59 protein-coding genes (2 of these 59 cut by a window edge) are annotated in these 56,272 nt (G+C 63.4%); 9 read left to right on the top strand and 50 right to left on the bottom strand.

Annotation, left to right across the window (positions count from 1 at the left end):
• Positions 1-1,740, top strand: the 3' portion of a protein-coding gene (locus Lysil_RS09185; protein ID WP_240600476.1) for a DUF885 domain-containing protein. It extends 63 nt beyond the left edge of the window; the window shows 1,740 of its 1,803 coding nt (coding positions 64-1,803); its start codon lies beyond the left edge, outside the window; it ends in the stop codon at positions 1,738-1,740.
• A 69-nt stretch (positions 1,741-1,809) separates the two neighbouring features.
• Here the strand turns inward: Lysil_RS09185 and Lysil_RS09180 are convergent, their stop codons facing one another.
• Entirely contained in the window at positions 1,810-3,198 is a 1,389-nt protein-coding gene (locus Lysil_RS09180) for an ATP-binding protein (RefSeq protein WP_103075309.1), read from the bottom strand.
• Positions 3,195-3,905, bottom strand: a complete 711-nt coding sequence (locus tag Lysil_RS09175) for a response regulator (RefSeq protein ID WP_103075308.1) — start codon at positions 3,903-3,905, stop codon at positions 3,195-3,197. The genes Lysil_RS09180 and Lysil_RS09175 overlap by 4 nt, the downstream gene beginning before the upstream one ends.
• 287 nt (positions 3,906-4,192) lie before the next feature.
• On the opposite strand from Lysil_RS09175, the gene Lysil_RS09170 reads away from it, so the two are divergent.
• Positions 4,193-6,325 (top strand): outer membrane beta-barrel family protein, encoded by a 2,133-nt coding sequence (locus tag Lysil_RS09170; RefSeq protein ID WP_165782449.1) that lies wholly within the window; start codon positions 4,193-4,195, stop codon positions 6,323-6,325.
• A 32-nt stretch (positions 6,326-6,357) separates the two neighbouring features.
• Complete coding sequence (locus Lysil_RS09165; RefSeq protein ID WP_205756925.1) at positions 6,358-6,693, top strand: PepSY domain-containing protein; 336 nt, start codon at positions 6,358-6,360, stop codon at positions 6,691-6,693.
• A 55-nt stretch (positions 6,694-6,748) separates the two neighbouring features.
• Here the strand turns inward: Lysil_RS09165 and Lysil_RS09160 are convergent, their stop codons facing one another.
• From Lysil_RS09160 to prpB, 3 genes are all read right to left on the bottom strand, one after another.
• Entirely contained in the window at positions 6,749-8,101 is a 1,353-nt protein-coding gene (locus Lysil_RS09160; RefSeq protein WP_103075305.1) for a DEAD/DEAH box helicase, read from the bottom strand.
• A 278-nt stretch (positions 8,102-8,379) separates the two neighbouring features.
• The gene (prpC, locus tag Lysil_RS09155; RefSeq protein ID WP_103075304.1) at positions 8,380-9,531 is read right to left on the bottom strand and encodes a bifunctional 2-methylcitrate synthase/citrate synthase; all 1,152 of its coding nucleotides are present in this window, start codon (positions 9,529-9,531) and stop codon (positions 8,380-8,382) included.
• A 4-nt stretch (positions 9,532-9,535) separates the two neighbouring features.
• Complete coding sequence (prpB, locus tag Lysil_RS09150; protein ID WP_103075303.1) at positions 9,536-10,447, bottom strand: methylisocitrate lyase; 912 nt, start codon at positions 10,445-10,447, stop codon at positions 9,536-9,538.
• A 136-nt stretch (positions 10,448-10,583) separates the two neighbouring features.
• On the opposite strand from prpB, the gene Lysil_RS09145 reads away from it, so the two are divergent.
• The gene (locus Lysil_RS09145; RefSeq protein ID WP_103075302.1) at positions 10,584-13,061 is read left to right on the top strand and encodes a S9 family peptidase; all 2,478 of its coding nucleotides are present in this window, start codon (positions 10,584-10,586) and stop codon (positions 13,059-13,061) included.
• A gap of 115 nt (positions 13,062-13,176) precedes the next feature.
• Positions 13,177-14,484: a dicarboxylate/amino acid:cation symporter gene (locus tag Lysil_RS09140; protein WP_103075301.1), complete on the top strand. Its 1,308-nt coding sequence runs from the start codon at positions 13,177-13,179 to the stop codon at positions 14,482-14,484.
• Positions 14,485-14,543: 59 nt separating this feature from the next.
• On the opposite strand, the gene Lysil_RS09135 is transcribed toward Lysil_RS09140, so the two are convergent.
• The 3 genes from Lysil_RS09135 to Lysil_RS09125 all read right to left on the bottom strand — a co-directional run bounded on the left by Lysil_RS09135 (position 14,544) and on the right by Lysil_RS09125 (position 17,456).
• Complete coding sequence (locus Lysil_RS09135; RefSeq protein WP_103075300.1) at positions 14,544-15,527, bottom strand: malate dehydrogenase; 984 nt, start codon at positions 15,525-15,527, stop codon at positions 14,544-14,546.
• A gap of 31 nt (positions 15,528-15,558) precedes the next feature.
• A complete protein-coding gene (locus Lysil_RS09130; RefSeq protein WP_103075299.1) occupies positions 15,559-16,758 on the bottom strand; it encodes an aminotransferase class I/II-fold pyridoxal phosphate-dependent enzyme in 1,200 nt (399 codons plus the stop codon).
• 203 nt (positions 16,759-16,961) lie between these two features.
• Positions 16,962-17,456, bottom strand: a complete 495-nt coding sequence (locus Lysil_RS09125; RefSeq protein ID WP_103075298.1) for a peptidylprolyl isomerase — start codon at positions 17,454-17,456, stop codon at positions 16,962-16,964.
• Positions 17,457-17,649: 193 nt separating this feature from the next.
• Between Lysil_RS09125 and typA the strand changes: the two genes are divergently transcribed.
• The 4 genes from typA to Lysil_RS09110 all read left to right on the top strand — a co-directional run bounded on the left by typA (position 17,650) and on the right by Lysil_RS09110 (position 21,863).
• On the top strand, positions 17,650-19,479 hold the full coding sequence (gene typA / locus Lysil_RS09120) for a translational GTPase TypA (protein ID WP_103075297.1): 1,830 nt from the start codon (positions 17,650-17,652) through the stop codon (positions 19,477-19,479).
• Positions 19,480-19,489: 10 nt separating this feature from the next.
• Entirely contained in the window at positions 19,490-19,630 is a 141-nt protein-coding gene (locus tag Lysil_RS13395; RefSeq protein ID WP_165782448.1) for a hypothetical protein, read from the top strand.
• An 81-nt stretch (positions 19,631-19,711) separates the two neighbouring features.
• Positions 19,712-20,236 (top strand): DUF2127 domain-containing protein, encoded by a 525-nt coding sequence (locus tag Lysil_RS09115; protein ID WP_103075296.1) that lies wholly within the window; start codon positions 19,712-19,714, stop codon positions 20,234-20,236.
• Between the two features lie 46 nt (positions 20,237-20,282).
• A complete protein-coding gene (locus Lysil_RS09110; RefSeq protein WP_103075295.1) occupies positions 20,283-21,863 on the top strand; it encodes an amidase in 1,581 nt (526 codons plus the stop codon).
• 7 nt (positions 21,864-21,870) lie between these two features.
• Here the strand turns inward: Lysil_RS09110 and Lysil_RS09105 are convergent, their stop codons facing one another.
• From Lysil_RS09105 to secE, 42 genes are all read right to left on the bottom strand, one after another.
• On the bottom strand, positions 21,871-22,863 hold the full coding sequence (locus Lysil_RS09105) for a WD40/YVTN/BNR-like repeat-containing protein (protein ID WP_103075294.1): 993 nt from the start codon (positions 22,861-22,863) through the stop codon (positions 21,871-21,873).
• Between the two features lie 4 nt (positions 22,864-22,867).
• The gene (locus Lysil_RS09100; RefSeq protein WP_103075293.1) at positions 22,868-24,259 is read right to left on the bottom strand and encodes a class II 3-deoxy-7-phosphoheptulonate synthase; all 1,392 of its coding nucleotides are present in this window, start codon (positions 24,257-24,259) and stop codon (positions 22,868-22,870) included.
• A complete protein-coding gene (locus Lysil_RS09095) occupies positions 24,256-24,777 on the bottom strand; it encodes a disulfide bond formation protein B (RefSeq protein WP_103075996.1) in 522 nt (173 codons plus the stop codon). The genes Lysil_RS09100 and Lysil_RS09095 overlap by 4 nt, the downstream gene beginning before the upstream one ends.
• A gap of 73 nt (positions 24,778-24,850) precedes the next feature.
• Positions 24,851-25,222, bottom strand: coding sequence for a 50S ribosomal protein L17 (rplQ, locus tag Lysil_RS09090; RefSeq protein WP_103075292.1), 372 nt, complete (start codon positions 25,220-25,222; stop codon positions 24,851-24,853).
• A 189-nt stretch (positions 25,223-25,411) separates the two neighbouring features.
• Positions 25,412-26,410 carry a DNA-directed RNA polymerase subunit alpha gene (locus tag Lysil_RS09085; RefSeq protein ID WP_103075291.1) on the bottom strand — a complete coding sequence of 333 codons (999 nt, stop codon included), beginning with the start codon at positions 26,408-26,410 and terminating at the stop codon, positions 25,412-25,414.
• A gap of 56 nt (positions 26,411-26,466) precedes the next feature.
• Entirely contained in the window at positions 26,467-27,096 is a 630-nt protein-coding gene (gene rpsD / locus Lysil_RS09080) for a 30S ribosomal protein S4 (protein WP_103075290.1), read from the bottom strand.
• A gap of 14 nt (positions 27,097-27,110) precedes the next feature.
• A complete protein-coding gene (gene rpsK / locus Lysil_RS09075) occupies positions 27,111-27,506 on the bottom strand; it encodes a 30S ribosomal protein S11 (protein ID WP_103075289.1) in 396 nt (131 codons plus the stop codon).
• 12 nt (positions 27,507-27,518) lie between these two features.
• The gene (rpsM, locus tag Lysil_RS09070) at positions 27,519-27,875 is read right to left on the bottom strand and encodes a 30S ribosomal protein S13 (protein ID WP_103075288.1); all 357 of its coding nucleotides are present in this window, start codon (positions 27,873-27,875) and stop codon (positions 27,519-27,521) included.
• A gap of 356 nt (positions 27,876-28,231) precedes the next feature.
• Complete coding sequence (secY, locus tag Lysil_RS09065) at positions 28,232-29,584, bottom strand: preprotein translocase subunit SecY (RefSeq protein ID WP_103075287.1); 1,353 nt, start codon at positions 29,582-29,584, stop codon at positions 28,232-28,234.
• A gap of 7 nt (positions 29,585-29,591) precedes the next feature.
• Complete coding sequence (gene rplO / locus Lysil_RS09060) at positions 29,592-30,029, bottom strand: 50S ribosomal protein L15 (protein ID WP_103075286.1); 438 nt, start codon at positions 30,027-30,029, stop codon at positions 29,592-29,594.
• A 4-nt stretch (positions 30,030-30,033) separates the two neighbouring features.
• On the bottom strand, positions 30,034-30,231 hold the full coding sequence (gene rpmD, locus Lysil_RS09055) for a 50S ribosomal protein L30 (RefSeq protein ID WP_103075285.1): 198 nt from the start codon (positions 30,229-30,231) through the stop codon (positions 30,034-30,036).
• The gene (rpsE, locus tag Lysil_RS09050) at positions 30,218-30,697 is read right to left on the bottom strand and encodes a 30S ribosomal protein S5 (protein ID WP_425477172.1); all 480 of its coding nucleotides are present in this window, start codon (positions 30,695-30,697) and stop codon (positions 30,218-30,220) included. Before rpsE ends, rpmD begins: the two co-directional genes overlap by 14 nt.
• Before the next feature lie 217 nt (positions 30,698-30,914).
• A complete protein-coding gene (gene rplR, locus Lysil_RS09045; RefSeq protein WP_165782447.1) occupies positions 30,915-31,268 on the bottom strand; it encodes a 50S ribosomal protein L18 in 354 nt (117 codons plus the stop codon).
• 29 nt (positions 31,269-31,297) lie between these two features.
• Positions 31,298-31,825, bottom strand: coding sequence for a 50S ribosomal protein L6 (gene rplF / locus Lysil_RS09040; RefSeq protein ID WP_103075995.1), 528 nt, complete (start codon positions 31,823-31,825; stop codon positions 31,298-31,300).
• A gap of 14 nt (positions 31,826-31,839) precedes the next feature.
• On the bottom strand, positions 31,840-32,238 hold the full coding sequence (gene rpsH, locus Lysil_RS09035) for a 30S ribosomal protein S8 (protein ID WP_103075282.1): 399 nt from the start codon (positions 32,236-32,238) through the stop codon (positions 31,840-31,842).
• 51 nt (positions 32,239-32,289) lie between these two features.
• The gene (gene rpsN / locus Lysil_RS09030; RefSeq protein WP_103075281.1) at positions 32,290-32,595 is read right to left on the bottom strand and encodes a 30S ribosomal protein S14; all 306 of its coding nucleotides are present in this window, start codon (positions 32,593-32,595) and stop codon (positions 32,290-32,292) included.
• 9 nt (positions 32,596-32,604) lie between these two features.
• A complete protein-coding gene (gene rplE, locus Lysil_RS09025) occupies positions 32,605-33,147 on the bottom strand; it encodes a 50S ribosomal protein L5 (RefSeq protein ID WP_103075280.1) in 543 nt (180 codons plus the stop codon).
• Between the two features lie 11 nt (positions 33,148-33,158).
• Positions 33,159-33,470 carry a 50S ribosomal protein L24 gene (gene rplX / locus Lysil_RS09020; RefSeq protein ID WP_103075279.1) on the bottom strand — a complete coding sequence of 104 codons (312 nt, stop codon included), beginning with the start codon at positions 33,468-33,470 and terminating at the stop codon, positions 33,159-33,161.
• Positions 33,471-33,483: 13 nt separating this feature from the next.
• Positions 33,484-33,852: a 50S ribosomal protein L14 gene (gene rplN, locus Lysil_RS09015; RefSeq protein ID WP_100322015.1), complete on the bottom strand. Its 369-nt coding sequence runs from the start codon at positions 33,850-33,852 to the stop codon at positions 33,484-33,486.
• Positions 33,853-33,867: 15 nt separating this feature from the next.
• Positions 33,868-34,131, bottom strand: a complete 264-nt coding sequence (rpsQ, locus tag Lysil_RS09010) for a 30S ribosomal protein S17 (RefSeq protein ID WP_425477159.1) — start codon at positions 34,129-34,131, stop codon at positions 33,868-33,870.
• Between the two features lie 14 nt (positions 34,132-34,145).
• The gene (gene rpmC / locus Lysil_RS09005) at positions 34,146-34,337 is read right to left on the bottom strand and encodes a 50S ribosomal protein L29 (RefSeq protein ID WP_103075278.1); all 192 of its coding nucleotides are present in this window, start codon (positions 34,335-34,337) and stop codon (positions 34,146-34,148) included.
• Positions 34,337-34,750: a 50S ribosomal protein L16 gene (gene rplP / locus Lysil_RS09000; RefSeq protein ID WP_103075277.1), complete on the bottom strand. Its 414-nt coding sequence runs from the start codon at positions 34,748-34,750 to the stop codon at positions 34,337-34,339. Before rplP ends, rpmC begins: the two co-directional genes overlap by 1 nt.
• A 3-nt stretch (positions 34,751-34,753) precedes the next feature.
• Complete coding sequence (gene rpsC, locus Lysil_RS08995) at positions 34,754-35,503, bottom strand: 30S ribosomal protein S3 (protein ID WP_103075276.1); 750 nt, start codon at positions 35,501-35,503, stop codon at positions 34,754-34,756.
• Positions 35,504-35,505: 2 nt separating this feature from the next.
• The gene (gene rplV / locus Lysil_RS08990) at positions 35,506-35,841 is read right to left on the bottom strand and encodes a 50S ribosomal protein L22 (protein WP_103075275.1); all 336 of its coding nucleotides are present in this window, start codon (positions 35,839-35,841) and stop codon (positions 35,506-35,508) included.
• Positions 35,842-35,851: 10 nt separating this feature from the next.
• Positions 35,852-36,124: a 30S ribosomal protein S19 gene (rpsS, locus tag Lysil_RS08985; protein ID WP_103075274.1), complete on the bottom strand. Its 273-nt coding sequence runs from the start codon at positions 36,122-36,124 to the stop codon at positions 35,852-35,854.
• A gap of 6 nt (positions 36,125-36,130) precedes the next feature.
• Positions 36,131-36,958 (bottom strand): 50S ribosomal protein L2, encoded by an 828-nt coding sequence (gene rplB, locus Lysil_RS08980; RefSeq protein WP_103075273.1) that lies wholly within the window; start codon positions 36,956-36,958, stop codon positions 36,131-36,133.
• Between the two features lie 10 nt (positions 36,959-36,968).
• Complete coding sequence (gene rplW, locus Lysil_RS08975) at positions 36,969-37,262, bottom strand: 50S ribosomal protein L23 (protein ID WP_103075272.1); 294 nt, start codon at positions 37,260-37,262, stop codon at positions 36,969-36,971.
• Complete coding sequence (gene rplD / locus Lysil_RS08970) at positions 37,259-37,861, bottom strand: 50S ribosomal protein L4 (protein ID WP_103075271.1); 603 nt, start codon at positions 37,859-37,861, stop codon at positions 37,259-37,261. Before rplD ends, rplW begins: the two co-directional genes overlap by 4 nt.
• Positions 37,862-37,863: 2 nt before the next feature.
• Complete coding sequence (rplC, locus tag Lysil_RS08965) at positions 37,864-38,520, bottom strand: 50S ribosomal protein L3 (RefSeq protein ID WP_103075270.1); 657 nt, start codon at positions 38,518-38,520, stop codon at positions 37,864-37,866.
• Positions 38,521-38,531: 11 nt separating this feature from the next.
• Entirely contained in the window at positions 38,532-38,843 is a 312-nt protein-coding gene (gene rpsJ, locus Lysil_RS08960; protein WP_103075269.1) for a 30S ribosomal protein S10, read from the bottom strand.
• Between the two features lie 414 nt (positions 38,844-39,257).
• Entirely contained in the window at positions 39,258-40,448 is a 1,191-nt protein-coding gene (gene tuf / locus Lysil_RS08955) for an elongation factor Tu (protein WP_103075257.1), read from the bottom strand.
• A 41-nt stretch (positions 40,449-40,489) separates the two neighbouring features.
• Positions 40,490-42,607, bottom strand: coding sequence for an elongation factor G (gene fusA / locus Lysil_RS08950; protein WP_103075268.1), 2,118 nt, complete (start codon positions 42,605-42,607; stop codon positions 40,490-40,492).
• 108 nt (positions 42,608-42,715) lie between these two features.
• Complete coding sequence (gene rpsG, locus Lysil_RS08945) at positions 42,716-43,183, bottom strand: 30S ribosomal protein S7 (RefSeq protein ID WP_103075267.1); 468 nt, start codon at positions 43,181-43,183, stop codon at positions 42,716-42,718.
• Positions 43,184-43,247: 64 nt separating this feature from the next.
• Entirely contained in the window at positions 43,248-43,622 is a 375-nt protein-coding gene (gene rpsL / locus Lysil_RS08940) for a 30S ribosomal protein S12 (RefSeq protein ID WP_103075266.1), read from the bottom strand.
• 338 nt (positions 43,623-43,960) lie between these two features.
• Positions 43,961-48,211, bottom strand: coding sequence for a DNA-directed RNA polymerase subunit beta' (gene rpoC, locus Lysil_RS08935; RefSeq protein WP_103075265.1), 4,251 nt, complete (start codon positions 48,209-48,211; stop codon positions 43,961-43,963).
• 80 nt (positions 48,212-48,291) lie between these two features.
• The gene (gene rpoB / locus Lysil_RS08930; RefSeq protein WP_103075264.1) at positions 48,292-52,461 is read right to left on the bottom strand and encodes a DNA-directed RNA polymerase subunit beta; all 4,170 of its coding nucleotides are present in this window, start codon (positions 52,459-52,461) and stop codon (positions 48,292-48,294) included.
• Between the two features lie 254 nt (positions 52,462-52,715).
• On the bottom strand, positions 52,716-53,087 hold the full coding sequence (rplL, locus tag Lysil_RS08925; protein WP_103075263.1) for a 50S ribosomal protein L7/L12: 372 nt from the start codon (positions 53,085-53,087) through the stop codon (positions 52,716-52,718).
• 60 nt (positions 53,088-53,147) lie between these two features.
• A complete protein-coding gene (gene rplJ / locus Lysil_RS08920; protein ID WP_103075262.1) occupies positions 53,148-53,687 on the bottom strand; it encodes a 50S ribosomal protein L10 in 540 nt (179 codons plus the stop codon).
• Positions 53,688-54,006: 319 nt separating this feature from the next.
• Positions 54,007-54,705, bottom strand: a complete 699-nt coding sequence (rplA, locus tag Lysil_RS08915; protein WP_103075261.1) for a 50S ribosomal protein L1 — start codon at positions 54,703-54,705, stop codon at positions 54,007-54,009.
• A 4-nt stretch (positions 54,706-54,709) separates the two neighbouring features.
• On the bottom strand, positions 54,710-55,138 hold the full coding sequence (rplK, locus tag Lysil_RS08910; protein WP_103075260.1) for a 50S ribosomal protein L11: 429 nt from the start codon (positions 55,136-55,138) through the stop codon (positions 54,710-54,712).
• 181 nt (positions 55,139-55,319) lie between these two features.
• Positions 55,320-55,925, bottom strand: a complete 606-nt coding sequence (gene nusG / locus Lysil_RS08905; protein WP_103075259.1) for a transcription termination/antitermination protein NusG — start codon at positions 55,923-55,925, stop codon at positions 55,320-55,322.
• Between the two features lie 2 nt (positions 55,926-55,927).
• Positions 55,928-56,272: the 3' portion of a preprotein translocase subunit SecE gene (secE, locus tag Lysil_RS08900; RefSeq protein WP_103075258.1), read on the bottom strand. 60 nt of this gene lie beyond the right edge of the window; the window shows 345 of its 405 coding nt (coding positions 61-405); its start codon lies off the right edge, out of view; the stop codon is at positions 55,928-55,930.

The raw sequence follows: 56,272 nt of genomic DNA, 5'->3' as shown, positions 1-56,272 counted from the left end.
GAACCCGCCAAGCAGGCCCACGCGCCTGCAGCGAGCAGCGCCAAGGCCAGACAGCTCGATGCCCTGTACGCGCAGTACTGGGAAGAATCGCTGAAGCTCAATCCGCTGGGTGCGACTTACCAGGGTGACAATCGCTACAACGATCAGCTTCCGGATTTCTATTCCGCCGAATTCCGCAAGCAGAACCACGAGTTCACCGCGCGCTGGCTGAAGAAAATCGAATCCATCGGCGATTCCGGGCTTAGCGGCCAGGCATTGATCAGCTACGAAATGTTCGTGCATGACTCCAAGGCATCCCTCGAGGGCGAGCAATATCCGGACTGGATGATGCCGGTGAACCAGATGGGCAGCATCGCCACGCAGATGGCGCAACTCGGCAACGGCACTGGCGCGCAACCGTTCAAGACGGTGAAGGATTACGACAACTGGCTGAAGCGCGGCCGTCGCATCCCGGTACTGGTCGACAGCATCATCGCCGACATGCAGGCCGGCGTGAAAGCCGGCGTGGTGCAGCCGCGCGCACTGATGACCAAGGTCGTTCCGCAGTACGACGCCATCATCAAGGACAAGCCGCAGGACAGCCTTTTCTGGGGTCCGATCAAGCAGTTTCCAGCGAACTTCAGCGCCGCCGACAAGGCGCGATTGACCAAGGAATACCAGGCGATGATCGGCGGCGAGATGATGCCGGCGTTCCGCAAGTTGCGCGCCTACATCGCCAACGATTACCTGCCGAAGACGCGCGACAGCGTCGGCCTCGACAAGCTGCCGAATGGCGCGGCGTGGTACGCCTTCGACGTGCGCCAGACCACCACCACCGACCTGACGCCCGACCAGATCCACGCCATCGGCCTGTCGGAAGTGGAACGCATCCATGGCGAAATGCAGCAGGTGATGAAGGATGTCGGCTTCAAGGGATCGTTGCAGGACTTCTTCAAGTTCATGCGCGAAGACAAGCAGTTCCAGTTCAAGTCGGAAGATGACCTGCTGAAGTTCTATCGTGGGCTGGAAGCGCGGATCATGAAGCGCATCCCCGAGCAGTTCTCGCTGGTGCCGAAGGCCGGTTTCGAAATCCGTCCGGTCGAGGCGTTCCGCGCGGAATCCGCCGCCGGCGGCGAATACCAGAGCCCGAGTGAGGACGGCAGCCGCCCCGGCATCTTCTACGTCAACACCTTCGACCTGCCCTCGCGCAAGACGTGGTCGGCGGAAGACCTGTTCCTGCACGAAGCCATCCCTGGACATCACTTCCAGATCGGCATCCAGCAGGAATTGAAGGGCGTACCGGCGTTCCGTCGCTTCGGCGGCAACACCGCCTATGTCGAAGGCTGGGCACTGTATTCGGAATCACTGGGCAAGTCGCTGGGCGTGTATGAAACGCCGTACGACTATTTCGGTCGCCTGCAGGACGAACTGTGGCGGGCAATCCGTCTGGTCACCGACACCGGCCTGCACAGCAAGAACTGGACGCGCGAGCAGACCATCGACTACATGATGAACAACTCCGCGGTGTCGCTCACCGATGCCACCGCCGAAGCCGAGCGTTACATCGCGTGGCCGTCACAGGCGGTCGCCTACAAGGTCGGCGAACTCACCATCCAGCGCCTGAAGAAGAAGGCGCAAACGGAACTCGGCGATCGCTTCGATCCGCGCGGATTCCATGCCGTCGTGCTGGAAGACGGCGCAGTGCCGATGTCGATCCTGGAACAGAAAGTGGATCGCTGGATCGTGGCGAAGAAACACTGATTCGTCGCAACAATCGTCAATGAAAAAGGCCGGAGCGATCCGGCCCTTTCGTTTCCACCCGCCATGCAGTTAGTCGTACGCCGGGTTCGCAAAGAGAATCGTCGCCAGCAACCCGCCTTCAGGCAGGTTCGCCAAGGCCAGGGTCGCATTGTTGCGCGCCGCCAAAATCCGCGCGATGGTGAGTCCCAGCCCGGTGCCGCCGGTTTCGCGCGAACGCGACGTCTCCAGCCGCGCCATCGGCTCGAACACCGCTTCCAGTTTGTCTTCGGGAATGCCCGGCCCCGCATCGCGAATCTCGATGCTGAAGCCTTGCGCATCGACGCGCGTGGCCATGTCCGCCTTGCCACCGTAGTGAATCGCGTTGTCGACCAGGTTCTGCACGCAGCGCCGCAGCATCTGCGGACGACAGCGCAGGTCGCGGCCGGCAGCGGTCTGGAATGTCACTTGATGACCTGCCTCGGTCTCATCTTCGACGATGCTCTCGATCAGCGAGTCGACATCGAGGAGGACGGCTTCCTCACGCAGATGCGTACTCCTGGCCAACTCCAGGCCTTCCTCGACAATCGCGCGCATCGCCTGCCAATCGGACAGCAATCGGCTGCGGATGCCATCGTCATCGATCGCTTCCAGTTTCAAACGCATGCGCGTCATCGGCGTCTGCAAATCGTGGGTGATTGCGGCGATCATGTGAGTCTGCTCCGCCGAATGTCGCGCCAGCCGTCGTTGCATGCCATTGAATGCGCGGATGGCCGTGCGCACGTCGCTTGAGCCGCGCTCGCGTAGTGGCGACGCTTCATCTCCCGGTCCAAATCCGGCAGCGGCCCGTGTCAACGTGCGTACCGGGGCGACTGCGATCTGGGCAACAAGCAGCGCGAGCAACGCCGTCGCGACGCCGAGCACGGTCAGGAAGCCAAGATCCATTCCTTGTGCGGGTTTCAGCAACGGCGGCGGCCCGGTGATGAAGTCCAAAGCACTGCCATCCGCGAACTTCGCATCCATCCGCAGGCAGGCGCCTGCTTCCACAGCGGCCTTCGAATCGCGCGCTTCTTCGAATGCCGATTCGCTGACTCCGACTTGGCTTTCCCCATCTCCCGGAATCAGGCAACGTTCGGTGGGCAATCGCGCGACCGATGCTTGCATGCCCGGCAACAGGCGCGGCTGCATCAGCGCGGTGAGTTCGGCGTCGCGCATCCCGGAACCGTCCGCGGCGTTCGCGGATCTCAGGAAGGCGCTGCTTTCCTTGGCCTCGTGTTGCCTGCGCTTCGGCACCACGCCTTGCAATCCAGTCAACAGCGCACTGGCGCGTTCGACTGCTCTTTCCGCCTGGATGTGGTGAAGGCTTTCGGTCTGGCGATGTTCGGCCCACTCGCCACCGGCGATGGCGGCGATCGTGATGCCGAGCAGCAGGATCACGAAGATCCGCCGGCTCAGCGTGTCGAGGGCGCGCAAGCGGATCATTCGACCTCCACTGCACTGGCCAACACATAGCCCTGGTTGCGGACCGTGCGAATGATGTCGGCGCCTTGCGAGCCGAAGCGCGCACGCAGCCGGCTGATTTGCAGGTCGACCGCGCGATCCAGCGCCTCGCTCTGCCCGAGGGCGCCGAGCGAGATGAGCTGCTCCCGGGTGAGCACGCGATTGGCGTGATCAATCATCAGGCGCAACAGGCGGAATTCGGCACCACCGAGGATCGTCACCCGGCCATCGGGACCGATCAATTGGCGATGCTCGACATCGAAGGTCCAGCCTGCGAAGCGCGCACGGCGAATTTGCTCCGGCGCGAGATTGTGTGGCAGCGCATGGGTCCGTCGCAGCACGCTGCGGATGCGCGCCAGCAGTTCACGCGGCTCGAACGGTTTCGCGAGGTAATCGTCGGCACCCATCTCCAACCCGATGATGCGGTCAAGCGGTTCGCCGCGTGCGGTCAGCATGATGATCGGCACCTGGCTGGCGGCGCGCAGCTGGCGGCAGAGCGTCAGTCCGTCCTCACCCGGCATGTTCAAGTCGAGGATCACCAGATCGATCGTTTGCTGCTCAAGCGCGCGCCGCATCGCCGCGCCATTTTCGGCGCAGGCGACCTCGTAGCCCATCTTGGCCAATTCCACGGCGAGCAGGCCGCGGATTTCGCGGTCGTCGTCCACCACCAGGAGATGCGTTTGGGCCATGCGCCAACATACAACGTGCGATGAACGCCGGGAAGACGATTGCGTGTCGATCCATGTCGATTCGCACGCCGCGACACATTGCGACACGCATCGCGCGCGCTTTACACAAAGCGACACCCGCGATGATGCGCGGGCTCTTAAAATGGAACCCTTCGATGAAATTTGGAAACCCGATGCGGCGATCGTCAGCGACAGCGGACCAGAAGCGTGGCCTCCGACTGCTGCAAGCAGCACTGCCGCTGTGCATCGCCAGTGGCGTCCAGGCACAAACTGCGCCGGAAACACCAGTGCAAGCACAAGTACAAGCGACGCCGCAGGCTCCGGCGCAGACGTCCGCCAATAAAAAGCCGAATACGCTCGGAACGGTCGTCGTCTCCGGCACCCGGCCCGATGTCGTCAGCGCGATCGATCGCAAGAGCTACAACGTCGCCAACGACTTGATGGCTGCGTCGGGCTCCATCGGCGACGTGCTCGGCAACCTGCCTTCGGTCGAAATCGATGCCCAGGGCAATCCCAGCTTGCGCGGCGACAGCAGCGTGCAGATCCTGATCGACGGCAAGACCTCGACCATGATGAGTCCAGCCAATCGCGCCGAGACCCTGCAAAGCCTCCCGGCCGACATGGTCGACCGCGTCGAAGTGATCACCAATCCCTCTGCCGCCTTCAAGCCCGATGGCAGCTCCGGCATCATCAACATCATCACCAAGAAAGATCGCAAACCGGGAACGACAGGTTTGCTGCGGGCAGGCGCCGGAACCGACGGGCGTGTCAACCTGGGCGGGGTTCTGAACCACGCACGCGGTCCCTTGTCGATATCGGCGAACGCCAGCCTGCGCCGCGATGTGCCGTGGCGGCCTTACACGGACACCCGCACACGCATTGATCCAGCCACCGGCACCACCGACAGCCATCAGGACAGTCTGTTCAAAAGCGAGCGGAAAACTGCGGCAGTCGGCGCGACGGTTGACTACGATGTGACATCAGCCGACAGACTGAGCGTCGGCTACAACTACTCCCGTCGCACCGGTTCGCCACGCATTCGCGAGACCAACACGGTGGATCAATCCGGCGTCCTGGTCAGCGATTACGACCGCATTGGAAGCGGCAGCGAAGTCGAAACCAATACCGAGGCGACGGCGCGCTATCGCCACACCTTCGCCGAGCCCGGCCGGGAGTTCACCTTCGACCTGCGTCGCGGTCAGAGCATCGAGCATCAATTCCGCCGCTACACCAATGTGTACCGCACGCCCGCCGGACTGATCGAGATCGACGATCAACGGCCTGATGCCAACGAGATACAGAGCGAGGCGACGGCCGAATACAAACAGGGGCTCGCCGGCGGCAAATTGCTGCTTGGCTACGATGTCCAGCGCAACAGCGCCGACTACCAGGCGCGCGGTGACATCATCGATCCCGTGACCGGGCAAGCGACTCCCGATCCGACGCTGACCAACCGTTTCCTCTATACGCAAACCACCAACGCGGTGTATGGAACCTACGGCCGCAAGTTCGTGGACAAGTGGTCGGCGATGCTTGGGTTGCGCCTGGAAAACACCGTGACCGACGGTCGCCAGGTCGATACCGCGCAACGCAATCGCAAGAGTTATTCCCGCGCGTATCCCACGCTGCACCTGCAATACGACCTCAGCGATACCCGCAACATGCGCTTCAGCTACAGCAAGCGCATCTACCGCCCGGATATCGAGGACCTCAACCCGTACCCGGTGTTTTCCGATCCGCTGAACCAGCGCGCCGGCAACCCCAACCTCAAGCCCAGGGAAACGAATTCGTTCGAAGCAAGCTATGCCTTCGAAGGCGCCATCACTTCATGGGACGCCACCGCCTATTACCGCAAGACCAACAATGCCTTCACCGTGGTCAGCCGCTTCATTTCGCCCACGGTGTTGCTGACCACGCACGAGAACCTCGGGCGCAATACCGCCACCGGCGTCGATTTCTCCGCCCGTGGCAAGTTGACGCCAACCCTGGGCTACAAGATCAGCGGCAACATCAATTACAACCAGTTCGACGGCAGCAACCTCGGTATTCCGGTGACCTCCGGTTACAGCAACTCGTTGAAGACGGGCCTCGATTACCAGCCGAGCAAGCGCGACCTCGTGCAACTGGGCATCCAGTATCGCGGCCGCAGGCCGATGGCCCAGGGTTATCAACTGCCGATGACCACCGCCAATGTCGGTTATCGCCGCACCTTCGCCAACCGCAGCACGGCGGTGCTTGCGCTGTCGGACCTGTTCGATTCGGCCCGCGAACGCAGCCGCATCGACAGCCCGATCCTGGTGGAATCGAGCATCCGACGAAGATCACGACGGACGCTAAGCCTCACCTACAGCATTCCGCTGGGCGGCGGAAAACCCGAGACGCCAACCGACTTGTTCGAGTCGGGGGCTGATCACCAGTAGCAACACCATGAAGTGCATCACAGGAGATTGTCATGAACACACGATCGAAAATGCTTTTCTTCGCCGTTGCTGCTGTCGCGTTTTCCGGACACGCGGCGATTGCCGGCGAATTGGCGCTGAAGGGCGCGGAACTCGCACCACAGGCGAAAGTGAAATTGACCACGGCGCGCGCGCTCGCACTCAAGGCGCGACCCGGCTCCATCAGCGAGCAGGAGCTGGAAAAGGAAAACGGCGGACTGCGTTACAGCTTCGTCATCCACAGCAAGGGCAAACGCTATGAAGTCGGCGTGGATGCCGGCTCCGGAAAGATCGTCGAGAACGCGCGCGAAAGCGCCAAGCAGGATGCCGCCGAGGACAAGGCGAAGTAACCCACGAAAAAGGCCGGATCGCTCCGGCCTTTTTCTTTATGTTGCGGTGATGCGATCAGGCGCGACGATCGCGCCGCACGCCTTGCGCACTACGCGGCTTCGGGCTGCCGGCACGGGCGGCATGTGCGCCGGCCTTGGGCGCATCGTGACCCTGTCGCTTGGCATGCGCATGTCCATGCGGACGCTGCGCCGGCTTGCGCGGTGCATGCTGGCCGCCGGGCTTGTTGCCGCCCGAACGCGCGGCGGACACCGGGCCATCCATGCGGATCGCTCGGCTCGGCTCGAAGCCGCTCACGGTTTCCATCGCGATATCGGTCTTCAGCATGCGCTGGATCTGGCGCAGCAGCGGACCTTCGTCCGGCGCCACCAGCGACAACGCTTCACCACGCGCGCCATTGCGGCCGGTGCGGCCGATGCGGTGCACGTAATCCTCGGCCACCATCGGCAGATCATGATTGATCACCAGCGGCAGGTCGGGGATGTCGAGTCCGCGTGCTGCCACGTCGGTCGCCACAAGGATGCGCGTCTGGCCGCTCTTGAAGCGGTTCAAGGCATTCTGGCGCGCGCCCTGGCTCTTGTTGCCATGGATCGCCATCGCCGGCAGCCCGGCCTTTTCCAGCTGCTCGCACAGGCGATCGCAGCCGTGCTTGGTCTTGCCGAACACCAGCACGCGTTCGCTGTGGCGGGTCGAGAGGATGTCGATCAGCAGATCGCGCTTGCGTGATGCGTCCACCGGATGCACGCGATGGACGATGGTGTCGGCGATCGTTGCCTGCGAGGCGACTTCGACCTGCTTCGGATTGCGCATGAATTCCAGCGCCAGCGCCTTGATGCGCGCTTCGAACGTCGCCGAGAACAGCAGGGTCTGGCGCTGCGCCGGAACGCGCGCGAGGACGCGCTTGATCGCCGGCAGGAAGCCCATGTCGAGCATGCGGTCGGCTTCGTCGAGCACCAGCATTTCGATCGCGTCGAGCTTGACGGTGCCGCGCTCGAGATGGTCGAGCAGGCGACCCGGGCAGGCCACCAGCACGTCGACGCCGCGCTGCAGGTTGTTGATCTGCGGCTGCATGCCGGCGCCACCGAACAGCGTGGTGACATTCATGCGCAGGTAGCGCGAATAGCCCTTGAGGTTATCGCTGACCTGCACCGCCAGTTCGCGGGTCGGCACCAGGATCAGCGCGCGCGGCTTGCGCGGGCCTTTCGCGGAGGTGTTCTTGGACAGATGCTGCAACAGCGGCAGTCCGAACGCGGCGGTCTTGCCGGTACCGGTCTGGGCGCCGCCAAGGACGTCTTCGCCGGACAGCACCAGCGGGATGGCCTGCGCCTGGATCGGGGTGGGAGTGGTGTAGCCGGAATCGGCGAGCGCGCGCAGCAAGGCCGGCGCGATGCCGAGGGTTTCAAAGTTCATTGTGTGCTCCAAAGTATGTCCGCACGGCGATGCCGTGCGATGGACCCGGAGCTTTCCTGACGCGCTGCGAGTGCATGTATGACGTTCCGGACAACCCGGAACGTGTCAGCGCAACGAAAGACGTGCGTGGGAAGGCGGGACTCTGGAGCCCCGCGGCGGCCATGGTTGGAAAACGGACCCGGCGTGCGCGAACTTGGCTAGTGTACCCCATTCAGCCAGACCCTGCCGTCGCCTCGTTCAGGTTCGAGGACGAGCGCAGCAGGATCGCGGGCAGATTCTCAGCGTTTGTCGATCGCCACGTACTCCCGATCTTCCGGACCAACGTAATTGGCGCTGGGGCGGATGATCTTGCCGTCCTCGCGCTGCTCGATCACGTGCGCGCTCCAGCCGCTGGTACGCGCGATCACGAACAGCGGCGTGAACATCGCCGTCGGCACGCCCATCATGTGATACGCCGATGCGCTGTACCAATCGAGGTTCGGGAACATCTTCTTACTGTCCCACATCAGCGTCTCGATGCGTTCGCTGACATCGAACAGGGTCTGGTTGCCGCCGTCCTTGCACAGTTCGCGCGAGAGTTCCTTGATGATCGGATTGCGCGGATCGCCGATGGTGTACACCGGATGGCCGAAGCCGATGATGATTTCCTTCTTCTCCATCCGCGCCTTGATGTCGGCCTCGGCGGCGGCGGCATTGCCGTAGCGGCTGATGATCTCCATCGCCACTTCGTTGGCGCCGCCATGCTTGGGCCCGCGCAACGCACCGATGGCGCCGGTGATGCAGGAATACATGTCCGACCCAGTGCCGGCGATCACCCGTGCGGCGAAGGTCGAGGCATTGAATTCGTGCTCGGCGTAGAGGATCAGCGACTTGTCGAGCGCGTCCGCATGCAGCTTCGACGGCGGTTCGCCATGCAGCAGGTGCAGGAAGTGCGCGGCGACGGTGTCATCATCCGTTTCCACGTCAATGCGGCGACCGTTGCGGGTGAAGTGCCACCAGTACAGCAACATCGAGCCGAAGCTGGCGATCAGGCGATCGGCGATGTCGCGCGCTTCCGGCGTCGGATGGCCTTCGCGTTCCGGCAGCACCGTGCCCAGCACCGAGCAGCCGGTGCGCATCACGTCCATCGGATGCGCGTTGGCAGGAATCAGTTCCAGCGCGTCGGTGACGATCGCCGGCAGGCCGCGCAGGCGCTTCAGCTTGGTGCGGTAGTACTTCAGCTGCGATGCCGTCGGCAACGTGCCGTGCACCAGCAGATGCGCGACTTCCTCGAAGGTCGATTTCGTTGCCAGATCCTTGATGTCGTAGCCGCGGTAATGCAGGTCGTTGCCACTGCGGCCAACGGTGCACAGCGCGGTATTGCCGGCAGCGGTGCCGGACAGCGCGACCGATTTCTTCGGCTTCGGCAGGGTGCTCGGGGTATCGCTCATGTGGTCAGTCTCCTTGCTTCGTCTGGGCGAACAGCGTGTCGAGCTTGTCTTCGTAGGCGTGGTAGCCGAGGAAGTCGTACAGCTCGTCGCGCGTCTGCATTGTGTCGATGAGGTTCTTTTGGGTGCCTTCGCGACGCACTGTTTCGTAGAAGTTCAACGCCGCCTTGTTCATCGCGCGATAGGCGCCGCAGCAATACAGGGCGATATCGACGCCGGCATCACGCAATTCGTCGGTGGTGAAGAACGGTGTCGAGCCAAACTCGGTGAGGTTGGCGAGGATCGGAACCTTCACTGCGGCCTTGACCTTGCGGTAATCGTCGAGCGACTTCATCGCTTCTGGAAAGATCATGTCGGCGCCGGCCTCGACATAGGCGATCGCGCGTTCGATCGCGGCATCGATGCCTTCGACCGCCGCGGCATCGGTACGCGCCATGATCACGAAATCGCGATTCGTGCGCGCATCGACCGCGGCCTTGACGCGATCGACCATCTCATCCTTGGTCACCACTTCCTTGCCGGGACGATGGCCGCAGCGTTTCTGCCCGACCTGGTCTTCCATGTGCACGGCGGCGACGCCGATGCGCTCGAAGTTGCGGATGGTGCGACCGATGTTGAACGCGCCGCCCCAGCCGGTATCGATATCCACCAGCAGCGGCAGATCAGTGGCGTCGACAATGCGACGTGCATCGGTGAGCACGTCTTCCATGGTGCTGATGCCGAGATCGGGCACGCCCAGCGAATTCGCGGCGACACCGCCTCCGGACAGGTACAGCGCCTGGTAGCCGCTGCGTTTGGCCATCAGGCCGGCGTAGGCGGTGATCGCGCCCATCACCTGCAAGGGCGATTCGGCGGCAAGTGCGGCTCGGAACCTTGCGCCGTGGGAAGCTGGCGCGCCGGCGGATGTGGTCGGTGACATGGCGACTCCTCGGAATCCGCCATTTTACCTCGCCACGCCGGTTCGCCCGATCGCGTCCCGGGCTGCATGACTTTCGGCATGGAGAGGGAATTGCGGCGGGTGATAGCGTGGGGCCGTTCACAGGAGGAGAACCTGCATGTCCGGCCACCGTCTGCTTCCGGGCGCGCTCGCCCTTGCCATCGCGTTGTGCGCCACGCCTGCGCTCGCGCAGTCCGGCTACAACAAGCCACCGGAACCGCTCCTCGGCGTGATGCACACGGCACTGCCGCCGTCGGCCATCGGCGACCCGACCAATCGCACGCTGCTGATGGTGCAGCAGGCGCAGTACCCGTCGATCAAGCGTGTCGCCGAACCCTATCTCAAGCTGGCCGGCGTGCGCGTGGAACCACGCACCGGCGCCCGCCACGATGCCTCCAACGGTTACGGCATCCGTGCCTGTCTCGAAGGTTTCAGCCTGATCGACATCGCCAGCAGCAAGGAACGCAAGATCGCCCTGCCCGCCGGCGCCTGCCCGGGCATGCCGAGCTGGTCGCCCGATGGCGGTCGTTTCGCCTTCAACAACACCGTCGCCGATCATGTTGAACTGTGGGTCGGCGATGTCGCCAGCGGTCGTGCGCATCGCATCGATGGCGTCCGTCTCAACACCATCCTCGACAACGACATCCAGTGGCTCGATGGCGGCAAGACGCTGCTGGTGAAACAGATTCCTGCCAATCGCGGCGCCGCGCCTTCGCGCGGCGATGCAGCGATCGCACCGGAGATCAAGGAATCGCTGGGCGGCAAGGGCGAAAGCAGCACCTACGAGGCGCGCGACACCCTGGCGGGACCGGAAGACGAAGTCCTGTTCGATTACTACACCACCGCGCAACTCGCGACAGTCGATGTCGCCAGCGGCATAGTCACCCCACTGGGCAAACCCGCGGTGATCGCCGGCGTCGATGTCGCGCCCGATGGCCATCACGTGTTGTACGAAGCATTGAAGCGCCCCTACTCCTACGCGACGACGTGGGAACGTTTTGCCAAGGACTCGGTCGTGCTCGACAGCGTCGATGGCAGCATGAAACCGATCGACAGTTCGCCGGTCGCCGATCGCGTCCCCGTGGGCGGCGTGCCGACCGGGCCGCGCGGATTCCAATGGCGCGCCAATGCGCCGGCGACACTGGTCTGGGCGGAAGCACTCGATGGTGGCGACTGGAAAACCAGCGTGCCCAATCGCGACAAGGTGATGATGCAAGGCGCGCCGTTCACCGCAAAGCCGGTCGAAGTGGTCCGCACGCCGCAGCGCTTCAGTGGCATCGCCTGGCTTGAGCAAGGCGATTCGCCTTTCGTCTACGAATACGACGCCAACAAGCATTGGATGCGCGTCACCCGCATCGATGTCGCAGCGCCGGGCTCGCCGCCGAAGGTGGTCTGGGATTACTCCACCGACGAAAAGTACAAGGCGCCCGGATCGCTGGTGATGAAGCGCCAGGCCAATGGTGCAGTCGTCGTGCAGGAAGACGGCGGCAAGGTCTATCTGCGCGGCAACGGCTCGACACCGCAGGGCGATCGTCCCTTCCTCGATCGCTACGACCTCGCGAGCGGCAAGACCGAACGCCTGTTCCGCAGCAGTGCCGATGCCTACGAGCGCGTTGGTTCGGTACTGCCGGGTGGCACGCGCTTCCTGGTCGCGAAGCAATCGCCGGTCGATCCGCCGAACGTGTTCATGACGACACTGGGTGCTGCCATCACTGCGACCGATGGCGAAGCCGCGTACGCGAACTCGACCACGCCCGTCACCCATATCGCCGATCCGATGCCACAGGTGCGCGGTGCCAGGAAGCGCCTGGTCACCTACAAGCGTGCGGATGGCGTCGATCTCTCCTTCACGCTGTACACACCACCCGGCTACAAGGAAGGCACGCGCGTTCCCGCCGTCCTTTACGCCTATCCGCTCGACTACGCCGATCCATCCAAGGCCGGACAGGTCAGCGGGTCGCAGAAGACCTTCGATTTCCTGCGCGGTTATCGCCTGCTGCTGCTCGCCGGTTACGCGATCATCGACAACGCGGCATTCCCGATCGTCGGCGATCCCAAGTCGGCCTACGACACCTACATCGACCAGCTCGTCGCCGATGCCCGGGCCGCGGTCGACAAGGCGGTCGAGCTCGGCGTGGTCGATCGCGATCGCATCGGCGTCACCGGCCACAGCCATGGCGCGTTGATGACGGCCAACCTGCTTGCCCACACCGATCTGTTCCGCGCCGGCGTCGCCACCAGCGGCAGTTACAACAAGACGCTGACACCCTTCGGTTTCCAGAACGAACGTCGCTCGCTGTGGACGACGCCCGCGGTGTACGAACAGGCCTCGGCGTTCTTCCATGCCGACAGGATCAAATCGCCGCTGCTGATCATGCATGGCATGGACGATGCCAATCCCGGCACCGAACCGATCCAGGGCCCGAAGCTGTTCCAGGCCATACGTGGCCTTGGCGGCACCACGCGCCTGGTGATGCTGCCCTACGAGCCGCACTGGTACACCGCGATGGAATCGAACGAACAGGAGGTCTACGAAATGCTCACCTGGTTCGATCGCTACGTGAAGAACGCACCCGCGCGGCAGGCAGCGAAGTAATTGCAGAAGGCCCCCTCCGGTGGCCTTCGCGTGTGCGCGACTTGTGGCACCCTTGCAGGCACGCCGTGATCGCGGCGCTCCCCGCCGCAACCTCACGCCCTGCACGGAGTCCGCCATGAAATCCTCCGGTTCGCGTTTCTACCTGATCGTCCTCGCCGCCATCGTCGTGGGCGGACTCATCGGCCATTTCTGGCCCGAGCTCGGCGTCAAGCTCAAACCGCTCGGTGATGCATTCATCTCGCTGATCAAGATGTTGATCGCACCGATCATTTTCCTCACCGTGGTGCTCGGCATCGCCGGCGTCTCCGACGTGAAGAAGGTCGGCCGGGTCGGCGTCAAGGCGATCCTGTATTTCGAGATCGTCTCCTCCTTCGCCCTGGCGATCGGCCTGATCGTCGTCAACACGATCAAGCCGGGTGCTGGCTTCAACGTCAATCCGGCCACCCTCGATGCCGCAGCCGTCGCCAAATACACTGCGGCGGCCAAGGAACAGAACACCACCGACTTCCTGCTCCACCTGATCCCGAAAACCTTCACCGATGCCTTCACCGGCAACGGCGACCTGCTGCAGGTGTTGTTGCTGGCGGTGCTGTTCGGATTCGCGCTGATCCATCTCGGCAAGCCCGGCCAGCAGGTGATCGGATTCTTCGAGACGGTATCGAAAGTGTTCTTCGGGATGATGGCGATCATCATGAAGGCCGCGCCGATCGGTGCCGGTGCGGCGATGGCGTTCACCATCGGCAAATATGGCGTCGCGTCGCTCGGCCCGCTCGCCAGGTTGATGGGCAGTTTCTACCTGACCTGCGTGCTGTTCGTGCTGATCGTGCTGGGGCTCATCGCGCGCCTGACCGGCTTCAGCATCCTGCGCTTCATCCGCTACATCCGTGACGAACTGTTGCTGGTATTGGGAACGTCTTCGTCGGAATCGGCGCTGGTGCCGCTGATGCGCAAGCTCGAACGCCTGGGTTGCTCGAAGTCGGTGGTCGGCCTGGTCGTCCCCAGCGGCTACTCGTTCAATCTCGACGGCACCAACATCTACATGACGATGGCCGCGATCTTCATCGCGCAGGCCTGCAACATCGACCTGACGCTGACGCAGGAACTGACGTTGCTGGCCGTCGCCATGCTCACGTCGAAGGGCGCTTCGGGCGTGACCGGCTCGGGCTTCATCACCCTCGCCGCGACACTGGCAGTGGTGCCATCGGTGCCGGTCGCCGGACTCGCCTTGATCCTCGGCATCGACCGTTTCATGAGCGAGGCCCGCGCGTTGACCAACTTCATCGGCAACGGCGTCGCCACGATCGTCGTGTCCAAATGGGAGAACGAACTCGACGACTCGGTCCTGCAACGCGAATTGCGCAACCCGACCAGCGTCACCCAGCTCGACGAGGGGCCACTTCCCGACGTCGCGCCGATCGACTGAGACGCATGAAAAACGCCGGGTTTCCCCGGCGTTTTCGTTTCACCACGAACGTTGCGAGATCACAGCAGGTGCGCGACGCCGCTGCGCTCTTCTTCCAGCTCCGCCAGCGTCTTGTCCATCGCGACGCGACTGAAATCGTCGATCGCCAGGCCTTCAACGCGGGTGTACTCGCCATTCGCGGTGATCACCGGCACGCCGTAGATGATGCCTTCCGGAATCCCGTAGGAGCCATCGGACGGCACGCCCATCGTCACCCACTCGCCGTTGCTGCCCAGCGCCCAATCGTGCATGTGGTCGATCGCCGCGTTCGCCGCCGACGCGGCCGACGACAGGCCGCGCGCTTCGATGATCGCCGCGCCGCGCTTGCCGACCGTCGGGATGAAGGTGTTGGCATTCCAGTCGGCGTCGTTGATGGTGTCCTTCAGTGACTTGCCATCGACCGTGGCGAAACGGTAGTCCGGATACATCGTCGGGCTGTGATTGCCCCACACGGTGAGCTTCTTGATGTCGGCGACGGCGACGTTCGCCTTGATCGCCAGCTGCGACAGCGCGCGGTTGTGGTCGAGGCGCAGCATCGCGGTGAAGTTCTTCGCGGGCAGATCGGGCGCCGACTTCATCGCGATATAGGCATTGGTGTTCGCCGGATTGCCGACCACCAGCACTTTCACATTGCGGCTGGCGACCTTGTTCAGTGCCTTGCCCTGCACGGTGAAGATCTCGGCATTCTTCAGCAGCAGATCCTTGCGCTCCATGCCCGGGCCGCGCGGCATTGCGCCGACCAGCAGCGCGTAATCGGCGTCCTTGAACGCGACTTCCGGATCATCGGTGCCGACCATGCCGGCCAGCAGCGGGAATGCGCAATCTTCCAGCTCCATCATCACGCCACGCAACGCGGCCTGTGCCTTGTCGAGCGGCAGTTCCAGCATCTGCAGGATGACGGGCTGGTCCTTGCCGAGCATTTCGCCGGAAGCGATGCGGAACAGCAATGCATAACCGATCTGGCCGGCAGCGCCGGTAACGGCAACGCGAACGGGTGCTTTCATGTATGGACTCCGAATTCGAATTGAAGATGGATCAGGACAATTCCGCGAAGAATTCCTGGAAACGTTGCAGACCCGGCGCCAACTGCGGCGTCGGGCAGGTATAGCTGATGCGCAGTGCGCGCGGCTCGCCGAATGCCGAACCCGGCACGCAGGCCACGCCCTTCGCTTCCAGCAAGGCATTGCACAGGTCGATGTCGTTGGCGATCACCTTGCCGTTGTGCGATTTGCCGTAGTACGCACTGATGTCCGGGAACACGTAGAACGCGCCCTGCGGACGCGGGCAGACGATGCCGGGAATGGCGTTCATCACTGCCATCACCTGGTCGCGCTTGGCCTGGAATTCCGCACACTTTTCCGTGGGAACGTCCTGCGGGCCGCTCAGTGCGGCGACAGCCGCGGCGGTGGTGACTTCCGGCAGGTTGGTGATGTGGTTGGAATTCATGGTCACGATCGCTTTCGCAACGATTTCCGGGCCGGCCATGAAGCCGACGCGCCAACCGGGCATGCCGTAGGTCTTCGACAACGAATCGATGAAGATCACGCGGTCCTTCAGTTCCGGACGCGCGTGCACGAAGTTGTGATAGCCGATGTCATCGAACACCATGCGGTTGTAGATGTCGTCGGTGATGATCCAGGTGTCCGGATACTTCGCGATCACGTCGGCGAGCGCATAAATCTCGTCTTTCGTGTAGACCATGCCGGTCGGGTTGTTCGGGTTGTTGAACAGGAACACCTTCGGCTTCTTCGCCAGCGCGGCGTCGAGTTGCGCCGGCGTCAGCTTGTAGTTCTGCGAGGCCGGGCACGGCAGCAGGTCGATCTTCGCGTTGACGATGTCGGCGATATCGAGATAGCTGGTCCAGTATGGCACCGCGAAAGCGATGGTATCGCCCTCTTCCAGCAGTGCTTCCGCCAGGTTGTAGATCACGTGCTTGGCGCCGATGCCAGTGGCGCAATTGGCACGCGTGTAACCGGTCAGGCCGATCTCGGCGATGTGCTTGAGGAAGGCATCGAGCAAGGCGTCGGAACCGCGATTGCTGCCGTACTGGCCGCTGTCGTGCGACAGCGAATCGCGCGCGGCGTCATAGACATGCTGGCCCGGCAGGAAGTTGGGAACGCCGATCGAGAAACTGATGATGTCGCGGCCGCCAGCTTTCAGCGCCTTGGCTTTCTCGGCCACCTGCATGATGGCACTGGGCTTGGCGCGGCCGATGCGCTGGGACAGCTGGGGCATGAAAACGATCTCCGGAAAACCTGTCGTGGATCAGGCGGTGTTGATGGCGGAAATGCCCGCCTTCGGAGCCGAAAATGTTAACACAGCGGGCCTGTTCGACCGTGGTGTCCGCCCATGAAAAATCGCGCCCCGGGAGGCGCGATATTCATGTCGGATCGTGCCTGCGTCGAGCCATGCTGGCACGACATGCGCAACCGTTGCGATCAGGCAGCGAGGATCTTGTTCCACTCCGCCACGCGATCAGCCTTGGCGGCCAGCGCGGCGTCGGCATCGCCTTCGATGCGGATCGACTTGATGGTGTCGCCCTGTTTCACCGAATCGACGATGTCCAGGCCTTCCAGCACCTTGCCGAACACGGTGTGCTTGCCATCCAGCCAGTCGGTCTTGATGTGGGTGATGAAGAACTGGCTGCCGTTGGTATTCGGGCCGGCATTGGCCATCGAGATCACGCCGCGCTCGTGGCGCACGCCATTGTTGGTCTCGTCCTCGAACTTGTAGCCCGGGCCACCGGTGCCGGTGCCGAGCGGGCAGCCGCCCTGGACCATGAAATCGTTGATGACGCGATGGAAGTTCAGGCCGTCGTAGAAGCCACGCTTGGCCAGATTGACGAAATTGGCGACGGTCAGCGGCGCCTTGTCGGGATACAGCTCGAGCTTGATCGGGCCGCGGTCGGTGTCGAGGGTGGCGGTCAGGGACATGGGCGGGACTCCAGGAACTTGGTGGGAAATAGGTGGAAACGATACCGGACGGCGCGATTCGGCGTCGCCGGCTCCCGCTGACATGGCGGCGATCGATGCCGGATCAAGGGTGGGCGCACCCGTACGGAAGTCGCTCAGGCTATAATCTCCGGCTCACTTTCCAGCCCCGGTCGCCCTGCGCGGCCCTTTCCGCATGTCCATTCAGAATCTCCGCAACATCGCCATCGTCGCCCACGTCGACCACGGCAAGACCACCCTCGTCGATTGCCTGCTGAAACAGTCCGGCACCCTGAACGAGCGCACGGTGCTCGCCGAACGCGCGATGGACAGCAACGATCAGGAAAAGGAACGCGGCATCACCATCCTGGCCAAGAACACCGCCATCAACTGGCAGGGCAACCACATCAATATCGTGGATACGCCCGGACACGCCGACTTCGGCGGCGAAGTCGAGCGCGTGCTGTCGATGGTCGATTCGGTGCTGATCCTGGTCGACGCGATGGACGGCCCGATGCCGCAGACGCGCTTCGTCACCCAGAAGGCCTTCGCGATGGGCTTCAAGCCGATCGTGGTGGTCAACAAGATCGACCGCCCCGGCGCGCGCCCGGACTGGGTGATCGACCAGGTGTTCGATCTGTTCGACAAGCTCGGCGCCACCAATGAACAGCTCGATTTCCCCATCGTCTACGCTTCGGCGCTGCACGGTTACGCCAGCCTCGACGACACCGCGCGCGAAGGCGACATGACGCCGCTGTACGAAGCGATCATGCAACACGTCGCGCCGCCGCAGGTCGATCCCGATGGCCCGTTCCAGATGCGCATCAGCCAGCTCGACTACAACAACTTCGTCGGCCTGATCGGCATCGGCCGCATCCAGCGCGGCAAGGTCAAGAAGAACATGCCGGTCAGCGTGGTTGATCGCGAAGGCAAGAAGCGCCAGGGCAAGATCATGCAGGTGCTGGGCTTCCTGGGCCTGGAACGCATCGAAGCCGAGGAAGCCGAGGCCGGCGACATCGTCGCGATCGCCGGCATCACCGATCTGTCGATCTCGGACACCGTGTGCGCGCTGGATACCCCGGAAGCGCTGCCGGCGCTGACCGTGGACGAGCCGACCATCAGCATGACCTTCCAGGTGAACGATTCGCCATTCGCCGGCAGCAAGGATCTCAGCGGCGGCAAGTTCCTCACCAGCCGCCAGCTGCGCGAGCGCCTCGAGCGCGAAACGCTGCACAACGTCGCGCTGAAGGTCGAGGAAGGTTCGGACGCGGACAAGTTCCTGGTTTCCGGCCGAGGCGAACTGCACCTGTCGGTGCTGATCGAAACCATGCGTCGCGAAGGCTACGAGCTCGCGGTGTCGCGTCCGGAAGTCATCATCAAGGAAATCGACGGCCAGCAGATGGAACCGCTCGAACAACTGGTGGTGGACGTCGAGGAAATCCATCAGGGCGGCGTCATGGAAAAGCTCGGCATCCGCAAGGGCCAGCTCAAGAACATGGAGTCCGATGGCAAGGGACGCGTGCGGCTGGATTACATGATCCCGGCACGCGGCCTGATCGGCTTCCAGAACGAGTTCCGCACCCTGACCCAGGGTTCGGGCCTGTTGTTCCATGTCTTCGACCATTACGGCCCGAAGGAAACCGGCACGATCGCCAAGCGCCAGAACGGCGTGATGATCGCGAATGCCGCGGGCGCAACCCCGGCGTATTCGCTGGGCCCACTGCAGGAACGCGGTCGCCTGTTTGCCGCCGAAGGCGACCAGGTGTACGAAGGCCAGCTGGTTGGTATCCATTCCAAGGACAACGACCTGACCGTCAACGCGATCAAGCCGAAGCCGCTGACCAACATGCGCGCCTCCGGCAAGGACGATGCGATCAAGCTGACCCCGGCGATCAAGTATTCGCTGGAGCAGGCGCTGGACTTCATCGAGGATGACGAGCTGGTCGAAGTCACCCCGAAGGAAATCCGCCTGCGCAAGAAGTTCCTGACCGAAAGCGATCGCAAGCGCGCCAGCCGCGCCGCCTGATCGGGTTGTGATGATGATCTGTTCCGCGTGGATGCCGGATGGCGCCATGCGGGAACAGGCGTGCGCGCGCATCGGCAACATTTCGGTGGTACAAACCGAGATGGGACGCGGCTATCGGCGACTCGCTGCAGGGCCGCTGTGGCCGGCGTGACGATCCGCCCTTGCCAACCGTCCCGGCTGGCCCCATCGTTCCATCATCGCCCTGCAACATCCGGTCACCGACACTCTTCCGATGGATCTTCAGACACGCGCGACGTCCACTGACGATGCGCCCTACAACCCGGATCCAAGGGCGCACCCCGGCCTCCACATCATCGCCATCTTCGAGGTGGTGAAGGGATTGCTTGGCCTGGTTGCCGCCAGCGGCATGGCGATCAGCGGCCCGGATCCGATCCGCCACTTCGTGTGGATCCTGATCCGCCGCTTCAATCTCGACCCGCGCCACGGCATCGCCGCTTGGGTGGACCAGATCGTCAGCCCGACCGGCGTCCACATCGCGGTGGTGGTCGCCTTCGGCTATGGCGTACTCCATGTCGCCGAGGGTTGGGGCCTGTGGCGTGATCGGGCGTGGGCCTCGTGGCTGGGCTGCATCGGTGTCGCCATGTACCTGCCTTTCGACGTCTATGCGCTGTATCGCCATCCGCTGCACTGGCTGGCCTGGGGCGTGGTCGCCCTCAATCTGGTCATCCTCTACGTGCTGGCGCGCGATCTGGTGAAACGCCATCGCCACCCGCCGGTGGTGCCAGCGGCGGATTGACGAAGCATCGCGCTATGCTCGCGGGCATCCCGCCCGGAACCTCGCGATGCGCCCGATCCTCCCGTTCCTGACATTCCTGCTGGCGTCATTGCCGGCCCTGGCCGCACAGCCGAAACAGGCGTTCGACGTCAGCGAAGCCGGCGTCAGCGAATTGCAGGCACGCATGCGCGATGGCAAGCTCGACAGCCAGGCGCTGACCCGTGCTTACCTGCAACGGATCGCCCGCATCGATCGCGCCGGCCCGCGCCTCAACAGCATCATCGAGCTCAATCCCGATGCGTTGAAGGAAGCCGCGGCGCTCGATCGCGAACGTCGCGCCGGACACGTGCGCGGTCCGCTGCACGGCATCCCGATCCTGCTCAAGGACAACATCGATGCGGTGGGCATGGCGAATTCGGCGGGATCGCTGGCGCTGGCCGACAATCGTCCATCGACGGATGCGCCGCTGGTGGCGAAATTGCGCGCGGCCGGTGCGGTGATCCTCGGCAAGACCAACCTCAGCGAATGGGCAAACTTCCGTTCCGCACACGCGTCGTCGGGCTGGAGCGGACGCGGCGGACAGACGCGCAATCCCTACGTCCTCGATCGCAATCCGTGCGGATCGAGCGCGGGCACCGGCAGCGCGATCGCGGCGAGCCTCGCCACTGTCGGCATCGGCACCGAAACCGACGGCAGCATCCTCTGCCCCGCCAGCATGGCGGGATTGGTGGGGATCAAGCCGACCCTCGGCCTGATGAGCCGAACCGGCATCATCCCGATCGCGCATTCGCAGGACACCGCCGGACCGATGGCGCGCAGCGTTGCCGATGCCGCCGCGTTGCTGGGCGCGATGGCCGGCAGCGATCCACGCGATGCAGCCACGAAAGAGGCGGACGCGCATCGCCATGACTATGTTGCCGGCTTGCACGCCGATGGCTTGAAGGGCAAGCGGATTGGCGTGGTGCGCAAGCTTGCCGGCATGGAGCCGAATGCAGACCACGCGCTCGAGGCCGCGATCGCCACGCTGCGTGCGCAAGGCGCGATCGTGATCGATCCGGTCGATGTCGCCAATCTCGACACGCTCGGCGAGGCCGAGATGACGATCATGCTGTACGAGTTCAAGCACGATCTCACCGCCTATCTGCGCGACAGCAACGCCAAGCCGAAAACACTGGCCGCCCTGATCGACTGGAACAACGCGCACGCGAAGCAGGAGATGCCGTGGTTCGGCCAGGACCTGTTCGAAAAAGCGAATGCAGCAGGCGGCCTCGACGATCGCAAGTATCTCGATGCACTGGCGAAGGCCAAGCGTTTGTCGGGTCCGGAAGGCATCGATGCCGCGCTGGTGAAACATCATCTTGATGCCTTGATCGCGCCGAGCTGGGGCCCGGCCTTCCCCACCGACCCGGTGTTGGGCGATCACATCGTCAGTGGCGATCCGACCATCGGCGGCGTGTCGCAATTGCCGGCGATGGCGGGCTATCCATCGGTCACCGTGCCGGCCGGCTTCACCCACGGACTCCCCGTCGGCGTGATGTTCCTCGGCACCGCGTGGAGCGAACCGGTGTTGCTCGATATCGCCTATGGCTACGAACAGGCGACGCACGCGCGCAAGGCGCCGACATTCATCCCGACGATCGTGCCATGAGCGCCGATCAACGCGTCAGTTCGATCTTCGCCAGCGCGCCCTTGGCGCCACTGAGCCACGCGCTATCACCACGGATGGAGATCGCATCGAAGCTGGCGTCGGAGATCGCCGTCCAGCGCTTGCCATCCCATGCATCGACGCCCGATGGCCCGACTGCGATGCACACGTGTGCGGTGCAGGCCACGCCGGAACGATAACCACGCGGTGCAGCATCGATGCGCAGCGACGCGGCTGACGTTGCCGGCAAGGTCGCGGCATTGCCGGACGCTTGTTCGGCGCTGTAATCACCACCGACCACGAACGCACCACCGCGCCACGCTGCCACGGAGAACGCGCCGGCCGCCGGTTTGCCGCGTGCCATGCCGGTGTCGAGCGCATGCCAGTCATGTTCGCCATCGCACAACAGGTGCAGGCGCGAAGCCGCACCACCGCTGACGACCGCCAACGCACCCTTGATCCGCGCGATGCAGGTACCGCTGGCCGCGAACGCCGCTTCGTCCTTCAATGCCGGCGGACCGTTGCCATCCAGCGTCCAGTGTTCGCCACCATCATTCGTCGTGTAGAGCTGGTAGCGATCGCCAACCGGATCACCGAGCAGCCAGCCGCGCTTGCCGTCGAACGCCATGCAATCGAAGAAGGCTTTGTCGTCCCGCGTGTCGAGCACCTGCGCCCACGTCGCGCCGCCATCGCGGGTGCGGAACACGCGCGATTGCACGCCTGGCCCTGCCGCCATTGCTACCGCGGTGCGCGCATCGAAGCCTTCGATATCGCGGAAATCGAGTTTGTCGGCATCGGGAATCGACAAGCGTTGCCAATGGGCGCCGCCATCGGTCGTGCGCAATACCGTGCCCTTGCTGCCACTCGCCCACGCGACTTTGGCATCGACCGCCGAGACCCCGCGCAAGCGCGCATCAACGCCACTCTGCTGCGTCTCGACGCGCCATTCGGCCTGTGCCGCCAGCGGAACCGTCAGCAGCAGGCCGATCAGCACGCGCCGCATCGCGTCAGGCCTTCGCCGTGCGCAACTGCGTCGACTTGCGGACGATGCACATCGCCGCTTCCAGCGCCTGTTCGTAATTGAGGCGCGGATCGACGGTGGAACGATAGGCGCGCTGCAGGTCGACATCGGTCAGTTCGCGCGCACCGCCGGTGCATTCGGTGACGTCTTCGCCGGTCAGTTCGAGATGGATGCCGCCAAGGCGCGTGCCGCTGGCACGGTGCATGTCGAACGCGTGCTCGATCTCCTGGCGGATGTTCTCGAAACGCCGGGTCTTGTAGCCATTCGCGGTGGATTCGGTATTGCCGTGCATCGGATCGCACACCCACAACACCCGCCGACCTTCGCGACGCACCGCATCCAGCAGCGGCGGCAGCGCCTGCGCGATCTTGCCGGCGCCCATGCGATGGATCAGCGTCAGGTGACCGGCTTCGTCATCGGGATTCAACGCATCGACCACGCGCAGCAACTGGTCGGGCGTCACGCTCGGGCCAACCTTCAGCGCGATCGGGTTGCGCAGGCCGCGCATATATTCGACGTGCGCGCCATCCAGCGCCGCCGTGCGCATGCCGATCCACGGGTAATGCGTGGCCAGGTTGAACCAGCCCCACTGCCGTGGCACCTGGCGCGTCTGCGCCGCTTCGTACGGCAGCAGCAGCGCTTCGTGCGAGGTGTAGAAATCGACGCGATTGAGGTTGCCGACCTGGCCGCCCGACAGCGTTTCCATGAACTGCACCGCATCGCCGACCGCCTGCACCATGCGCTGGTAGTCATCGGCCAGCGGCGAATGCCCGACCCAACCGAGGTTCCAGTATTCGAGGTGATGGACGTCGGCGAAGCCGCCATCGATCAGCGCGCGCACGAAATTCATCGTCATAGCCGAACGCGCGTGCGCGGTGATCATCCGTTGCGGATCGGGAATCCGCGACTCGGCGGTGAATTCCGGCGAGTTGATGATGTCGCCGCGGTAACTCGGGAGTTCGACGCCATCGCGCACTTCGCTATCGGACGAACGCGGTTTGGCGTACTGCCCGGCGAAGCGGCCGACACGCACCACCGGCATGCGCAATCCGTGCACCAGCACCAGGCTCATCTGCAACAGCACCTTGAGGCGGTTGCTGATCAGGTTGGAATTGCACTCGGTGAAGTTCTCGGCGCAATCACCGCCCTGCAACAGGAAACGCTTGCCGTCCTGCGCCTCGGCGAGCTGGCGCTTGAGCTCGATGATTTCCCACGACGTCACCAGCGGCGGCAACTCGCCGAGCTCGCGCGTTGCCGTGGCCAGCGCCACGGCATCGGGATATGTCGGTTGCTGGGTCGCGGTGCGCGACTGCCAACTCCACGGCGTCCAGTCCTGCGCTTCGCGGACGGGCTGCACGTGCTTCTTGTTTCGATTCATTTCAGGCTCCTCGCCGTGAATTTGCGATCGCTCCTGCGCCAACCGGCGGCGATCGCCCAGATACCAAGCCCGATGAACCAGAGCGCACACCATGCCGGCATGGTCAGGCCCAGGAATGTCCAGTTGATGTTGCTGCAATCACCGCTGGCGGTCAGCACTTTCCGCAGCACGCTCTGCACCGGCATCATCTCGAGCATGAACGTCATCGGTGAACCGCATCCTGCCATCGGCGGCGGATAGATCTGCACCCAGACATGCCGCAACGCCACGCCCGCACCGGCCACTGCGGGGATCACCGCAAGCACCGCCAACCATTTGCGCGCCGACGTCGATTTCGGCGCGATCACGCCACCAATCAGGAACACCGTGCCCAACGCGGCAAAGGCGATGCGCTGCAGGATGCAGAAATTGCACGGCATTACGCCGAGCTGGAACTGCACGTAAAAAGCGTAACCCAGCAACCCCGCACAGGCGAGGAAACCGATCAGGAAACGGGCGCGAAAGCTCTTCGGGATCATCATCACACCATAACAAAAAACCCCGACGATTCGCCGGGGTTTTTCCTATTCATTTTCGTTGCAGGTGAAACGCTTAACCGAGGTCGACCGGGCGATCCACCAGTTCGACATAGGCCATCGGCGCGTTGTCGCCAGCGCGGAAACCGCACTTGAGGATACGGATGTAACCACCCGGACGCGTCGCATAACGCGGGCCCAGCACGGTGAACAATGTGCCGACCGCTTCCTTGTCGCGCAGGCGCGCGAACGCGAGACGGCGATTGGCGACGCCATCGACCTTGGCCAGCGTGATCAGCGGCTCGGCGACGCGACGCAGTTCCTTGGCCTTGGGCAGGGTGGTCTTGATGAGCTCGTGCTTGATCAGCGACGAGGCCATGTTCTTGAACATCGATTCACGATGAGCGCTGGTGCGGCTGAACTTGCGGCCGGCTTTCTGGTGACGCATGGTCTGGATTCCTGATGAATGTCGTGACTGTGTAGTTCGCTGTCGCCATCCTGGCGTTGTTGCATGGACTGCGGTTGGTCCGGTGCCGGCGTCCCTTGCCGGTCATTGCCGCGGGTTGGACCCGTCGGCGGGTACTACGTGAAACAACTCAGGCGATCCGGCGTTGCCACCGGATCGCCTGTTGATTGCTTAGCCCAACATGCCGTGGGCGGCGACACCGGCCGGCGGCCAATGGTCGACCTTCATGCCGAGGGCAAGACCGCGCTGCGCGAGCACGTCCTTGATCTCGGTCAACGACTTCTTGCCGAGGTTCGGGGTCTTGAGCAGCTCGACTTCGGTCTTCTGGATCAGATCACCGATGTAGTAGATGCTCTCGGCCTTCAGGCAGTTGGCCGAACGCACGGTCAGCTCGAGGTCGTCGATCGGACGCATCAGCAGCGGATCGACGCCGTTCGGGGTCTTCTGCGCGGCGCTGGCGTGCTTCGGCGTGAAATCGCCGAACACCGACAGCTGGTCGGTCAGGATGTTGGCTGCCGTGCGCACCGCTTCCTCGGCATCGATGGTGCCGTTGGTTTCGATATCCAACACCAGCTTGTCGAGGTTGGTGCGCTGTTCGACGCGCGCGGCTTCCACCGCGTAGGCGACCTTGCGCACCGGCGAGAACGAGGCATCCAGCATCAGGCGGCCGATGGTCGAGGTTTCCTCGTCCGGGCGGCGACGGGCGGCGGCCGGCTGGTAGCCGAACCCACGCTCGATCTTGAGCTGCATGTTGATCGCGGCGTCCTTGGTCAGGGTGCAGATCACGTGGTCGGGGTTCAGCACCTCGACGTTATGGTCGACCTTGATGTCGGCCGCGGTGACCACGGTCGGGCCCTGCTTCTGCAAGGACAGCGTGGTGCTGTCGCCGCTGTGCATGCGCAGTGCCACGTCCTTGAGGTTCAACAACACCTCAAGCACGTCTTCCTGCAGGCCTTCGATGGTGCTGTACTCGTGCACCACCCCGTCGATGCTCACTTCGGTCACGGCAAAGCCGGGGATCGAAGACAGCAGCACGCGACGCAGGGCATTGCCGAGGGTATGTCCGTAGCCGCGCTCCAGCGGCTCGATCACGACCTTCGCACGAAGGTCAGTGATGCGCTCGATTTGCGGGGCGCGCGGACGCAGCACTTGATTGGCGGTAACCGTCATGTATGGCGTCTCCTGTGCATCCGGTTCATGACGCCGGATGCGTATTGCAAAGGGAATTACTTCGAGTACAACTCGACGATCAGCGCCTCGTTGATGTCGGCAGGCAGGTCGCCGCGATCCGGCACCGCCTTGAACACGCCCGAGAACTTTCCGGCATCGACATCAACCCACGACGGCGACAGGTCCATCTGCTGCGACAGCGTCAGGGCCTCCTGCACGCGCAGCTGCTTCTGGGCACGTTCCGACAGCGCGATGGCGTCGCCGGCCTTGACCTGGTACGACGGCAGGTTCACGTACTTGCCGTTGACCAGCACGCCGCGGTGCGAAACCAACTGGCGGGCAGAGGCGCGCGTCACCGCGAAGCCCATGCGGAACACCACGTTGTCGAGGCGGGTCTCGAGAAGCTGCAGCAGGTTTTCACCCGTGTTGCCCTTCTTGTTCGAGGCCTTCTTGTAGTAGTTGCGGAACTGGCGTTCCAGCAGACCGTAGATGCGCTTGACCTTCTGCTTCTCGCGCAGCTGGGTGGCGTAATCGGAGAGCTTGCCCTTGCGCGCGGTGGCGCCATGCTGGCCGGGCTTCTGCTCCAGCTTGCACTTGGAATCCAGCGCACGCGCCGGGCTCTTGAGGGACAGATCGGCGCCTTCGCGGCGCGCGAGCTTACAGGTGGGACCAATATAACGAGCCATGTCTTCTCAGCTCCTCAGACGCGACGCTTTTTGGGCGGACGGCAACCGTTGTGCGGGATCGGCGTCACGTCGGTGATGTTCAAGATCTTGTATCCGACGTTGTTCAACGAACGGACGGCGGATTCACGGCCCGGACCCGGGCCCTTGATACGGACTTCCAACGCCTTCACGCCGTAGTCGAGCGCGGCCTTGCCAGCCTTCTCGGCGGCGACCTGCGCGGCGAACGGGGTGGACTTGCGCGAGCCACGGAAACCCGCGCCGCCCGAAGTCGCCCAGCTCAGCGCATTGCCCTGGCGGTCGGTGATGGTGATGATGGTGTTGTTGAACGAAGCGTGGACATGCGCGATGCCGTCGGTGACGACGCGCTTGATCTTCTTCTTGGTCTTGGTGGCAGCTGCCGGCTTGGCCATGGTCTGGATTCCTTACTTCTTGATGGCCTTGCGCGGACCCTTGCGGGTGCGTGCATTGGTCCGGGTGCGCTGGCCGCGCAGCGGCAGGCCACGACGATGACGCAGGCCGCGATAGCTGCCCAGATCCATCAGACGCTTGATCGCCATGCCGACTTCACGGCGCAGGTCGCCTTCGACGATGAACTTGCCGATCTCCGAACGCAGGCGTTCGACTTCCGGTTCCGCCAAATCGCGGATCTTGGTGGTACGGGCCACGCTGGCTGCATCGCAGACCTGCTTGGACCGGGTACGGCCGATGCCGTAGATGCTCTGCAACCCAACCCAGACGTGTTTCTGGGCAGGCAGGTTGACACCCGCAATACGCGCCATGTGGCGGCTCTCCGACTGTTGATGGGCCCGATTCAGTGAATCCGGGCCGGGGAACATGAAAGTATAGCAACTTCCCGCAATTCATGGAAGCCATCGATGCCCTGACAGCTCCGGCATGGGGAGTGTGCCCATGCTCCGGCGAACGGTCCTGCGGCCAGCCACCGGGTTGCCCCGATGCGGCGCGCGCTACTCTGGCGCGCACATTCCGCAGATCCACTCGTGTGCGGGAAGGCCCACGAGTCGCCCAACGTGCCGGTGGGAGCGCAATGTCCCGCCCGGCGGTATGACTTTCGCGACCCGAAGGCCGCAGGCTCGGTCTTGTCGACCAAGCCCGGCATTATGCCACAACAACGCGATCAGCGCGTGCCGCGACCTTTCAAATTTGCCTTCTTGAGCAAGCTGCCGTACTGGTGCGACATCAGGTGCGCCTGGATCTGCGCGATGAAGTCCATCACCACCACCACCACGATCAGCAGCGAGGTGCCGCCGAAGTAGAACGAGGTGCCCAGCTTGGTGCGCATGATTTCCGGCAACAGGCAGACCACCGCGAGGTAGATCGCACCGGCCAGCGTCAGTCGCGTCAGCACGCCATCCACGTATTCCGCGGTGGCACGACCCGGACGGATGCCCGGAATCAGCGCGCCCGACTTCTTGAGGTTGTCGGCCGTCTCCTGCGAATTGAACACCAGCGCCGTATAAAAGAATGCAAAACCAATGATCATCGCCGCGAAGATGATCATGTGCAGCGGCTGGCCCGGGGACAACGCCTGGCCGACGCGCTGCAGCCATTGCGTGGTGGCCGAACCGTTGCTGCCGAACCATTGTGCAGCCGTCGCCGGGAACATGATGATCGAGCTGGCGAAGATCGGCGGGATCACGCCGGCCATGTTGAGCTTCAGCGGTAGGAACGACGACTGGTTCATGTACGCGTTGCGACCACCCTGGCGTCGCGCGTAGTTCACGGTGATCCGGCGTTGTCCGCTTTCGACGAACACCACCAGGTAGGTGAAGCCAACCACCAGCGCCGCGATCAGGATCAGCTGGACCAGGTTGATGTCGCCATTGCGCAGCGAGGTGAAGGTGTTGATCACCGCTCCCGGCAAACCGGCGACGATGCCCGCGAAGATGATCAGCGACACGCCGTTGCCGACGCCGCGTTCGGTCATCTGCTCACCCAGCCACATCAGGAACATGGTGCCGGAGGTCAGCGCGATGACGGCAGTCAGGACGAAGGCCGGACCCGGGTTGTAGACCACGTGGATGCCGTTCTGCGCGCCCGACGCCTGCAGCGCCGTGGCGATGCCGAACGCCTGGAACACCGCGAGCGGCAAGGCGCCGATGCGCGACCACTGGTTGATCTTGCGACGGCCCGACTCGCCTTCCTTCTGGATCGCCTTCAGGCTCGGGAAGATCTGCGTGCACAGCTGCACGATGATCGACGCCGAGATGTAGGGCATCACGTTCAATGCCAGCACGCTGAAACGCTGCAGCGCACCGCCCGAGAACATGTTGAACATGTCGACGATGGTGCCCTTCTGGGCATCCATCAACTGGACCATCGCCTGCGGGTTCACGCCAGGCACCGGGATGTAGCAGCCGATGCGGTAGACGATCAACGCACCAATGACGAACAGCAGGCGCTGGCGGAGCTCGGTGAATTGACCGAGCCCGCCACCAAGACCTGCTACCGCGTTGCCGGGTCGCGACATGCGGGGATTACTCCTCGAACTTGCCGCCAGCGGCTTCGACAACCGCCTTGGCGCCAGCGGTTGCAGCGATGCCCTTCAGCACGAAAGCCTTGGAGACTTCGCCCTTCTTGACCAGCTTCGCCTGCTTGGCGGTGCTCGGCACCAGGCCGGCAGCGCGCAGCGCGGCGAAATCGATCGTGCCTGCGTCCAGCGTCTCGAGCTGGTACAGCATCACTTCGGCGGTGTCCTTGGACAGCTTCGAGCGGAAGCCGACCTTCGGCAGACGCATCTGCATCGGCATCTGGCCGCCTTCGAAACCAGCCTTGATCTTGCCCTTGCCGGAGCGCGCGAACGAGCCCTTGTGGCCACGACCGCAGGTCTTGCCCAGGCCGGAACCGATGCCGCGACCGACGCGCTTCGGCGCGGTGCGGGCGCCGTCGGCGCGCTTGATGTCATTGAGTTTCATTTGATTACTCCTCGACCCGGACCAGGTAATAGACCTTGTTGATCAGGCCACGGACCTGCGGGCTGTCCTTCAGTTCACGCATGTCATTGAGCTTGTTCAGGCCCAGCGCACGCACGGAGAGGCGGTGCTTCGCCTGCGTCCCGCGCAGACCCTTCACCAGCCGCACCTTAACGGTGCCGTTGTTCGACTTAGCGGTTGACATGGAAGACCTCCTCGACCGACTTGCCACGCTTGGCGGCGATGTTGGACGGCGAATGCATCTGCGACAGACCACGCAAGGTGGCGCGCACCAGGTTGATGGGATTGCGCGAACCGACGGCCTTGGCCAGCACGTTCTTGACGCCGACCGCTTCCAGCACGGCGCGCATCGCGCCACCGGCGATCACGCCGGTACCTTCGGACGCCGGCTTCATGAACACGCGTGCCGCGCCGTGACCGGCCTTCACTTCGTGCCACAAGGTGCCATTGTTGAGATCGACGGGCTTCATGGTCTTGCGGGCCTGCTCCATCGACTTCTGGATGGCAACCGGCACTTCGCGCGCCTTGCCGTAACCGAAGCCGACCTTGCCGGCGCCATCACCGACAACGGTGAGCGCGGTGAAGGTGAATTGGCGACCGCCCTTGACCGTCTTGCTGACGCGGTTGACCGCGACCAGCTTTTCGATCATGCCGTCATCGTAGTCCTCGCGGGGTCCGCGATCGTTGCGATCGCGACGGGGCTCGCGCTGTTCGCGTGGTTCATTGGCCATGTGTCTGTTCCTGTGTGATTAGGTGATGTACGGCCTTGGGCCGCTTGGAGTTGTGGGATAGATCGGGCGTTTCAAGGTCTCCGCAATCGGAAGCCCTGCCCGGCGCGCACTCCGCGCCGGCGAGTGGAACCAGAAATCAGAACTGCAGGCCGCCTTCGCGCGCGGCATCCGCCAGGGCCTTGATGCGGCCGTGGTAGCGGTAACCGGAACGGTCGAACGCGATCTTCTCGATGCCGGCAGCCTTGGCGCGTTCGGCGATGACCTTGCCGATGCGAGCAGCAGCTTCGATGTTCTTGGCCGACTTGAGGTCGCCGCGGACATCGGCCTGCGTGGTCGATGCAGCCGCGATGACGCTGGAACCGTCGGAGGTGAACAGCTGCGCGTACAGGTGCTGGCCGGTGCGCAGCACCGACAGGCGCGGCACGCCGAGCTTCTTGATTTGCGCGCGGGTGGACTTGGCGCGGCGGAGACGAGCGATTTTCTTCAACATGATGATTCTCCAGAAAGCGGATCGACGACTTACGCCTTCTTGGCTTCCTTGCGGATGATGGTTTCGTCGGAGTACTTCACGCCCTTGCCCTTGTAGGGTTCCGGCGGACGGTAACCGCGAATCTTGGCGGCGACTTCACCGACGCGCTGCTTGTCCGTGCCCGTGACCACGATTTCGGTCTGGGTCGGAGTAGCGATCGTAATGCCTTCCGGCGTCACGAACAGCACCGGGTGCGAGAAGCCCAGCGACAGGCTGAGATCCTTGCCCTGCATGGCGGCGCGATAACCGACACCGACCAGCTCGAGCTTGCGGGTGAAGCCTTCGGACACGCCGGTGACCATGTTGGCCACGATGGCGCGGATGGTGCCGGTGAGGGCAACCTTCGACGAATCATTGGAGGCGAACTGGGCGATGCCGTTCTCCACCGTCAACGCCACGCCTTCCGGCTGCGTGATGGTGAGCGTGCCCTTCGGGCCCTTGGCTTCGATCTGGCCGTTCTGGGTCTTGACCTCGACACCCTTCGGCAGGGTGATCGGCAATTTGGCGACTCGGGACATGGTGCGCTCCTCGATCAGGCCACGAAGCACAAGACTTCACCACCGACGCCCTGATGGCGCGCCTGCGAGTCGGTCATGATGCCCTTGGAGGTGGAAACGATGGCGACGCCGAGGCCACCCAGCACCTTCGGCAAGGCATGCTTGCTGCGGTACTGGCGCAGGCCCGAGCGCGAGATGCGCTGGAGCTTCTCGATGACCGGACGGCCTTCGAAATACTTGAGCTGGATTTCCAGCTCGGCTTTGCCGCCACCGAGGTCGGTGACGCGCAGGTCGCTGATGTAGCCCTCGCCCTTCAGGACGTTGGCGATCGCGACCTTGATCTTGGAAGACGGCATTTTCACCGTCGGCTTGCCAACCGCGGCCGCATTCTTGATGCGGACCAGCATGTCGGCGATAGGATCAGTCATGCTCATTGAGTCATTACCTTATGAGTATCGATATCCGCTTTCGCGAATGAATCGGAATTACCAGGAAGCCTTGCGCAGGCCGGGGACGTCGCCACGCATGGTGGCTTCGCGCAGCTTGTTGCGGCCGAGGCCGAACTTGCTGTACACGCCCTGCGGGCGGCCGGTCAACGCGCAACGGCTCATCTGCCGGGCCGGGGACGAATCGCGCGGCATCTTCTGCAGCTTGGTCGACGCATCCATCTTGTCCTCGTAGGACGCATCCGGGTTTGCGATGACCTTCTTCAGTGCCTCGCGCTTGCTGGCGAATTGCTTGGCCAGCTTCTTGCGCTTGGTCTCGCGGTTGATCATGGAAGTCTTGGCCATGTTCGATCCTCAGTTGCGGAACGGGAAACGGAAGGCTTCGAGCAAAGCCTTGGCTTCTTCGTTGGTCTTGGCGGTGGTGGTGATCGCGATGTCCATGCCGCGCAACGCGTCAACCTGGTCGAAGTCGATCTCCGGGAAGATGATCTGTTCCTTCAGGCCCATGTTGTAGTTGCCACGGCCATCGAACGAGCGACCCGACACGCCGCGGAAGTCGCGGACGCGCGGCAGCGAGATGTTGACCAGGCGATCGAGGAACTCGTACATCTTGTTGCGGCGCAGGGTCACCTTGCAGCCGATCGGCCAGCCATCGCGGATCTTGAACGAGGCCACCGAGACACGCGTCTTGGTGATGATCGGCTGTTGGCCGGTGATCTTGGCCAGGTCGGCCACCGCATTTTCCAGCACCTTCTTGTTGGTCGCGGCTTCGCCGACGCCCATGTTGATGGTGATCTTCTGGATCTTCGGGACCTGCATCGGATTGGTGTAGCCAAAGCGCTTCATCAGCACCGGCACCACTTCTTCCTTGTAGATTTTTTCCAGTCGGGTGTTCATGTCATCAGACCTCAGGCGTCAATCGCATCGCCGGAGCGGAACACACGCAGTTTGCGTCCATCCTCCAGCACCTTGATACCGACGCGCTCACCCTTGCCATTGGCCGGGTTGAACAGCATCACGTTGGAAATGTGGATCGAGGCTTCGCGCTCGACCACGCCGCCGGGTTGGCCGGCCTGCGGGTTCGGCTTGGTGTGGCGCTTGACGACGTTGATGTTCGAAACGAACACGCGCTCGCCAGCGACGCGTACCACGTCGCCCTTCTTGCCCTTGTCCTTGCCGGTGATCACGATCACCTGGTCGCCTTTCTTGATTCGGTTCATGGTGTCCTCCGGCTCACAGCACTTCAGGCGCGAGCGAAACGATCTTCATGAACTTCTCGGAGCGCAGTTCGCGCGTCACCGGCCCGAAAATGCGGGTGCCGATCGGTTCATGCTTGTTATTCAACAACACGGCGGCGTTGCCGTCGAAGCGGATCAGCGACCCGTCGGGACGACGCACGCCCTTGCGGGTGCGCACGACCACGGCGTTGTAGACCTCGCCCTTCTTGACCTTGCCGCGCGGAATGGCGTCCTTGATCGACACCTTGATGATGTCGCCGATGCCGGCATAACGGCGCTTGGAACCACCAAGCACCTTGATGCACATGACTTCCTTGGCACCGGAATTGTCCGCAACATCGAGGTGGCTCTGCATCTGGATCATGTCTGTAGCCTCCTCTTATTCGGCCGCGCGGGTGACGATTTCGACCACGCGCCAGTTCTTGGTCTTGGACATCGGGGCACATTCGGCGACGCGCACCAGGTCGCCTTCGTTGCAGGCGTTGTCGGCGTCGTGGGCGTGCAGCTTGGTGGAGCGACGGATGTACTTGCCGTAGAGCGCGTGCTTGATCTGGCGCTCGACAAGCACGGTCACCGTCTTGTCCATCTTGTTGCTGACCACGCGGCCTTCGACCGTGTGCTGCTTTTTATCAGTGTTGTTCATGGTCATCTCGTGGATCACTTCTGGGCCACGACGGATTGCTGCATCCGGGCGCGGGCAATTTCCCGGCGAACGCGGCGGATCTCGTGGGTCTTTTCCATCTGCCCGGTCGCCTTCTGCATGCGCAGGGCGAACTGCTCCTTCTGGAGGTCGGTCAGGTGGTTGGCCAGGTCCTTCTCGGACAACTGGCGAAGTTGCTTCATGTCCATCAGCGCACCGTCCGGGTCACGAATTGGGTGGTCACCGAGAGCTTGGCGGCGGCCAGGCGGAACGCCTCGCGCGCGGTCGCCTCATCAACGCCCTCAATTTCATAGATCATCCGGCCGGGCTGGATCTGCGCGACCCAGTACTCGACGTTGCCCTTGCCGGAGCCCATGCGGACTTCGATCGGCTTCTCGGTGATCGGCTTGTCGGGGAACACGCGGATCCACATCTTGCCGCCACGCTTCACGTAACGGCTGATGGCACGACGGGCGGCCTCGATCTGGCGCGCGGTCAGGCGACCGGTCTGCGTCGAGCGCAGGCCGTACTCGCCGAACGACACGGCATTGGAACTCCAGGCCAGGCCTTCATTGCGGCCCTTGTGGAGCTTGCGGTATTTGGTTCGCTTGGGTTGCAGCATGGCTTAGCCCCTTGCCTCACGATTGCCGCCGTCGCGATCGCCGCGCGGCTGGCGCGGAGCGCGGGCCGGACGGTCGCTGCGCTCGTTGCGCGGCTCGTCATTCTTTTCCTGGCCTACTTGCGAGAAGTCGAACACTTCGCCCTTGTAGATCCAGACCTTGATTCCGATCACGCCGTAGGTGGTGTGCGCCTCGGCGAAACCGTAGTCCACGTCCGCACGCAGGGTGTGCAGCGGCACGCGACCTTCGCGGTACCACTCCGAACGGGCGATTTCGGCACCGTTCAAGCGGCCTGCAACGTTGACCTTGATGCCCAGCGCACCGATGCGCATCGCATTGCCGACGGCGCGCTTCATGGCACGGCGGAACATGATGCGGCGCTCGAGCTGCTGCGCGATCGACTCGGCGACCAGCTGCGCGTCGAGTTCCGGCTTGCGGACTTCGCTGACATTGATGTGCGCCGGGACGCCCATGACGTCGGACACTTCCTTGCGCAGCTTCTCGATGTCCTCGCCGCGCTTGCCGATCACCACGCCCGGGCGGGCGGTGAAGATCGTCACGCGCGCCGACTTCGCCGGACGCTCGATCAGGATGCGGGAGATACCGGCTTGCGCCAGCTTCTTGCGCAGCATTTCGCGGACCTTGAGGTCACCGATGAGGAGGCCGGCGAATTCCTTCTTTCCGGCATACCACTTCGAGTTCCAGTCCTTGGAAATGCCAAGGCGGATGCCGACGGGATGTACTTTATGACCCATGGTTACTTGCCCTCGGCGACGACGATGGTGATATGGCTGGTGCGCTTGAGGATGCGGGTACCGCGTCCCTTCGCACGCGCCATGAAGCGCTTCAGGCTCGGACCTTCATCAACCATGATGGTCTTGACCTTGAGCGCATCGGCATCGGCGCCGACATTGTTTTCGGCGTTGGAGACAGCCGACCACAGCACCTTGTGGATCATGTGCGCGGCCTTCTTGTCACTGAACTTCAGCAGGTCCAGTGCACGGGAAGCAGGGAGACCGCGAATCTGGTCGGCGACCAGTCGGGCCTTCTGCGAGGAAATGCGCGCGGAGCGCAGGATTGCCTTGGCTTCCATCATGCTCTCCTTACTTCCCCGACTTCTTGTCGCCGCCGTGACCCTTGAAGGTCCGGGTCAACGAGAATTCGCCGAGCTTGTGGCCAACCATGTTCTCGTTGATCAGCACCGGCACGTGGGCCTTGCCGTTGTGCACGGCGATGGTGAAACCCACCATCTCCGGCATGATCATCGAGCGACGCGACCAGGTCTTGATCGGCTTCTTGGTATTGGTACCCGCGACTTCCACCTTCTTGATGAGGTGATGGTCGATGAACGGGCCTTTTTTGAGTGAGCGTGGCATGTCCGATTAACTCCTGCGGTCGCGCACGATGAACTGCTGCGTACGCTTGTTCTTGCGCGTCTTGTAGCCCTTGGTCGGGACACCCCACGGGGTGACCGGATGCGGGTTGCCTTGGCCGGCCTTGGCCTCACCACCACCGTGCGGGTGATCCACCGGGTTCATGGCGGCGCCGCGAACGGTCGGGCGAACGCCACGCCAGCGCTTCGCACCGGCCTTGCCCAGCTTCTCGAGGTTGTGCTCGACGTTGCCGACTTCACCGATGGTGGCGCGGCAATCGACCGGAACCTTGCGCATCTCGCCGGAACGCAGGCGAAGCGTGGCATAGCCCTGCTCGCGCGCGATCAGCTGGACGCCGGCGCCGGCGGCACGGGCCATCTGCGCACCCTTGCCCGGCTTCATCTCGATGCAATGCACCGTGGTGCCGACCGGGATGTTGAGCAGCGGCATGGTGTTGCCGGCGCGGATCGGCGCGGTCACGCCAGCCAGCACCTGGTCACCCGCCTTCAGGCCCTTGGGGGCGATGATGTAGCGGCGCTCGCCATCGGCGTAGCACAGCAGCGCGATGTGCGCGGTGCGGTTCGGATCGTATTCGATGCGCTCGACACGGGCCGGGATCGACTCCTTGTCGCGCTTGAAGTCGATGATGCGGTAATGCTGCTTGTGGCCACCACCGATGTGACGGGTGGTGATGCGGCCGTAGTTGTTGCGGCCACCGGTCTTGCCCTGCTTCTCGAGCAACGGCGCATACGGCGCACCCTTGTGGAGATCGGGCGTCACCACGCGGACGGCGCTACGGCGTCCGGGTGAGGTGGGCTTGAAAGTCATCAATGCCATGGTCGTTTCCTCAGGCCTTGGCCGTCACGTCGATGGCCTGGCCATCAGCGAGGGTCACGTACGCCTTGCGCCAGTCGCCACGACGGCCGGTGCGGTTCTTGAAAGCCTTGGCCTTGCCCTTCACGTTCAACACGTTCACGGCGGAAACCTTTACTTCGAAGATTTCCTCCACCGCGGCCTTGACATCGGCCTTGGTGGCGTCCTTCGCGACTTCAAAGACGTACTGGTTGGAGATTTCCTGCAGACGAGCGGTCTTTTCAGACACGCGCGGCGCACGAATTACGGAATACACATTGAGGCTCATGCCAGCCACTCCTCGATCTTCTTGACCGCGTCGGCAGTCATCACGACCGTGTCGGACGCGACCAGCGACACCGGGTCCAGGCCCTGCACGTCACGCACTTCCACGTACGGGATGTTGCGGGCGGCCAGGTACAGGTTCTCGCTGGCGTCTTCGACGACCAGCAGCGGACGCTTGCCGGCCTTCATCTCGGCGAGCTTGTCGACCAGGCCCTGGGTCTTCGGCGCATCGACGTCGAACGCGTCGACCACGACCAGGCGGTCCTGACGATTCAGCTCCGACAGGATCGAAGCCATCGCCGCGCGATACATCTTGCGGTTGACCTTCTGCTCGAAGCTGCGCGGCTTGGCCGCGAAGGTCACGCCACCGCCGACGAAGATCGGAGCGGTCAGGGCGCCGTGACGTGCACCGCCACCCTTCTGCTTCTTCGACTTCTTGGTGGTGCCGTTGACTTCCGAACGGGTCTTCTGCGCCTTGGTGCCGGAACGGCCGGCATTGCGGTACGCGGTGACGACCTGGGACACCAGGTCCCGGTTGAATTCACGGCCGAAGATTTCGTCGGAGACCGACACTTTCTTGCCGCTGATGTTGGTCAGTTCCATGCTCAGACTCCCTTGCTCGTCGGACGCACGATCACGTCGCCGCCCGGAGCGCCCGGCACCGCGCCGCGCACGGCGATCAGGCCGCGCTCGGCGTCGACCTTGACGACCTTGAGGTTCTGCGTGGTCTGGGTGTCGGCACCCATGTGGCCGGACATCTTCTTGCCCGGAAACACGCGACCCGGCGTCTGGCGCTGGCCGATCGAACCCGGCGAGCGATGCGACAGCGAGTTGCCGTGGGTGGCATCACCCATGGTGAAGTTCCAGCGCTTGATCGTGCCCTGGAAGCCCTTGCCCTTGGTCACGCCCTGGACATCGACGATCTGGCCTTCGCTGAAGATGTCGGCCTTGATTTCGCCACCGACCGCGAAGTCGGCGATCTTGTCGTCGGCCACGCGGAATTCCCACAGGCCACGACCGGCTTCGACCTTGGCCTTGCCATAGTGGCCGGCGCCAGGTTTGTTGATCAGCGCGGCGCGCTTGAGGCCAGCAGTGACCTGAATGGCCGAATAGCCATCAGCTTCAACGGTCTTGATCTGGGTGATGCGGTTCGGCGTTGCCTCGATCAGGGTCACCGGGATGGACTCGCCATTCTCGGTGAACAGGCGGCTCATGCCGGCCTTGCGACCGACGATGCCGAGTTGGTGCACTTTCGCGCTCATTCTCGGTCTCCTCAGGCCAATTTGATCTGGACGTCAACGCCAGCCGCGAGCTCGAGCTTCATCAGCGCGTCCACGGTCTTGTCGTTGGGGTCGACGATATCGAGCACGCGCTTGTGCGTGCGAGTCTCGTACTGGTCGCGCGCGTCCTTGTCGACGTGGGGCGAGGTCAGCACGGTGTAGCGTTCGGTCTTGGTCGGCAGCGGGATCGGGCCGCGCACTTGCGCGCCGGTCCGCTTTGCCGTTTCGACGATTTCGCTCGTGGAGCGATCGATCAGGCGATGATCGAAAGCCTTGAGCCGAATTCGGATCTTCTGGTCCGCCATGGCGGGAATTCCTTTGGTTGAAAGAGCAACGGCCGGCCGCTGGGTGGGCCGAACCGCAAGGGCCCCGACTTTCCGGGCTTGCCGCGACTCACGTCGGCGGCCAAGGGTCCGGCAGTATCGGGATTCCGGTGAAACATCCTGAAAACACGAAGGCAGGCCCGGTCACCCGGCCTGCCCAGACTAGAAACGACGCGTCGGCCACGGCTCTTGGCCGTCTTGCCCACGACATGATCCCTGTCCGGCGAATACGAGGTGCAATCCTTGCCCCTCTTTTCGCTGTCACCGCGTGGCGCGAACGCCTTTCCGCAAGTGGTCTTACATTCTAACGGGCATGAATAGGGCTTTGCAAGCCTTTCACGCCATCAAATCCGGAATCGGGCGAAATTTCTTCGCCCAACCCCTGGTCACCCTGAATTACTTCAGGATCTTGGCGACGACGCCGGCACCCACGGTGCGGCCACCTTCACGGATCGCAAAGCGCAGGCCTTCGTCCATCGCAATCGGATGGATCAGCGACACCGTGATCTTCACGTTGTCACCCGGCATCACCATCTCCGTGCCTTCCGGCAACTTGATCGCACCCGTCACGTCCGTCGTGCGGAAGTAGAACTGCGGGCGATAGTTGCTGAAGAACGGCGTATGGCGACCACCCTCGTCCTTCGACAGCACGTAGATCTCGCCTTCGAAGTCGGTATGCGGGGTGATGCTGCCCGGCTTGGCCAGCACCTGGCCACGCTCGACGTCGTCACGCTTGAGACCACGCAGCAGCAGACCGGCGTTGTCGCCTGCCTGGCCCTGGTCCAGCAGCTTGCGGAACATCTCGACGCCGGTGACCGTGGTCTTCTGCGTCGGGCGGATGCCGATCACTTCGATTTCGTCGCCGACCTTGATGATGCCGCGCTCGATACGACCGGTCACCACGGTGCCGCGGCCCGAGATCGAGAACACGTCTTCCACCGGCATCAGGAACGGCTTGTCGATGTCGCGTTCCGGCTGCGGGATCCACGTATCCAGTGCATCCACCAGCTTCAGGATCGCCGGCACGCCGATGTCGCTCTGGTCGCCTTCCAGCGCCAGACGCGCGGAACCGGCGATGATCGGGGTGTCGTCGCCCGGGAACTCGTACTTGCTCAGCAGTTCGCGGACTTCCATCTCGACCAGCTCAAGCAGCTCGGCGTCGTCGACCATGTCGGCCTTGTTCAGGAACACCACGATGTACGGCACGCCAACCTGACGGCTCAGCAGGATGTGCTCGCGCGTCTGCGGCATCGGGCCATCGGCAGCCGAGCACACCAGGATCGCGCCGTCCATCTGGGCAGCACCGGTGATCATGTTCTTCACGTAATCGGCGTGGCCCGGGCAATCCACGTGGGCGTAGTGGCGGTTCGGGCTTTCGTACTCGACGTGCGCCGTCGAGATCGTGATGCCGCGCGCCTTCTCTTCCGGCGCCGCGTCAATCGCGTCATAGGCCTTGAACTCGCCGCCAAAACGCTCCGCGCCCACCTTCGTCAGCGCCGCCGTCAGCGTCGTCTTGCCATGGTCAACGTGACCAATCGTCCCCACGTTCACGTGCGGCTTCTTGCGCTCGAACTTTTCCTTTGCCATGTCTGCTTACCTCAATGATTCTTGATTTGGAATTGGAGTGATCAGGACTTCTTGATCACGGCCTCGGCGATGTTGTTCGGCGCTTCGGCGTAGTGGTCGAACTCCATCGAGAACGTCGCGCGACCCTGCGACATCGAACGCAAGGAAGTCGCGTAGCCGAACATTTCGCCCAGCGGCACCACCGCGTTGATGATCTTGCCGGACGGGCTATCGTCCTGGCCCTGCAGCAGGCCGCGACGACGGCTGACGTCGCCCATCACGTCGCCGACGTAATCTTCCGGCGTCACGATCTCGACCTTCATCATCGGCTCGAGCAGGACCGGGTCGGCCTTGCGGAAGCCTTCCTTGAACGCCATCGATGCAGCGAGCTTGAACGCCATTTCCGAGGAGTCGACGTCATGGTACGAGCCGAACACCAGCTTGGCCTTGACGTTCACCACCGGGAAGCCCGCGAGCGGACCGCTGGTGATGGTTTCGCGCATGCCCTTCTCGACCGCCGGGATGAATTCCTTCGGGATCACGCCGCCGGTGATGTCGTTGACGAACAGGAAATCGTTCTCGACGTCCGGGTTGGCCTTGTCGGCTTCGGTCATCGGCGACATCTCGATCACGACATGGCCGTACTGGCCCTTGCCGCCCGACTGCTTGGCGTGCTTGTAATCGCTCTTGACGTCCGACTTGCGGATGGTTTCGCGATAGGCCACCTGCGGCTTGCCGACGTTCGCCTCGACGTTGAACTCGCGACGCATGCGGTCGACGATGATGTCGAGATGCAATTCGCCCATGCCGGAGATGATGGTCTGGCCGGATTCTTCATCGGTACGCACGCGGAACGAGGGATCTTCCTGTGCCAGGCGGCCCAGGGCGATGCCCATCTTTTCCTGGTCGGACTTGGTCTTCGGCTCCACCGCCATCGAGATCACCGGCTCCGGGAACGTCATCCGTTCCAGGGTGATGATGTGGTCCTGCGAGCACAGGGTGTCACCGGTGGTGACGTCCTTCAGGCCCACCGCCGCGGCGATGTCACCGGCGCGCACTTCCTTGATCTCGTCGCGCTGGTTGGAGTGCATCTGCAGGATGCGGCCGATGCGTTCCTTCTTCGACTTGACCGGGTTGTAGAGCTGGTCGCCGGAGTTGAGCGTGCCCGAGTAGACGCGGAAGAACGTCAGCGAACCCACGAACGGATCCGTCATGATCTTGAACGCCAACGCCGAGAACGGCGCGCTGTCGGTGGCCGGACGGGTGTCTTCCTTCTCGTCTTCGTCGATGCCCTGCACCGGCGGGCGATCGGCCGGCGACGGCAGCAGGTTGATCACGCCATCGAGCATGGCCTGCACGCCCTTGTTCTTGAACGCCGAGCCGCAGAACACCGGCACGATTTCCACCTTCAGGGTGCGCTCGCGCAGGCCGGCGATGATGTCGGCTTCCGACAGCTCACCGTCGCTGAGGTACTTGTCCATCAGCTCTTCATTGGCTTCGGCCGCGGCCTCGATCATGAAGGCGCGCGCTTCCTCGGCCTTGTTTTGCAACTCGGCCGGGATCTCGCGGTATTCGAACTTCATGCCCTGCGAAGCGACATCCCAATGGATGGCCTTCATCTTGAGCAGGTCGACCACGCCTTCGAAGCCGTCTTCGGCACCGATCGGCAACTGCATCGGCACGGCGTAGGCGCCGAGGCGCGACTTCAGCTGTTCGACGACCTTGTCGAAGTTGGCACCGGTGCGATCCATCTTGTTGACGAACGCCATGCGCGGCACGGAATACTTGTTGGCCTGGCGCCACACCGTCTCGGACTGCGGCTGCACGCCACCGACCGAGCACAGCACGAACACCGCGCCATCGAGCACGCGCAGCGAACGCTCGACTTCGATGGTGAAGTCGACGTGCCCGGGGGTATCGATGATGTTGAAGCGATGCTCGGGGAGCGTGCCGTCCATGCCCTTCCAGAACGCCGTGGTGGCGGCGGAAGTGATGGTGATGCCGCGCTCCTGCTCCTGCTCCATCCAGTCCATCGTGGCGGCGCCTTCGTGCACTTCACCGATCTTGTGGCTCTTGCCGGTGTAGAACAGGATGCGCTCGGACGTGGTCGTCTTGCCGGCGTCGATGTGCGCCATGATGCCGAAGTTGCGGTAACGCTCGATGGGAGTGGTGCGTGCCACGGTGATCTCTCTTTTTGATTGCCTGGATAAGGGTTACTTAGAGCCCGGCATTTAGATGGACAGACGCCGCCCTGGAAGGCGGCGCCCGATTCCCGACGCCGCGGGCGATTACCAGCGGAAGTGCGCGAAGGCGCGGTTGGCTTCCGCCATGCGGTGCGTTTCCTCGCGCTTCTTGACGGCGCCGCCACGGCTTTCGGCGGCATCGATCAGTTCGGCGGCCAGCTTGCGCGGCATCGTGTTCTCGCCACGCTTGCGCGCGGATTCGATCACCCAACGCATCGCCAGCGCCATGCGGCGGGACGCGCGCACTTCGACCGGCACCTGGTAGGTGGCGCCACCGACACGGCGGGACTTCACCTCGACCGATGGAGCGACGTTGCCGAGGGCTTTCTCGACCACTTCCAGCGAGTTGGGGTTCTTCTCGCCAATCACGTCCATGGCGCCGTAGACGATCTTTTCGGCGATGGATTTCTTGCCGCTCTGCATGACCATGTTGATGAAGCGGGCGATGGTTTCGCTGCCGTGCTTCGGGTCGGGCAGAACATTGCGTTGGGGGGCTGCAGCTTTGCGTGACATGGAATTCTTCTTCTGTTCTGGTCAGGCGACGCGCGTGGCGTCGCGATCTACATGACGACGGAGATCAGCTCTTCGGGCGCTTGGCGCCGTACTTGGAGCGACGCTGGCGACGCTTGGCGACACCGGCGGCGTCGAGCGAGCCACGCACGGTGTGGTAGCGCACACCCGGGAGGTCCTTGACGCGACCGCCGCGGATCAGCACCACGCTGTGTTCCTGCAGGTTGTGGCCTTCGCCACCGATGTAGGAAATCACTTCGTAGCCGTTGGTCAACTTGACCTTGGCGACCTTGCGCATGGCCGAGTTCGGCTTCTTCGGCGTGGTGGTGTACACGCGGGTGCACACGCCACGACGCTGCGGGCAGTTGGCAAGAGCCGGCGAAGTGCTCTTGTAGGTTTCCGGGTTGCGCGGCTTGCGCACAAGCTGGTTGATGGTTGCCATTACAACACTCGATAGGTGGGCCAAGGCCCATTTGGAAACGAAGCAGGCCGAATTGATGACAATCCGGCCGACTGAACGAAAAAGTATAGCCCGCATTCGACCCTTCGGTCAAACGAGGCAATACCGAGTAACCGGACCGGCTGCATGGCACCCGACTCCGGTCAATCTGCGATCCCGCCCATCCCGGGGCCCAACACGAGGCGCGTCCTGCATCCTCATTTGGTGATCTGGATGGCTTGTGCCATCTGTAGGGGGCGTATTGTACATGGCAATTCCACCCGGGACAAGAAAAGGGCGCCTTGTGGCGCCCTTTTCCATCCTGCGATCGCAACCACGGCTTATTCGGCCGAGGCGTCGTCGCCTTCCAGCATCATCACCTGGGGCGCAGCCGGGACTTCGACCTCGACCTTGACCTCGGGGGCGGACCCGGCGCTCAGCACGTCGAGTTCGGCATCGGTCAGGCCGGCCGCCTTGCGGCGGCGCGCGGTGTGGTACGCCAGACCGGTACCGGCCGGGATCAGGCGACCGACGATCACGTTCTCCTTGAGGCCGCGCAGACCGTCGCGGGTGCCACGGACAGCCGCTTCGGTCAGCACGCGGGTGGTCTCCTGGAAGGAGGCCGCGGAGATGAACGACTCGGTCGCCAGCGACGCCTTGGTGATGCCGAGCAGCACCGGGACGGCCTTGGCCAGGATTTCACCGCGTGCCTGCAGCTTGGCGTTGTCCTCGATCACGCGCAGGCGTTCGGCCTGCTCGCCCACCAGGTAACGGCTGTCGCCGGTATCGGTGATCTCGACCTTGCGCAGCATCTGGCGAATGATCACTTCGATGTGCTTGTCGTTGATCTTCACGCCCTGCAGGCGGTAGACGTCCTGGATTTCCTTCACCAGGTACGCGGCCAGCTGTTCCACGCCGAGCAGGCGCAGGATGTCCTGCGGGTTCGGCTCGCCGTCGACCACGGTTTCGCCCTTGGTCACGTGCTCGCCTTCGAACACGATGATCTGGCGATACTTCGGGATCAACTCCTCGTGCTCGTTGCCCTCGTTGTCCTTGATGATCAGGCGCTGCTTGCCCTTGGTGTCCTTGCCGAAGCTGACCACGCCGGAGATCTCGGCGAGGATCGCCGGATCCTTCGGCTTGCGCGCTTCGAACAGATCGGCCACGCGCGGCAGGCCACCGGTGATGTCACGGGTCTTCGAGGCTTCCTGCGGGATCTTGGCGACCACGTCGCCGACGCCGACCGCGGCACCATCCTGCAGGTTGACGATCGAGCGCGGCGGCAGCAGGTACTGCGCCGGCAGATCGGTACCGGGGATGGTGAGGTCCTTGCCATCCTTGCCGACGATGCGCACCAGCGGACGCAGATCCTTGCCCTGCGAACCGCGACGCTTCGGATCGGTGATCTCGCGCGAGGCGAGGCCGGTCAGTTCGTCGGTCTTCTCGATCACGGTGACGCCGTCGATGAAGTCGACGAAGCGCAGCTGGCCGGCGACTTCCGACACGATCGGGTGGTTATGCGGATCCCAGTTGGCGATGGTCTGGCCGGCCTTGACCGCGCTGCCATCGTGCACGTTGATGTTCGCGCCGTACGATACCTTGTAGCGTTCGCGCTCGCGACCGTGGGCATCGAGCACCGACAGTTCGCCGGAACGCGACACCGCCACCACGCCGCCGTTGGCGTGATCGACGAACTTCAGGTTGTTGAACTTCACCGTACCGGTGGTCTTGACCGTGATGTTGTCGATCGCCGCCGCACGCGATGCCGCACCACCGATGTGGAACGTACGCATGGTCAGCTGGGTACCGGGTTCGCCGATGGACTGCGCGGCGACCACGCCGACCGCTTCGCCCATGTTGACCAGGTGGCCGCGGCCGAGGTCGCGTCCGTAGCAATGCGCGCATACGCCGAACGACGCTTCGCAGGTGATGGTGGAGCGCACCTTCACCGACTGCACGCTGTGGTCTTCCAGCTTCTGCACCCACTCTTCGTCGAGCAGGGTGTTGCGGGTGACCAGCGGTTCGTCATCATTGCCGGGCAGGTAGACGTCCTCGGCGACGATGCGGCCAAGCACGCGATCGCGCAATGGCTCGACCTCGTCACCGCCTTCGATGATCGGCGTCATGATCAGGCCTTCGGCCGTGCCGCAATCGTCGAGGGTGATCACCATGTCCTGCGCAACGTCGACCAGGCGGCGGGTCAGGTAACCCGAGTTCGCCGTCTTCAACGCGGTATCGGCCAGGCCCTTTCGCGCACCGTGGGTCGAGATGAAGTACTGCTGGACGTTGAGGCCTTCGCGGAAGTTGGAGGTGATCGGCGTTTCGATGATCGAACCGTCCGGCTTCGCCATCAGGCCGCGCATGCCGGCCAGCTGGCGGATCTGCGCCTGCGAACCACGCGCGCCCGAGTCGGCCATGATGAAGATCGAGTTCATCGACTTCTGGTCGAACATCTTGCCGTCGGCGCCCTCGACCTTGTCGGTGCCGATGGTTTCCATCATCGCCTTGGCAACGCGCTCATTGGTGCGCGACCAGATGTCGACCACCTTGTTGTAGCGCTCGCCCGAGGTGACCAGACCCGACTGGTACTGCTGCTGGATCTCCAGCACCTCGGCTTCGGCCTCGGCGAGGATGTCCTTCTTCTCGGTCGGGATCTTCATGTCGTCGATGCCGATGGAAACCCCGGCGCGCGTCGCGAAACGGAAGCCGGTGTACATCAGTTGATCGGCGAACACCACGGTGTCCTTGAGGCCGAGCATGCGGTAGCAGGTATTGATCAGGCGGCTGATCGCCTTCTTGTTCAACTCGGTGTTGACCAGCGCGAACGGCAGGCCCACCGGGATGATGTCGGCGAGCAGGGCGCGACCGACCGTGGTATCGACGATGCTGGTCTTCTCTTCGCCTTCCACGGTTTCGGTGATGCGCACCTTGACCTTGGCGTGCAGCTCGACCATGCGCTTGCCGTCGGTGTCGTTGGTGTCGTAGGCGCGCTTGACTTCGGCGACGTTGGCGAATGCCATGCCCTCGCCCTTCTTGTTTTCCAGCGCGCGGGTCATGTAGTACAGACCCAGCACCACGTCCTGCGACGGCACGATGATTGGCTCGCCGTTGGCCGGCGACAGGATGTTGTTCGACGCCATCATCAACACGCGCGCTTCCAGCTGGGCTTCCAGCGACAGCGGGACGTGCACGGCCATCTGGTCACCGTCGAAGTCGGCGTTGAACGCGGTGCAGACCAGCGGGTGCAACTGGATGGCCTTGCCTTCGATCAACACCGGCTCGAACGCCTGGATGCCGAGGCGATGCAGCGTCGGTGCGCGGTTGAGCATCACCGGATGTTCGCGGATCACTTCTTCCAGGATGTCCCAGACTTCCGCTTCTTCGCGTTCGACCAGCTTCTTCGCCGCCTTGATGGTGGTGGCGAGCTCACGCTCCTGCAGCTTGGCGAAGATGAAGGGCTTGAACAGTTCCAGCGCCATCTTCTTCGGCAGGCCGCACTGGTGCAGCTTGAGGTACGGACCGACCACGATGACCGAACGGCCGGAGTAGTCGACGCGCTTGCCGAGCAGGTTCTGGCGGAAGCGGCCTTGCTTGCCCTTGATCATGTCGGCCAGCGACTTGAGGGCACGCTTGTTGGTGCCGGTGATGGCGCGGCCGCGACGGCCGTTGTCCATCAGGGCGTCGACCGATTCCTGCAGCATGCGCTTCTCGTTGCGCACGATGATGTCGGGCGCGTTGAGTTCGAGCAGGCGACGCAGGCGGTTGTTGCGGTTGATGACGCGGCGGTACAGATCATTGAGATCGGAGGTCGCGAAGCGGCCACCGTCCAGCGGCACCAGCGGACGCAGGTCCGGCGGCAGCACCGGCAGCACCGTCATGATCATCCACTCGGGACGATTGCCGGATTCGAGGAAGGCCTCGATCAGCTTGATGCGCTTGGTGAGGCGCTTCAGTTTGGTTTCGGAACCGGTGCTGGCGATCTCTTCCTTGAGGTTGACCATTTCCGACTGCAGGTCGATGCCGCGCAGCAGGTCGAAGATCGCCTCGGCGCCCATCGCCGCTTCGAAGTCCTCGCCATGCTCCTGGCGCGCCTGCAGGTACTGCTCTTCATTGAGCAGCTGGCCCTGCTCGAGCGGGGTCAGGCCCGGCTCGGTGACGACGTAGGCTTCGAAGTAGAGGATGCGTTCGATGTCACGCAGCGTCATGTCCAGCATCAGGCCGATGCGCGACGGCAGCGACTTGAGGAACCAGATGTGCGCGACCGGCGACGCCAGGTCGATGTGGCCCATGCGCTCGCGACGCACCTTGGCCAGCGTGACTTCGGTGCCGCACTTCTCGCAGACCACGCCACGATGCTTCATGCGCTTGTACTTGCCGCACAGGCATTCGTAGTCCTTGATCGGGCCGAAGATGGCCGAGCAGAACAGGCCGTCGCGTTCCGGCTTGAAGGTACGGTAGTTGATGGTTTCCGGCTTCTTGACTTCGCCGAAGGACCACGAACGGATCATGTCCGGCGATGCGAGCGCGATCTTGATCGCGTCGAAGTCGGGCGCCACGCGCTGCAGGTTGAACAGGTTGAGCAAATCTTTCATTTGATTCTCTCCGGGAGACTGGAAGGCAATGGGGTGGTCAGGAACGGGGCGGCGTCACGCCTCCCCGTTCGCATCTCGCCTCAGTGTTCTTCGAGCTCCATGTTGATGCCGAGCGAACGGATTTCCTTCAACAGCACGTTGAACGATTCCGGCATGCCGGCCACCATTTCGTAGTTGCCATCGACGATGTTCTTGTACATCTGGTTGCGGCCCTGCACGTCATCGGACTTCACCGTCAGCATTTCCTGCAGGGTGTAGGCCGCGCCGTAGGCTTCCAGCGCCCAGACTTCCATTTCGCCGAAGCGTTGGCCGCCGAACTGCGCCTTGCCGCCCAACGGCTGCTGGGTGACGAGCGAGTACGGACCGGTCGAACGTGCGTGCATCTTGTCGTCGACCAAGTGGTTCAGCTTCAGCATGTGCATGTAGCCGACCGTGGTCTCGCGATCGAACGCCTCGCCGGTGCGGCCGTCATACAACTGCGTCTGTCCGTTCAACGGCAAACCGGCCAGGCTCAACATCGCCTTGATCTCGGCTTCGTTGGCACCGTCGAACACCGGCGTCGCCATCGGCACGCCATCGGTCAGGTTGCCGGCGAGGCGCATCAGTTCGGCATCGCTGAACTGGGTCAGGTCGACGCGTTCCTGATGGCTGGCGCGGTCGTGGTTGTAGATCTCGTCGAGGAACTTGCGCAGGTCGGCCACGTTGGCCTGCGCCTGCAACATCGCGTCGATCTTGCGACCGAGGCCCTTCGCCGCCCAGCCGAGGTGCACTTCCAGCACCTGGCCGATGTTCATGCGCGACGGCACGCCCAGCGGGTTGAGGACGATGTCGACGGTCTGGCCATCGGCCATGTACGGCATGTCTTCGACCGGCACGATGTTCGACACCACGCCCTTGTTGCCGTGGCGACCGGCCATCTTGTCGCCGGGCTGGATGCGGCGCTTCACCGCCAGGAACACCTTGACCATCTTCAGCACGCCCGGCGCGAGGTCATCGCCCTGGGTGATCTTCGCGCGCTTGTCCTCGAAGCGGCGTTCGAATTCCTTCTCGTGCAACGCGATCTGCTTCTGCGCGCGCTCGATGGCTTCGTTCGCTTCCTCGTCCTTCATGCGCAGCTGGAACCACTGCTTGCGGTCTAGCTGGTCGAGGACGAGCGAGGTCAGGGTCTCGCCCTTCTTCACGCCGACGCCACCGCTCGCTTCGCGGCCCTGCAACTGCTGGCGCAGGCGGGCGTAGATCGCAGCTTCCAGGATCGCGCGCTGGTCGTCGAAGTCCTTCTTGACGCGACGGACTTCCTCGTCCTGGATCTTCAACGCGCGCTTGTCGCGCTCGACGCCATCGCGGGTGAACACCTGCACGTCGATCACGGTGCCGTCCATGCCCGGCGGCACGCGCAGCGAGCTGTCCTTCACGTCGCTGGCCTTCTCGCCGAAGATCGCGCGGAGCAACTTCTCTTCCGGCGTCAACTGGCTTTCGCCCTTGGGCGTGACCTTGCCGACCAGGATGTCGCCGGCGCGCACTTCCGCACCGATGAACACCACGCCCGACTCGTCGAGGCGGTTCAGCGCCTGCTCGGAGACGTTGGGGATGTCCTGCGAGATTTCCTCCGGCCCCAACTTGGTGTCACGCGCCTGGCAGACCAGTTCCTCGATGTGGATCGTGGTGTAACGATCCTCTTCCACCACGCGCTCGCTGAGCAGGATGGAGTCTTCGAAGTTGTAGCCGTTCCACGGCATGAACGCGACCAGCATGTTCTGGCCCAGCGCCAGTTCACCGATGTCGGTGGACGGGCCATCGGCCAGCACGTCGCCACGCGCCACCACTTCGCCCACGCGCACCAGCGGAATCTGGTTGATGCAGGTGTTCTGGTTGGAACGGGTGTACTTGACGAGGTTGTAGATATCGACGCCAGCATCGGTTTCGCTGGTGATCTCGTTCTCGTTGACCTTGACCACGATGCGGCCGGCATCGATCTGCTCGATCAGGCCGCCACGACGCGCGTTCACCGTCACGCCCGAATCGCGCGCCACGGCGCGCTCGATGCCGGTGCCGACCAGCGGCTTCTGCGCGCGCAACGTCGGAACCGCCTGGCGCTGCATGTTGGCGCCCATCAATGCGCGGTTGGCGTCATCGTGCTCCAGGAACGGCACCAGCGCCGCTGCCACCGACACGGTCTGCATCGGCGAGACGTCCATGTAATGGATTTCGCTCGGCGGCTTCAGCAGGTTTTCACCCTGGAAGCGGCAGTTGACGAACTGCGAGATCAGGGTGCCCTTGGCATCCTGCGGCGCGTTCGCCTGCGCGATCACGAACTCGTTTTCCTCGATCGCCGAGAGGTATTCGATCTCGTCGGTGACGCGACCATCCACCACCTTGCGGTACGGGGTTTCGAGGAAGCCGTAGCCATTGGTGCGGGCAAACACGGCGAGCGAGTTGATCAGGCCGATGTTCGGGCCTTCCGGCGTTTCGATGGTGCAGACGCGGCCGTAATGGGTCGGGTGCACGTCGCGCACTTCGAAGCCGGCGCGCTCGCGGGTCAGGCCACCCGGGCCCAACGCCGAGACGCGACGCTTGTGCGTCACTTCCGACAGCGGGTTGTTCTGGTCCATGAACTGCGACAGCTGCGACGAACCGAAGAATTCCTTGATCGCGGCGGCCACCGGCTTGGCGTTGATCAGGTCCTGCGGGGTCAGGCCATCGGCTTCGGCCATGGTCAGGCGCTCGCGCACGGCGCGCTCGACGCGCACCAGGCCGACGCGGAAGGTGTTCTCGGCCATTTCACCGACAGAACGCACGCGACGGTTGCCCAAGTGGTCGATGTCGTCGACGCTGCCGCGACCGTTGCGGATTTCCGTCAGCACGCGGATCACGTCGAGGATGTCGGACGCGCTGCCATTCGCTTCGCGCAGGCGCTTGCTTTCTTCGTCGTTGCGCTCGGCGAAATACTTGGCGTCGTACAGCACCGGCGAGCCGGTGACTTCCTTGCGGCCGAGGCGGCGGTTGAACTTCATCCGGCCGACGGCCGAGAGGTCGTAACGCTCGAAGGTGAAGAACAGGTTGTGGAACAGGTTCTGCGCGGCGTCCTTGGTCGGCGGTTCGCCCGGACGCATCATGCGGTAGATCTCGACCAGCGCTTCAAGCTGGGTCTTGGTGTGATCAATGCGCAGCGTGTTGGAAATGAACGAACCACGATCGAGGTCGTTCACCCAGATGGTGCCGATGTTGGCGATACCGGCCTTGCGCAGCTTGCCGAGCTGTTCCTCGGTGATCTCGTCGTTGGCGGTGGCCAGCAGTTCACCGGTGGCCGGATCGACCACGTCATGCGACAGGATGCGACCGATCAGGTAGCTGTCCGGCACGGCCAGGGCGGCGATGCCCGAGGCTTCCAACTGCTTGACGTGACGCGCGGTGATGCGCTTGCCGGCTTCGACGATCACCTTGTCGCCGTCAGCCAGGTCGAATTCCAGCGTTTCGCCGCGCAGGCGCTCGGGCACCAGCTCCAGCTGCACGCCTTCGCTCGGCTCGATGTGGAAGGTGTTGATCTCGAAGAACTCGTTCAACATCTCTTCGTTGTTGTAACCCAACGCGCGCAGCAGCACGCTGACCGGCAGCTTGCGGCGACGGTCGATACGGGTGAACAGCGCGTCCTTTGGGTCGAACTCGAAGTCCAGCCACGAGCCGCGGTAAGGAATGATGCGGGCGCTGTACAGCAGCTTGCCCGAGGAATGGGTCTTGCCGCGGTCGTGGTCGAAGAACACGCCCGGCGAACGGTGCAGCTGCGAAACGATGACGCGCTCGGTGCCGTTGACGATGAAGGTGCCGTTGTCGGTCATGAGCGGGATCTCGCCCATGTAGACCTCCTGCTCCTTAACGTATTTCACGGCCTTGCTCGACGACTCGCGGTCGTAGATCACCAGGCGCACGGTCGCGCGCAGCGGGGCGCCGTAGCTCAACCCGCGGGTGCGGCATTCACGCTCGTCGAACGGCGGATCGCCGAGGGTGTAGCCGACGTATTCCAGCGCGGCATAGCCGTTGTAGCTGGTGATCGGGAAGACCGACTTCAACGCGGCATGCAGGCCCTTGTCGGCGCGCTTCTTCGGGTCGACGTTGGCCTGGAGGAATTCGCGGTAGGAATCAACCTGGATGGCGAGCAGGAAAGGCACCTCGAGGATGGTCCGGCGCTTGCCGAAATCCTTGCGGATGCGCTTCTTCTCGGTGAAGGAATACGCGGGTGTGGACGCTGTCGTCATGATCTTCGTTCGCCTTCAATGTGGGCCCCCGGGCCTTGCGCCGCGGAGAACTGTCAGGGGGTACCGACCCTTGCGGGACGGCGCGCTGCCAGTTGGAAGTCGCTGGTATTGTCGGCACCAGCACGCCCTCTGTTACCACTTCCAAGTTGCTGCGTGTTGCGGTGTTGCGGGTATTCCGAAAAGGCCGAAAGGCCGGGGGCATTGGCCCCCAGCCTTCAGGTGTCGCCGGCGATGTGCTGGCGACGGTGCTGCAATTACTTGACTTCGACGGTCGCGCCAGCGGCCTCGAGGTCCTTCTTCATCTTGGCGGCATCGTCCTTCGACGCGCCGTCCTTGACCACGCCACCGGCTTCGGTCAGGTCCTTCGCTTCCTTCAGGCCGAGGCCGGTGATGGCGCGAACGGCCTTGATGACTTCGACCTTCTTCTCGCCAGCCGACTTCAGAGTGACGGTGAATTCCGTCTGCTCTTCAACCGGGGCGGCGGCACCAGCGGCCGGGCCAGCCATCATCACGGGGGCTGCGGCGGTCACGCCGAACTTTTCTTCGATGGCCTTGACGAGCTCCATCACTTCCATCAGGGACTTGGCGGCGATCGCGTCGACGATCTGTTCGTTGGAAAGAGACATTTCAGTGTCCTTGGTAATGTTTCAGATGTGGGTTCGATATCGTGGTTTCAAATCGACGGATCACGCCGGTTCAGCGACGGGTTCAGCTTCGACCGCCGGTGCGGCGTCGCCGCCACCCTGCTGATCGGCCACCGCCTTGACCGCGCGCGCAAACATCGAGGCCGGCTCGGCCAGCACGCGGGCCAACATGCCCAGCGCCTGTTCGAGCGTCGGCAACGAGGCCAGCACGTCGACGTGGGAAGCGGGATATTGCTGTCCGCCGACCACCACGAGTTTCGGTTGCAGTTTGTCGTTGCCCTTGGCGGCATCCTTGATCAGGCGACCGGCAGCGCCGGGCTCCTCCAGCGAGAACGCATACAGCAGCGGACCGACGAGATCGTTCTTGGCGACCTCGAATTCCGTGCCGTCGACGGCGCGCGCGGCCAGCGTGTTCTTGACAACTTTCAGGAACACACCGGTTTCGCGGGCCTTCTTGCGCATCGCGGTCATTTGACTGACCGTGGTGCCTGCGTACTCGGCTGCGATCAAGGAGTGCGCTTTCGCGGCGATTTCCGCCACTTCGGCGACGACATCTTTCTTCTGCGTCAGATTAAGAGCCATTGCACTCCTCCATATTGAATTCCGCTCGCGGCTCCGGCCGTTCGCGGTCCTGGGCGGCATCGTCCTGACGCCGGGAACGCTTTCGCGTCCCTTGGTGCCGACTTCTTTCTGATCCAGGGCGAACCCCTGAAACACTCGGAAGGGCATCCATCTACGCCGGCCGGTTCTTGCGAACCCGGATTAAGCAGCCCCGCTACGATCGACGGCGATTCCTTGCCATGCCGAGCCTCCATGCCCGTCGCCGATCGGCGCTGACCGCACCTGCGGTCTTTGATGGCCCGCGTCGATGGATTGACGCGCTGCCTTCAAAATTTGTTGCTTACTTCAGTGCCAGCGACGCCTGGTCCACGGTCACGCCGGGGCCCATGGTCGAGCTGATCGCGATCTTCTGCAGGTAGGTGCCCTTGGCGGTCGCCGGCTTGGCCTTGATCAGGTCGAGCAGCAGCGCTTCCAGGTTGCCCTTCAGCTTGCCGGCTTCGAAGTCCGCCTTGCCGATGGTGCAGTGGATGATGCCGGCCTTGTCGGTGCGGTAACGCACCTGGCCACCCTTGGCGTTCTTCACCGCTTCACCCGGGTTCGGGGAGACGGTGCCGACCTTCGGGTTCGGCATCAGGCCGCGCGGACCGAGCACGGTGCCGAGCTTGCCGACCACGCGCATCGCGTCCGGCGTGGCGATCACCACGTCGTAGTTCAGGTCGCCGGCCTGCATCTTCTCGGCGAGGTCGTCCATGCCGACGGCATCGGCGCCAGCGGCCAGGGCTTCTTCAGCCTTGGCACCGGCCGGGGCGAACACCGCCACGCGCACGGTCTTGCCGGTACCGCCCGGCAGCACGGTGGAACCGCGCACCTGCTGGTCGGACTTGCGGGCATCGACGCCGAGGCGCACGGCCACGTCGACCGATTCCACGAACTTGGTCTTGCTGTTGTCCTTGACGATCTTCAGCGCGTCCTCGATGGAGTACGCCTTGCCCGGCTGCGCGGCAGCGGCGATCGCTTTCTGTCGCTTGTTCAGTGCCATGGTCTCAGCCCTCCACCGTCAGGCCCATCGAACGGGCAGAACCCGCGATGGTGCGTACTGCCGCTTCCAGATCGGCCGCGGTCAAATCGGGTTCTTTCGCCTTCGCGATGTCTTCCAGCTGCTTGCGGGTCACCTTGCCCACCTTCTCGGTGTTCGGGCGCTTGGAACCGGACTGGATGCCCACGGCCTTCTTCAGCAGGATCGACGCCGGCGGCGTCTTGGTGATGAAGGTGAAGGTCTTGTCCGAATACGCGGTGATCACCACCGGAATCGGCAGACCCGGCTCCAGCTTCTGCGTGGCGGCATTGAACGCCTTGCAGAATTCCATGATGTTCAGGCCGCGCTGGCCCAGTGCCGGACCGACCGGCGGCGAGGGGTTGGCCTGTCCGGCCTTCACCTGCAGCTTGATGTAACCAATGACTTTCTTTGCCATTATCTCTCTCCGGGTGCTAGCGCCTGGGTCTCAGGCTCCCCATCGTTCCGGGAAAATCGCGTGTCCCGGCTTCACGTTTTTGCTTGCTTTCCAGACGCCGACAGCCGCCTTGACGGCGGCTGAGGTTCCTGGCGGCTCGCGCCATGGGCAGCGAGCCAGACACTATAGCAGGTTTTCGGCCTTACTTGGCCTTTTCGACCTGCCCGAATTCCAGTTCGACCGGGGTCGAGCGGCCGAAGATCAGCACCGCCACGCGCACGCGGCTCTTGTCGTAGTTGACCTCTTCGACCACGCCGTTGAAGTCGTTGAACGGGCCTTCGGTGACGCGGACCATCTCGCCCGGCTCGAACAGCACCTTGGGACGCGGCTTCTCGACGCCTTCCATCACCCGGTTGAGGATGGCGGCGGCTTCGGAGTCCTGGATCGGCAGCGGGCGATCGGCGGTACCGCCGATGAAGCCCAGCACGCGCGGCGTTTCCTTGACCAGATGCCAGCTTTCGTTGTCGATGCGCGGGATGCCGTTCTCTTCGTGGGTGACGATCTGCACCAGCACATAGCCCGGGAAGAACTTGCGCTCGGAACGGCGCTTCTGGCCGGCGCGCATCTCTACCACTTCTTCGGTCGGGACGATCACGTCACCGAAACGGCCCTGCATGTCGTTGCGCAGGATGCGCTCGCGCAGCGCCTGGGCCACCGACTTCTCGAAGCCGGAGTAGGCGTGCACCACGTACCAGCGGGTGTTTTGGGCTTGGGATTGCGTTTCGGTTTCCACCGTCTCTTCCTTCATCTTCAGGTACCCAGCAGCAACTTGACGGACCGACCGATGACCCAATCGAAGCTGGCCAACAGCACACTGAACACACTCACCACCAGGATCACGATCCAGGTCATGCGCATAGCCTCCTGGCGCTTGGGCCAGACCACCTTGCGCAATTCGAAGCGCGACTCGACCAGGAACTCGCGCAGCTTCGGGCCCTTCGAGCTGGTCAGGAAGACCAGTGCACCCAGCACCAATCCACCCACCACCGCGAGGATACGCAGCCACGACTGCCACTGGCCGTCGAACCAGTAGTAGGTGAACACTCCGAGCACCGCGAATGCCACGGCCACCACGAACTTGAGGATGTCGGTGAC

The organism is Solilutibacter silvestris (assembly GCF_002895945.1).
In the GTDB taxonomy this organism is placed as follows: domain Bacteria; phylum Pseudomonadota; class Gammaproteobacteria; order Xanthomonadales; family Xanthomonadaceae; genus Solilutibacter; species Solilutibacter silvestris.
Note: the sequence above shows the minus strand (reverse complement) of the source record. Positions and strands in the feature narration are given on the sequence as shown.

Bases quoted from the DNA above. Each gene is read 5' to 3' on its own strand.
- Lysil_RS09180 (WP_103075309.1), bottom strand. From the start codon at position 3,198: ATGATCCGCTTGCGCGCCCTCGACACGCTGAGCCGGCGGATCTTCGTG.
- Lysil_RS09175 (WP_103075308.1), bottom strand. From the start codon at position 3,905: ATGGCCCAAACGCATCTCCTGGTGGTGGACGACGACCGCGAAATCCGC.
- Lysil_RS09165 (WP_205756925.1), top strand. From the start codon at position 6,358: ATGAACACACGATCGAAAATGCTTTTCTTCGCCGTTGCTGCTGTCGCG.
- Lysil_RS09160 (WP_103075305.1), bottom strand. From the start codon at position 8,101: ATGAACTTTGAAACCCTCGGCATCGCGCCGGCCTTGCTGCGCGCGCTC.
- prpC (WP_103075304.1), bottom strand. From the start codon at position 9,531: ATGAGCGATACCCCGAGCACCCTGCCGAAGCCGAAGAAATCGGTCGCG.
- prpB (WP_103075303.1), bottom strand. From the start codon at position 10,447: ATGTCACCGACCACATCCGCCGGCGCGCCAGCTTCCCACGGCGCAAGG.
- Lysil_RS09145 (WP_103075302.1), top strand. From the start codon at position 10,584: ATGTCCGGCCACCGTCTGCTTCCGGGCGCGCTCGCCCTTGCCATCGCG.
- Lysil_RS09140 (WP_103075301.1), top strand. From the start codon at position 13,177: ATGAAATCCTCCGGTTCGCGTTTCTACCTGATCGTCCTCGCCGCCATC.
- Lysil_RS09135 (WP_103075300.1), bottom strand. From the start codon at position 15,527: ATGAAAGCACCCGTTCGCGTTGCCGTTACCGGCGCTGCCGGCCAGATC.
- Lysil_RS09130 (WP_103075299.1), bottom strand. From the start codon at position 16,758: ATGCCCCAGCTGTCCCAGCGCATCGGCCGCGCCAAGCCCAGTGCCATC.
- Lysil_RS09125 (WP_103075298.1), bottom strand. From the start codon at position 17,456: ATGTCCCTGACCGCCACCCTCGACACCGACCGCGGCCCGATCAAGCTC.
- typA (WP_103075297.1), top strand. From the start codon at position 17,650: ATGTCCATTCAGAATCTCCGCAACATCGCCATCGTCGCCCACGTCGAC.
- Lysil_RS13395 (WP_165782448.1), top strand. From the start codon at position 19,490: ATGATGATCTGTTCCGCGTGGATGCCGGATGGCGCCATGCGGGAACAG.
- Lysil_RS09115 (WP_103075296.1), top strand. From the start codon at position 19,712: ATGGATCTTCAGACACGCGCGACGTCCACTGACGATGCGCCCTACAAC.
- Lysil_RS09110 (WP_103075295.1), top strand. From the start codon at position 20,283: ATGCGCCCGATCCTCCCGTTCCTGACATTCCTGCTGGCGTCATTGCCG.
- Lysil_RS09105 (WP_103075294.1), bottom strand. From the start codon at position 22,863: ATGCGGCGCGTGCTGATCGGCCTGCTGCTGACGGTTCCGCTGGCGGCA.
- Lysil_RS09100 (WP_103075293.1), bottom strand. From the start codon at position 24,259: ATGAATCGAAACAAGAAGCACGTGCAGCCCGTCCGCGAAGCGCAGGAC.
- Lysil_RS09095 (WP_103075996.1), bottom strand. From the start codon at position 24,777: ATGATCCCGAAGAGCTTTCGCGCCCGTTTCCTGATCGGTTTCCTCGCC.
- rplQ (WP_103075292.1), bottom strand. From the start codon at position 25,222: ATGCGTCACCAGAAAGCCGGCCGCAAGTTCAGCCGCACCAGCGCTCAT.
- Lysil_RS09085 (WP_103075291.1), bottom strand. From the start codon at position 26,410: ATGACGGTTACCGCCAATCAAGTGCTGCGTCCGCGCGCCCCGCAAATC.
- rpsD (WP_103075290.1), bottom strand. From the start codon at position 27,096: ATGGCTCGTTATATTGGTCCCACCTGTAAGCTCGCGCGCCGCGAAGGC.
- rpsK (WP_103075289.1), bottom strand. From the start codon at position 27,506: ATGGCCAAGCCGGCAGCTGCCACCAAGACCAAGAAGAAGATCAAGCGC.
- rpsM (WP_103075288.1), bottom strand. From the start codon at position 27,875: ATGGCGCGTATTGCGGGTGTCAACCTGCCTGCCCAGAAACACGTCTGG.
- secY (WP_103075287.1), bottom strand. From the start codon at position 29,584: ATGTCGCGACCCGGCAACGCGGTAGCAGGTCTTGGTGGCGGGCTCGGT.
- rplO (WP_103075286.1), bottom strand. From the start codon at position 30,029: ATGAAACTCAATGACATCAAGCGCGCCGACGGCGCCCGCACCGCGCCG.
- rpmD (WP_103075285.1), bottom strand. From the start codon at position 30,231: ATGTCAACCGCTAAGTCGAACAACGGCACCGTTAAGGTGCGGCTGGTG.
- rpsE (WP_425477172.1), bottom strand. From the start codon at position 30,697: ATGATCGAAAAGCTGGTCGCGGTCAACCGCGTCAGCAAGACGGTCAAG.
- rplR (WP_165782447.1), bottom strand. From the start codon at position 31,268: ATGTTGAAGAAAATCGCTCGTCTCCGCCGCGCCAAGTCCACCCGCGCG.
- rplF (WP_103075995.1), bottom strand. From the start codon at position 31,825: ATGTCCCGAGTCGCCAAATTGCCGATCACCCTGCCGAAGGGTGTCGAG.
- rpsH (WP_103075282.1), bottom strand. From the start codon at position 32,238: ATGAGCATGACTGATCCTATCGCCGACATGCTGGTCCGCATCAAGAAT.
- rpsN (WP_103075281.1), bottom strand. From the start codon at position 32,595: ATGGCCAAGACTTCCATGATCAACCGCGAGACCAAGCGCAAGAAGCTG.
- rplE (WP_103075280.1), bottom strand. From the start codon at position 33,147: ATGAACACCCGACTGGAAAAAATCTACAAGGAAGAAGTGGTGCCGGTG.
- rplX (WP_103075279.1), bottom strand. From the start codon at position 33,470: ATGAACCGAATCAAGAAAGGCGACCAGGTGATCGTGATCACCGGCAAG.
- rplN (WP_100322015.1), bottom strand. From the start codon at position 33,852: ATGATCCAGATGCAGAGCCACCTCGATGTTGCGGACAATTCCGGTGCC.
- rpsQ (WP_425477159.1), bottom strand. From the start codon at position 34,131: ATGAACAACACTGATAAAAAGCAGCACACGGTCGAAGGCCGCGTGGTC.
- rpmC (WP_103075278.1), bottom strand. From the start codon at position 34,337: ATGGACATGAAGCAACTTCGCCAGTTGTCCGAGAAGGACCTGGCCAAC.
- rplP (WP_103075277.1), bottom strand. From the start codon at position 34,750: ATGCTGCAACCCAAGCGAACCAAATACCGCAAGCTCCACAAGGGCCGC.
- rpsC (WP_103075276.1), bottom strand. From the start codon at position 35,503: ATGGGTCATAAAGTACATCCCGTCGGCATCCGCCTTGGCATTTCCAAG.
- rplV (WP_103075275.1), bottom strand. From the start codon at position 35,841: ATGGAAGCCAAGGCAATCCTGCGCTCCGCGCGCATTTCCTCGCAGAAG.
- rpsS (WP_103075274.1), bottom strand. From the start codon at position 36,124: ATGCCACGCTCACTCAAAAAAGGCCCGTTCATCGACCATCACCTCATC.
- rplB (WP_103075273.1), bottom strand. From the start codon at position 36,958: ATGGCATTGATGACTTTCAAGCCCACCTCACCCGGACGCCGTAGCGCC.
- rplW (WP_103075272.1), bottom strand. From the start codon at position 37,262: ATGAGCCTCAATGTGTATTCCGTAATTCGTGCGCCGCGCGTGTCTGAA.
- rplD (WP_103075271.1), bottom strand. From the start codon at position 37,861: ATGGAACTGACCAACATCAGCGGCAAGAAAGTGTCGGTCTCCGACGAA.
- rplC (WP_103075270.1), bottom strand. From the start codon at position 38,520: ATGAGCGCGAAAGTGCACCAACTCGGCATCGTCGGTCGCAAGGCCGGC.
- rpsJ (WP_103075269.1), bottom strand. From the start codon at position 38,843: ATGGCGGACCAGAAGATCCGAATTCGGCTCAAGGCTTTCGATCATCGC.
- tuf (WP_103075257.1), bottom strand. From the start codon at position 40,448: ATGGCAAAGGAAAAGTTCGAGCGCAAGAAGCCGCACGTGAACGTGGGG.
- rpsG (WP_103075267.1), bottom strand. From the start codon at position 43,183: ATGTCACGCAAAGCTGCAGCCCCCCAACGCAATGTTCTGCCCGACCCG.
- rpsL (WP_103075266.1), bottom strand. From the start codon at position 43,622: ATGGCAACCATCAACCAGCTTGTGCGCAAGCCGCGCAACCCGGAAACC.
- rpoC (WP_103075265.1), bottom strand. From the start codon at position 48,211: ATGAAAGATTTGCTCAACCTGTTCAACCTGCAGCGCGTGGCGCCCGAC.
- rpoB (WP_103075264.1), bottom strand. From the start codon at position 52,461: ATGACGACAGCGTCCACACCCGCGTATTCCTTCACCGAGAAGAAGCGC.
- rplL (WP_103075263.1), bottom strand. From the start codon at position 53,087: ATGTCTCTTTCCAACGAACAGATCGTCGACGCGATCGCCGCCAAGTCC.
- rplJ (WP_103075262.1), bottom strand. From the start codon at position 53,687: ATGGCTCTTAATCTGACGCAGAAGAAAGATGTCGTCGCCGAAGTGGCG.
- rplA (WP_103075261.1), bottom strand. From the start codon at position 54,705: ATGGCACTGAACAAGCGACAGAAAGCGATCGCCGCTGCCGCGCAGCCG.
- rplK (WP_103075260.1), bottom strand. From the start codon at position 55,138: ATGGCAAAGAAAGTCATTGGTTACATCAAGCTGCAGGTGAAGGCCGGA.
- nusG (WP_103075259.1), bottom strand. From the start codon at position 55,925: ATGAAGGAAGAGACGGTGGAAACCGAAACGCAATCCCAAGCCCAAAAC.